The sequence below is a fragment of the Streptomyces sp. 63XJN7_1_ISO-PGPR-S23-121 genome (genome assembly GCF_056173025.1).
The window spans coordinates 57,113-113,587 of sequence record NZ_CM149653.1; the positions used below are offsets into that span (position 1 = coordinate 57,113).

General features: G+C 73.3%; 48 protein-coding genes and 2 pseudogenes (2 of these 50 only partly in view). 23 read left to right on the forward strand and 27 right to left on the reverse strand.

The annotated features are described in order from the left end of the window. Window positions 1-779, forward strand: partial view of an NAD(P)H-quinone oxidoreductase gene (locus tag AC0VYN_RS00265; RefSeq protein ID WP_475534263.1) — the 3' portion only. Its footprint begins 205 nt before the window's first position; 779 of the gene's 984 nt are visible here — the last part of the coding sequence; its start codon lies beyond the left edge, outside the window; the stop codon is at window positions 777-779. Window positions 780-793: 14 nt separating this feature from the next. Here the strand turns inward: AC0VYN_RS00265 and AC0VYN_RS00270 are convergent, their stop codons facing one another. After that, window positions 794-1,585, reverse strand: coding sequence for a hypothetical protein (locus AC0VYN_RS00270; protein ID WP_475534264.1), 792 nt, complete (start codon window positions 1,583-1,585; stop codon window positions 794-796). Between the two features lie 218 nt (window positions 1,586-1,803). On the opposite strand from AC0VYN_RS00270, the gene AC0VYN_RS00275 reads away from it, so the two are divergent. Then, complete coding sequence (locus AC0VYN_RS00275) at window positions 1,804-2,346, forward strand: bacterial proteasome activator family protein (RefSeq protein WP_385473037.1); 543 nt, start codon at window positions 1,804-1,806, stop codon at window positions 2,344-2,346. Between the two features lie 69 nt (window positions 2,347-2,415). Here AC0VYN_RS00275 and AC0VYN_RS00280 read toward each other — a convergent pair whose 3' ends face one another. Beyond that, window positions 2,416-4,074, reverse strand: coding sequence for a protein kinase domain-containing protein (locus AC0VYN_RS00280; protein WP_475534265.1), 1,659 nt, complete (start codon window positions 4,072-4,074; stop codon window positions 2,416-2,418). A 347-nt stretch (window positions 4,075-4,421) separates the two neighbouring features. Here AC0VYN_RS00280 and AC0VYN_RS00285 point away from each other — a divergent pair, with 347 nt between their 5' ends. Beyond that, window positions 4,422-6,017, forward strand: coding sequence for a protein kinase domain-containing protein (locus AC0VYN_RS00285; RefSeq protein ID WP_475534266.1), 1,596 nt, complete (start codon window positions 4,422-4,424; stop codon window positions 6,015-6,017). 76 nt (window positions 6,018-6,093) lie between these two features. Here the strand turns inward: AC0VYN_RS00285 and AC0VYN_RS00290 are convergent, their stop codons facing one another. Next, on the reverse strand, window positions 6,094-6,750 hold the full coding sequence (locus tag AC0VYN_RS00290) for a response regulator (RefSeq protein ID WP_475534267.1): 657 nt from the start codon (window positions 6,748-6,750) through the stop codon (window positions 6,094-6,096). Window positions 6,751-7,073: 323 nt separating this feature from the next. Here AC0VYN_RS00290 and pdhA point away from each other — a divergent pair, with 323 nt between their 5' ends. From pdhA to AC0VYN_RS00305, 3 genes are read left to right on the forward strand one after another with little or no spacing between them, the layout of a single operon-like run. Next, entirely contained in the window at window positions 7,074-8,303 is a 1,230-nt protein-coding gene (pdhA, locus tag AC0VYN_RS00295) for a pyruvate dehydrogenase (acetyl-transferring) E1 component subunit alpha (protein ID WP_385468786.1), read from the forward strand. A gap of 1 nt (window position 8,304) precedes the next feature. Next, entirely contained in the window at window positions 8,305-9,285 is a 981-nt protein-coding gene (locus tag AC0VYN_RS00300; protein ID WP_475534268.1) for an alpha-ketoacid dehydrogenase subunit beta, read from the forward strand. A gap of 10 nt (window positions 9,286-9,295) precedes the next feature. Next, window positions 9,296-10,708: a dihydrolipoamide acetyltransferase family protein gene (locus AC0VYN_RS00305; protein WP_475534269.1), complete on the forward strand. Its 1,413-nt coding sequence runs from the start codon at window positions 9,296-9,298 to the stop codon at window positions 10,706-10,708. Between the two features lie 102 nt (window positions 10,709-10,810). On the opposite strand, the gene AC0VYN_RS00310 is transcribed toward AC0VYN_RS00305, so the two are convergent. The 3 genes from AC0VYN_RS00310 to AC0VYN_RS00320 form a co-directional block, all read right to left on the reverse strand. After that, on the reverse strand, window positions 10,811-11,806 hold the full coding sequence (locus AC0VYN_RS00310; RefSeq protein WP_475534270.1) for a DUF1648 domain-containing protein: 996 nt from the start codon (window positions 11,804-11,806) through the stop codon (window positions 10,811-10,813). Beyond that, window positions 11,803-12,150, reverse strand: coding sequence for a GntR family transcriptional regulator (locus tag AC0VYN_RS00315; protein ID WP_475534271.1), 348 nt, complete (start codon window positions 12,148-12,150; stop codon window positions 11,803-11,805). The genes AC0VYN_RS00310 and AC0VYN_RS00315 overlap by 4 nt, the downstream gene beginning before the upstream one ends. A 154-nt stretch (window positions 12,151-12,304) precedes the next feature. Further along, a complete protein-coding gene (locus AC0VYN_RS00320; protein ID WP_475534272.1) occupies window positions 12,305-13,246 on the reverse strand; it encodes a D-alanyl-D-alanine carboxypeptidase family protein in 942 nt (313 codons plus the stop codon). A 196-nt stretch (window positions 13,247-13,442) separates the two neighbouring features. Between AC0VYN_RS00320 and AC0VYN_RS00325 the strand changes: the two genes are divergently transcribed. After that, on the forward strand, window positions 13,443-14,093 hold the full coding sequence (locus AC0VYN_RS00325; protein ID WP_475534273.1) for a GntR family transcriptional regulator: 651 nt from the start codon (window positions 13,443-13,445) through the stop codon (window positions 14,091-14,093). Next, window positions 14,090-15,400 carry an MFS transporter gene (locus AC0VYN_RS00330; RefSeq protein WP_385468807.1) on the forward strand — a complete coding sequence of 437 codons (1,311 nt, stop codon included), beginning with the start codon at window positions 14,090-14,092 and terminating at the stop codon, window positions 15,398-15,400. Before AC0VYN_RS00325 ends, AC0VYN_RS00330 begins: the two co-directional genes overlap by 4 nt. 64 nt (window positions 15,401-15,464) lie before the next feature. Here AC0VYN_RS00330 and AC0VYN_RS00335 read toward each other — a convergent pair whose 3' ends face one another. Then, complete coding sequence (locus AC0VYN_RS00335) at window positions 15,465-16,289, reverse strand: maleylpyruvate isomerase family mycothiol-dependent enzyme (RefSeq protein ID WP_451688478.1); 825 nt, start codon at window positions 16,287-16,289, stop codon at window positions 15,465-15,467. Between the two features lie 217 nt (window positions 16,290-16,506). Between AC0VYN_RS00335 and AC0VYN_RS00340 the strand changes: the two genes are divergently transcribed. Then, a complete protein-coding gene (locus tag AC0VYN_RS00340; RefSeq protein ID WP_475534274.1) occupies window positions 16,507-17,301 on the forward strand; it encodes a carbon-nitrogen family hydrolase in 795 nt (264 codons plus the stop codon). Between the two features lie 16 nt (window positions 17,302-17,317). Here the strand turns inward: AC0VYN_RS00340 and AC0VYN_RS00345 are convergent, their stop codons facing one another. The 4 genes from AC0VYN_RS00345 to AC0VYN_RS00360 all read right to left on the reverse strand — a co-directional run bounded on the left by AC0VYN_RS00345 (window position 17,318) and on the right by AC0VYN_RS00360 (window position 21,550). Beyond that, window positions 17,318-17,824 (reverse strand): LURP-one-related/scramblase family protein, encoded by a 507-nt coding sequence (locus AC0VYN_RS00345; RefSeq protein ID WP_475534275.1) that lies wholly within the window; start codon window positions 17,822-17,824, stop codon window positions 17,318-17,320. An 80-nt stretch (window positions 17,825-17,904) separates the two neighbouring features. After that, complete coding sequence (locus AC0VYN_RS00350) at window positions 17,905-18,156, reverse strand: DUF6458 family protein (protein ID WP_385468819.1); 252 nt, start codon at window positions 18,154-18,156, stop codon at window positions 17,905-17,907. 136 nt (window positions 18,157-18,292) lie between these two features. Then, a complete protein-coding gene (locus tag AC0VYN_RS00355; protein WP_475534276.1) occupies window positions 18,293-19,591 on the reverse strand; it encodes a M18 family aminopeptidase in 1,299 nt (432 codons plus the stop codon). Between the two features lie 132 nt (window positions 19,592-19,723). Further along, complete coding sequence (locus AC0VYN_RS00360) at window positions 19,724-21,550, reverse strand: acyl-CoA dehydrogenase (RefSeq protein WP_475537048.1); 1,827 nt, start codon at window positions 21,548-21,550, stop codon at window positions 19,724-19,726. A 150-nt stretch (window positions 21,551-21,700) separates the two neighbouring features. Here AC0VYN_RS00360 and AC0VYN_RS00365 point away from each other — a divergent pair, with 150 nt between their 5' ends. The 3 genes from AC0VYN_RS00365 to AC0VYN_RS00375 all read left to right on the forward strand — a co-directional run bounded on the left by AC0VYN_RS00365 (window position 21,701) and on the right by AC0VYN_RS00375 (window position 24,437). After that, window positions 21,701-22,168: an SseB family protein gene (locus tag AC0VYN_RS00365; protein WP_189230111.1), complete on the forward strand. Its 468-nt coding sequence runs from the start codon at window positions 21,701-21,703 to the stop codon at window positions 22,166-22,168. 114 nt (window positions 22,169-22,282) lie between these two features. After that, window positions 22,283-23,260 carry a pirin family protein gene (locus AC0VYN_RS00370; protein ID WP_475534277.1) on the forward strand — a complete coding sequence of 326 codons (978 nt, stop codon included), beginning with the start codon at window positions 22,283-22,285 and terminating at the stop codon, window positions 23,258-23,260. Window positions 23,261-23,339: 79 nt separating this feature from the next. After that, window positions 23,340-24,437, forward strand: a complete 1,098-nt coding sequence (locus AC0VYN_RS00375; RefSeq protein ID WP_475534278.1) for an AI-2E family transporter — start codon at window positions 23,340-23,342, stop codon at window positions 24,435-24,437. Here the strand turns inward: AC0VYN_RS00375 and AC0VYN_RS00380 are convergent. Further along, the gene (locus AC0VYN_RS00380) at window positions 24,356-26,533 is read right to left on the reverse strand and encodes a SpoIIE family protein phosphatase (RefSeq protein WP_475534279.1); all 2,178 of its coding nucleotides are present in this window, start codon (window positions 26,531-26,533) and stop codon (window positions 24,356-24,358) included. The two genes, AC0VYN_RS00375 and AC0VYN_RS00380, sit on opposite strands and share 82 nt — an antisense overlap. 194 nt (window positions 26,534-26,727) lie before the next feature. Between AC0VYN_RS00380 and aspS the strand changes: the two genes are divergently transcribed. Further along, window positions 26,728-28,491 (forward strand): aspartate--tRNA ligase, encoded by a 1,764-nt coding sequence (gene aspS / locus AC0VYN_RS00385; protein WP_475534280.1) that lies wholly within the window; start codon window positions 26,728-26,730, stop codon window positions 28,489-28,491. A 56-nt stretch (window positions 28,492-28,547) separates the two neighbouring features. Here aspS and AC0VYN_RS00390 read toward each other — a convergent pair. The 5 genes and pseudogenes from AC0VYN_RS00390 to AC0VYN_RS00410 all read right to left on the reverse strand — a co-directional run bounded on the left by AC0VYN_RS00390 (window position 28,548) and on the right by AC0VYN_RS00410 (window position 35,270). Further along, window positions 28,548-29,424 (reverse strand): annotated as a pseudogene (locus tag AC0VYN_RS00390) (helix-turn-helix domain-containing protein). Window positions 29,425-30,022: 598 nt separating this feature from the next. Further along, complete coding sequence (locus AC0VYN_RS00395) at window positions 30,023-30,388, reverse strand: PH domain-containing protein (RefSeq protein ID WP_381843608.1); 366 nt, start codon at window positions 30,386-30,388, stop codon at window positions 30,023-30,025. 274 nt (window positions 30,389-30,662) lie between these two features. Continuing rightward, window positions 30,663-31,536: pseudogene (locus AC0VYN_RS00400) on the reverse strand (hypothetical protein). Window positions 31,537-31,739: 203 nt separating this feature from the next. Continuing rightward, window positions 31,740-33,356 (reverse strand): methionine--tRNA ligase, encoded by a 1,617-nt coding sequence (gene metG, locus AC0VYN_RS00405; protein WP_386919573.1) that lies wholly within the window; start codon window positions 33,354-33,356, stop codon window positions 31,740-31,742. 123 nt (window positions 33,357-33,479) lie between these two features. Beyond that, window positions 33,480-35,270 carry a VWA domain-containing protein gene (locus AC0VYN_RS00410; RefSeq protein ID WP_475534281.1) on the reverse strand — a complete coding sequence of 597 codons (1,791 nt, stop codon included), beginning with the start codon at window positions 35,268-35,270 and terminating at the stop codon, window positions 33,480-33,482. A 253-nt stretch (window positions 35,271-35,523) separates the two neighbouring features. Here AC0VYN_RS00410 and AC0VYN_RS00415 point away from each other — a divergent pair, with 253 nt between their 5' ends. Beyond that, on the forward strand, window positions 35,524-37,608 hold the full coding sequence (locus AC0VYN_RS00415; protein ID WP_475534282.1) for a PhoX family protein: 2,085 nt from the start codon (window positions 35,524-35,526) through the stop codon (window positions 37,606-37,608). Window positions 37,609-37,627: 19 nt separating this feature from the next. Here the strand turns inward: AC0VYN_RS00415 and AC0VYN_RS00420 are convergent, their stop codons facing one another. The 3 genes from AC0VYN_RS00420 to AC0VYN_RS00430 all read right to left on the reverse strand — a co-directional run bounded on the left by AC0VYN_RS00420 (window position 37,628) and on the right by AC0VYN_RS00430 (window position 40,358). Further along, the gene (locus AC0VYN_RS00420) at window positions 37,628-38,635 is read right to left on the reverse strand and encodes an endonuclease/exonuclease/phosphatase family protein (RefSeq protein WP_475534283.1); all 1,008 of its coding nucleotides are present in this window, start codon (window positions 38,633-38,635) and stop codon (window positions 37,628-37,630) included. Window positions 38,636-38,813: 178 nt separating this feature from the next. Next, on the reverse strand, window positions 38,814-39,725 hold the full coding sequence (locus AC0VYN_RS00425) for a hypothetical protein (protein WP_475534284.1): 912 nt from the start codon (window positions 39,723-39,725) through the stop codon (window positions 38,814-38,816). A gap of 183 nt (window positions 39,726-39,908) precedes the next feature. Beyond that, window positions 39,909-40,358, reverse strand: a complete 450-nt coding sequence (locus tag AC0VYN_RS00430) for a hypothetical protein (protein ID WP_475534285.1) — start codon at window positions 40,356-40,358, stop codon at window positions 39,909-39,911. A gap of 196 nt (window positions 40,359-40,554) precedes the next feature. On the opposite strand from AC0VYN_RS00430, the gene AC0VYN_RS00435 reads away from it, so the two are divergent. From AC0VYN_RS00435 to AC0VYN_RS00455, 5 genes are all read left to right on the forward strand, one after another. Further along, complete coding sequence (locus AC0VYN_RS00435; RefSeq protein WP_475534286.1) at window positions 40,555-41,661, forward strand: PP2C family protein-serine/threonine phosphatase; 1,107 nt, start codon at window positions 40,555-40,557, stop codon at window positions 41,659-41,661. Window positions 41,662-41,725: 64 nt separating this feature from the next. Further along, window positions 41,726-42,793, forward strand: coding sequence for a serine/threonine-protein kinase (locus tag AC0VYN_RS00440; RefSeq protein WP_385470748.1), 1,068 nt, complete (start codon window positions 41,726-41,728; stop codon window positions 42,791-42,793). Window positions 42,794-42,896: 103 nt separating this feature from the next. After that, window positions 42,897-43,259: a hypothetical protein gene (locus AC0VYN_RS00445; RefSeq protein WP_475534287.1), complete on the forward strand. Its 363-nt coding sequence runs from the start codon at window positions 42,897-42,899 to the stop codon at window positions 43,257-43,259. A gap of 7 nt (window positions 43,260-43,266) precedes the next feature. Further along, window positions 43,267-46,434, forward strand: a complete 3,168-nt coding sequence (locus tag AC0VYN_RS00450; protein ID WP_475534288.1) for a substrate-binding domain-containing protein — start codon at window positions 43,267-43,269, stop codon at window positions 46,432-46,434. After that, entirely contained in the window at window positions 46,434-47,840 is a 1,407-nt protein-coding gene (locus tag AC0VYN_RS00455; RefSeq protein ID WP_475534289.1) for an extracellular solute-binding protein, read from the forward strand. The genes AC0VYN_RS00450 and AC0VYN_RS00455 overlap by 1 nt, the downstream gene beginning before the upstream one ends. A 77-nt stretch (window positions 47,841-47,917) precedes the next feature. Here the strand turns inward: AC0VYN_RS00455 and AC0VYN_RS00460 are convergent, their stop codons facing one another. After that, the gene (locus AC0VYN_RS00460; RefSeq protein ID WP_475534290.1) at window positions 47,918-48,118 is read right to left on the reverse strand and encodes a hypothetical protein; all 201 of its coding nucleotides are present in this window, start codon (window positions 48,116-48,118) and stop codon (window positions 47,918-47,920) included. 115 nt (window positions 48,119-48,233) lie between these two features. Between AC0VYN_RS00460 and AC0VYN_RS00465 the strand changes: the two genes are divergently transcribed. Both AC0VYN_RS00465 and AC0VYN_RS00470 read left to right on the forward strand, forming a co-directional pair. Then, window positions 48,234-49,583, forward strand: a complete 1,350-nt coding sequence (locus AC0VYN_RS00465; protein ID WP_475534291.1) for a helix-turn-helix domain-containing protein — start codon at window positions 48,234-48,236, stop codon at window positions 49,581-49,583. Window positions 49,584-49,663: 80 nt separating this feature from the next. Beyond that, on the forward strand, window positions 49,664-50,398 hold the full coding sequence (locus AC0VYN_RS00470; protein ID WP_475534292.1) for a GAF and ANTAR domain-containing protein: 735 nt from the start codon (window positions 49,664-49,666) through the stop codon (window positions 50,396-50,398). A 12-nt stretch (window positions 50,399-50,410) separates the two neighbouring features. On the opposite strand, the gene AC0VYN_RS00475 is transcribed toward AC0VYN_RS00470, so the two are convergent. Continuing rightward, window positions 50,411-51,148, reverse strand: coding sequence for a hypothetical protein (locus AC0VYN_RS00475; RefSeq protein ID WP_475534293.1), 738 nt, complete (start codon window positions 51,146-51,148; stop codon window positions 50,411-50,413). Between the two features lie 376 nt (window positions 51,149-51,524). Between AC0VYN_RS00475 and AC0VYN_RS00480 the strand changes: the two genes are divergently transcribed. Next, entirely contained in the window at window positions 51,525-53,195 is a 1,671-nt protein-coding gene (locus AC0VYN_RS00480; protein WP_475534294.1) for a glycoside hydrolase family 13 protein, read from the forward strand. A gap of 47 nt (window positions 53,196-53,242) precedes the next feature. Here AC0VYN_RS00480 and AC0VYN_RS00485 read toward each other — a convergent pair whose 3' ends face one another. Together AC0VYN_RS00485 and AC0VYN_RS00490 are read right to left on the reverse strand one after the other, a co-directional pair. Then, window positions 53,243-53,746, reverse strand: a complete 504-nt coding sequence (locus AC0VYN_RS00485; RefSeq protein ID WP_475534295.1) for a hypothetical protein — start codon at window positions 53,744-53,746, stop codon at window positions 53,243-53,245. 163 nt (window positions 53,747-53,909) lie between these two features. Further along, the gene (locus AC0VYN_RS00490) at window positions 53,910-54,278 is read right to left on the reverse strand and encodes a DUF6479 family protein (protein ID WP_385470565.1); all 369 of its coding nucleotides are present in this window, start codon (window positions 54,276-54,278) and stop codon (window positions 53,910-53,912) included. A gap of 106 nt (window positions 54,279-54,384) precedes the next feature. Between AC0VYN_RS00490 and AC0VYN_RS00495 the strand changes: the two genes are divergently transcribed. Further along, entirely contained in the window at window positions 54,385-55,386 is a 1,002-nt protein-coding gene (locus AC0VYN_RS00495; protein ID WP_475534296.1) for a CE1 family esterase, read from the forward strand. Between the two features lie 37 nt (window positions 55,387-55,423). Here the strand turns inward: AC0VYN_RS00495 and AC0VYN_RS00500 are convergent, their stop codons facing one another. From AC0VYN_RS00500 to AC0VYN_RS00510, 3 genes are all read right to left on the reverse strand, one after another. Further along, entirely contained in the window at window positions 55,424-55,678 is a 255-nt protein-coding gene (locus AC0VYN_RS00500; protein ID WP_451627461.1) for a twin-arginine translocase TatA/TatE family subunit, read from the reverse strand. 103 nt (window positions 55,679-55,781) lie between these two features. Then, a complete protein-coding gene (locus tag AC0VYN_RS00505) occupies window positions 55,782-56,237 on the reverse strand; it encodes a tellurite resistance TerB family protein (RefSeq protein ID WP_475534297.1) in 456 nt (151 codons plus the stop codon). A gap of 78 nt (window positions 56,238-56,315) precedes the next feature. After that, window positions 56,316-56,475: the end of a sporulation protein gene (locus AC0VYN_RS00510; RefSeq protein ID WP_475534298.1), read on the reverse strand. 830 nt of this gene lie beyond the right edge of the window; 160 of the gene's 990 nt are visible here — the last part of the coding sequence; its start codon lies beyond the right edge, outside the window; the stop codon is at window positions 56,316-56,318.

A 56,475-nucleotide genomic window follows, 5' to 3' on the forward strand; every position in this document is an offset into this window, starting at 1 on the left:
TCGCCGAGCTCGGCCCGGGGGTGTCGGGCTGGTCCGTCGGCGACGAGGTGTGCGCGCTGCTCGCGGGCGGCGGTTACGCCGAGAAGGTGGTCGTCCCGGCCGGACAGCTGCTGCCGGTCCCCGAGGGCATCGGCCTCAAGCAGGCGGCGGCCCTGCCCGAGGTGGTCTGCACGGTCTGGTCGAACGTCTTCATGGTCGCCCATCTGCGTCCCGGCGAGACGCTGCTCGTGCACGGCGGCTCCAGTGGCATCGGCACCATGGCGATCCAGCTCGGCAAGGCCGTCGGTGCGCGGGTCGCCGTGACGGCGGGCACCAAGGAGAAGCTGGAGCGCTGCGCCGAGCTGGGCGCCGACATCCTGATCAACTACCGGGAGCAGGACTTCGTCGCCGAGGTGGACGCGGCCACCGGCGGGTCGGGCGCGGACGTCATCCTGGACAACATGGGCGCCAAGTACCTGGACCGCAACGTGCAGGCCCTGGCCGTCAACGGGCGGCTCGCGATCATCGGCATGCAGGGCGGCCGGAAGGGCGAGCTGAACATCGGCACGCTCCTCGCCAAGCGAGGTGCCGTGAGCGCGACCTCGTTGCGGGCCCGTCCGCCGGCCGAGAAGGCGGCCATCGTGGCGGCCGTGCGCGAGCACGTCTGGCCGCTGTTCGCCGGGGGCCACGTCCGGCCCATCATCGACCGCGAACTGCCGATGAGCGACGCGGCCACCGCGCACCGGGTCGTGGAGGAGAGCGGTCACGTCGGCAAGGTGCTGCTGGTCGCCGGGCCGTAGCCGTACGGGCCGCTCTACACCCCGTCCCGCCGCACCCGGAGGCCGAGGAAGGCCAGGGCCAGCCCGAGGCCGACGAGGACCAGCCCGGTGCCCAGGGGCAGGACCTTCAGGACGGGACCGGCGGCGCCCTCGGTCCGCGTGCCGGACGTCGGTTCGGAGCGCGGCGGGGTCGCCGTGGGCGTCAGGGCGTCCCGCCCGGGCGGGACGGCGGCGGCCGGAGCGTCGGGGAGGTCGGCGACCCTGCTGCCGACACCGTCCTGAACGGCCTCGCCCCTGACGCCGTCGTCCCGCGTCTCCGGCCGTCCCGGCCGCTGCCGGCCCTCGCCCGCCCCGCTCCCCGCCCGGGAGGGCTCGCCGCCCGGCACGGAGGCGGACGGCGACGGCTTCGAGGGGGAGCGGGAGGGCGTCGCGGACCCACGGCCGGCGCCGGACGGTGGGCGGGACGTCGGGCGCCCCTCCTCGGCGCGGGACGTGTGGGCGGGCGCGGTGGGCGAGTGCGCGGACGAGGGACGCGTGCCGGGGCGGTCGTCCGGGCGGTGCGGGACGTCGGAGCGGCCGGACCCGGCCGGACGCTCGAGGTGCTCGGGACGACCGGGGCGGCCGGGGTCGGAGGGGGCGTCCGGACCGGCCCCGGACCCGTGTGCCGGGGCGGGCGCCGCCACCGGGGAGGACGGGCCCCTCAACGCCCCCGGAGCCGCGAGAGCGGCGCCCTGTGCCGCCCCCGCCGCGCACGGCGACAGCAGGACGCCCGCCCCCACAAGCCCCGCCAGCCCCGTCGCGCGCGCGGCGCGCAGCCATGGAGTCACGTCGGTGACCCCCTCCCGATGAGCAGTCGCAGAACCAACGGCCGCCGACTCCGACCCCGCCGGCGCCGGGGGAACCGGGACCGAGGCGCCGAAGATCGACGGAACAAGCCTCACACCTGATGGCCGTCCCGGCATTCCGGACTCCGCCGTACGGGGTGGATCACCGCTCTCCGGGGGCACCACACGGATGCGGCACAGGGGTGCGAGAGAATGGCGGTATGGAGATGCCGAGGAACGACAGGTCGCCGGACAATCCCCAGATCCTGGTCGTCGGCCAGGACGGAATGGCGTTGAGCGGGGGCGGTGACGGGGACGGGGAGCCCCGTGAGATCCCGGTGACGGAGCAGGTGGAGCAGCCTGCGAAGGTCATGAGGATCGGCAGCATGATCAAGCAGCTGCTGGAGGAGGTGCGCGTCGCCCCGCTGGACGAGGCGAGCCGGGCCCGGCTGAAGGAGATCCACGCCAGTTCGGTGAAGGAACTGGAGGACGGCCTCGCTCCGGAGCTGGTCGAGGAGCTGGAGCGCCTCTCCCTGCCCTTCACGGACGGCGCGACGCCCACCGACGCGGAACTGCGCATCGCCCAGGCCCAGCTGGTCGGCTGGCTGGAGGGCCTGTTCCACGGGATCCAGACCACGCTGTTCGCCCAGCAGATGGCCGCGCGGGCGCAGCTGGAGCAGATGCGCCGCGCCCTTCCGCCGGGCGTGGGCCACGAGGGCGAGGAGCCGCACCCGGGCGGCCGCTCGGGCGGCCCCTACCTGTAGGCCGCCGCTCCGCCGGAAGCGGCGAAGGGCCCGGCAGCACCTGCTGCCGGGCCCTTCGTGCGCGCGGGGTCAGGACGACGGGGGGTTGCCCGTCGACACCTTGAGCTGGATCTCCGGCATGTTCTTCGGGTCGACGTCCGTGCCGGCCTCGGGGAACTGGTCCCTGACCGAGCCCTCGCCGTAGGTGTTCTCGTCGACGTCGACGATCTTCATCGTCCAGCCGGCGGCCTGGAAGCACTCCTTGACCGAGCCGATGTACTTGAAGGTGAAGTCGGGGACCTCGATCTTGTCGGGGTCGTTGTAGGACTCGTCGGGCTCCGTGCACTCGTCCTTCTCGATCTTCTTGGTCGTGTCCGGCCCGCGGTAGCCCTCCGCCCTGGTCTCCGTCGCGGAGGCGCTGGCGCTGCTTCCGCCACCGCCCGCCTCGGGATCGTCGTCGCCGCCGCCGTTCATCAGCAGCGCCGCGATCAGACCGCCCACCGCCAGGACGGCGACCACCGCCGAGCCCAGGATCACCGGCTTGTTGCTCCGGCCACCGCCCGGGGAGCCGGCCCCCTGGGACTGGGGGCTGATGCTGTACGGCGGCGGGGTCTGCGCCCCCTGCTGCGGGGCGTAGGCCGACGCGGCCGGCGTCGGGTAGCCGCCCTGCTGCGGGTAGCCGTACGCCGGGGAGTGCGCCACCGGTACCGGGGTGCCGTACGGGTTCGGCGTGGGCGCCGGCTGGTACGGGGTCTGGACGGGGCCCGCGGGCGCGTGGCCGGTCTGGTCGACCGGCGGGAAGACGGCCGAGCCGACACCCCCGCCGCTCGGCGTCTGCGCACCCGGGACGATGTTCGGCGGGGCGGCCTGGAAGGAGGCCGCCACCCGCAGGCACTCGTCGCGCATGGCCTCGGCGCTGGGGAAGCGCTCGTTGGGGTTCTTCTTCAGCGCGCGGGCCACCAGCGCGTCCACGGCCGGCGGCAGGGCGCGGTTGACGGAGGACGGCGCGACCGGCTCCTCCTGCACGTGCGCGTAGGCGATGGCGAGCGGCGAGTCCGCGTCGAACGGCAGGCGCCCGGTCACCAGTTGGAACAGCATGATGCCGACCGAGTACAGGTCGGAGCGGGCGTCCACGCCGCGGCCGAGGGCCTGTTCCGGCGAGAGGTACTGCGGGGTGCCGACGACCATGCCGGTCTGCGTCATCGACGTCACGCCGGACTGCATGGCGCGGGCGATGCCGAAGTCCATCACCTTGACCACGCCGCGCTTGGTCATCATCACGTTGCCCGGCTTGATGTCACGGTGGACCAGGCCCATCTCGTGGCTGATCTCCAGGGCCGCCAGCACATCGGCGGTGATCTTCAGGGCCTTGTCGGCGGGCATCGCGCCGAACTGCCGGACGTCCTCGTCCAGCACCGAGCCGAGCGGCCGGCCCTCGACGTACTCCATGACGATGTACGGCATCGTCGCGCCGCCCAGATCGTCCTCGCCGGTGTCGAAGACCGACACGATGTTGGTGTGCGTGAGCTTGGCCACGGCCTGGGCCTCGCGGCGGAAACGCTCGCGGAAGGCCTGCTCCCGGCCCAGCTCGGTGTGCAGCGTCTTGACCGCGACCTGGCGGTCCAGCACCGCGTCGTACGCCAGGTGCACCGAGGCCATGCCGCCCTCGCCGAGCAAGTCGCGCAGCTGGTAGCGGCCGCCGGCGAGCGCCCGCCCCGCGTACCGGCCCTGTCCGGCGTCCTGGCTCATGTCTCTGCTTCCCCCGTAGGCGCCGGCGGCAGCGGCAGCGGCGCGAGCGCGTGTTGATCGAAAGTGCTATTCCCGGCCAAGTCTGCCCCAGGGCAGTGACACGTCAAGCGCGGTGCCCGTTCCGTGACCGTACGCGAAAGAAGCGTCGCGCAAGCGTTACAGCGGGCGTACGGCCGGTACACAGAATTTGCACGACGGTACGGAACCAGGGTTTCATGACCGGTCCGTCCCCGATGCCGGTCCCGGCGTCCATCTCGGACCGGAGGCTTGCGCGGAGGCTGTAGCGTGGCCGACGGAGACCGTAACAACACCGCGCGCACCGCGGGCAGAAACGACGGCGAGGACTGATGGCACAGCAGCAGCGCGCCCAGGGCCCGTCCGAACCCGAGGCATCTGGCGGCGGTATGTCTGACGCGCCGGAGAACTGGGGCAACGGCGGACTGGTCGGCGACGGCCGGTACCGGCTGACCCGCAGGCTCGGGCGGGGCGGCATGGCCGAGGTGTTCGCCGCCGAGGACGTTCGTCTCGGCCGCACCGTGGCGGTCAAGCTGCTGCGCGCCGACCTCGCCGAGGACCCCGTCTCCAAGGCCCGCTTCACGCGTGAGGCGCAGTCGGTGGCGGGGCTCAACCACCACTCCATCGTGGCCGTGTACGACTCCGGCGAGGACTTCGTCGGCGGTCAGTCCGTGCCCTACATCGTGATGGAGATCGTCGAGGGCCGCACCATCCGCGACCTCCTCCTCAACGCCGAGGCGCCCGGCCCCGAGCAGGCGCTGATCATCGTCTCGGGCGTCCTGGAGGCGCTCGCCTATTCGCACCAGCACGGCATCGTGCACCGCGACATCAAGCCGGCCAACGTCATCATCACGGACAACGGCGCGGTGAAGGTGATGGACTTCGGCATCGCCCGCGCCCTGCACGGCGCGTCGACGACGATGACGCAGACCGGCATGGTCATGGGCACCCCCCAGTACCTGTCCCCGGAGCAGGCCCTCGGCAAGGCCGTCGACCACCGCTCCGACCTGTACGCGACGGGCTGCCTGCTGTACGAACTCCTCGCGCTGCGGCCGCCGTTCACCGGCGAGACCCCGCTGTCGGTGGTCTACCAGCACGTGCAGGACATCCCGACCCCTCCGTCCCAGGTCTCCGACGCGGTCCCGCCGGAGCTGGACGGCCTGGTGATGCGCTCGCTGGCCAAGGAGCCCGACGACCGTTTCCAGACCGCCGAGGAGATGCGCGGCCTGGTCCAGTACGGCCTGCAGATGCTCTACGAGCAGGGCGGCCACACCGGCACCTGGAACACCGGCCCGGTCGGCTTGCACGACGGCCGGCACACTCCGGCGGCCGGGATGGCGGGCACCACGGTGCTGCCGCACCCCGACCACGGCTCGGGCACCACGCAGATCCCCCAGCAGATCCTGCCGGGCGGCTACGGCGGGGGCGACGACGGCGGCTTCGAGGGGCACGGCAACAAGGGCAGCGGCCGGGGCAGGCTGTGGATCCTGGCCGTCCTCGCGGTGATCGCGATCGTCGGGGGCGTCGCGCTGGCGATGAACAACAGCGGGGGCGGCGGAGGCGGCGGCACGAAGACCTCCCCGTCGCCCACCACCTCGCAGAGCACCCAGGACGACCAGGCCAGCGAGTCGCCGAGCGACGAGGCGACCGAGGAGACCACCGACCCGGGCACGAACGAGGACAACGGCGGTGGCGGCACCGGCGGGGACTGGGACCAGCCCTGGACGCCGTCCTACACGCCGTCGCACACCGCCACGGAGGACCCCACGGGCGACCCGACGGGTGACCCGACGACCGACCCGACGACGCCGACGGACGAACCGACGGACGACGAGACGACGGAGCCGACGGCGCCGTCCTCGCCCACGCAGGGCGGTGGCGGCGGCGGGGACAGCTCCGGCGGCCCGGTCGACCCCCTGGGCGGCTGACCGCGGCACTCCCACTCACGCGCGCGTGCGTCCCCCTCGGGGGCCACGCGCGCGTCGCGTTCCCGGACGCGTGTCCTCAGCGGTTCTCCGCCTGCATGCGGGCCACGAAGGCGGCCGCCTGGGAGCGCCGCTGCATGCCGAGTTTGGACAGCAGGCTCGACACGTAGTTCTTGATCGTCTTCTCGGCCAGGTGCAGCCGTTCGCCGATCGCCCGGTTGGTGAGTCCCTCGCCGATCAGCTCCAGGATGCGGCGCTCCTGGTCGGTCAGGCGGGCGAGCCGGTCGTCGCCCCTGCTGCCCGGGTCGCGCAGCCGCTCCAGCACGCGCGCGGTGGCCGCCGGGTCGAGCAGCGACCTCCCGGCGGCGACGTCCCGCACGGCGGACAGCAGCTCGGCGCCCCGGATGTCCTTGAGGACGTAGCCCGAGGCGCCCGCCATGATCGCGTCGAAGAGGGCCTCGTCGTCGGCGAAGGAGGTGAGCATGAGACACCGGACGGCCTCGTCCCGGGACCGGATCTCGCGGCAGACCTCCACGCCGCTGCCGTCCGGGAGCCGGACGTCGAGCACCGCCACGTCCGGACGGGTGGCCGGGATCCGGGCGAGCGCGCCGGCCGCCGTGCCGGCCTCGCCGACGACCTCGATATCGGCCTCGCCCGCGAGCAGGTCGTGCACACCCCGACGGACGAGTTCGTGGTCGTCGAGGAGGAATACCCGGATTTGTCCGTCTTCGCGCACGCGCTCAGTCTCACATACCAGCTCTTCCCGTGCCCGGGGTGGCCGGGATAACGTGCCGTTGTTCCGGCCCCCTGCGAGGCTGTGACCAGTAAAACTTCCCCACTTCGCCGATTTACTTGGATATCCGAGTAAAAACGCAGGTCAGGAGGGGTTTCACAGAAATGTGGAGCACTGGGTAACGTGCTTTTTGCAGGGACGCTCGCCGGGGCACCTGTCACGCCTGTCCCCGACCGGGCCGCACCCACCCTGTGCGACCGACGGGCCACAGGTGAGCCGCACTGGCGCCCGGCGAACCCGGGGGCCGGACCGACGGAGGAGCACACGTGACCGTGGAGAGCACTGCCGCGCGCAAGCCGCGACGCAGCGCCGGAAGCAAGGCAGCCGGCACCACCGGCACCGAGGCCGGCACCACCGGCGCCAAGCGCACGACCCGCACCACCCGCACGGCTGCCGGGAAGGGCTCCGGGACGGAGCTCGTGCAGCTGCTGACGCCCGAGGGCAAGCGCGTCAGGAAGGCGGCCTACGCCGAGTACGCCGAGTACGTCGCCGACATCACCCCCGACGAGCTGCGCGGTCTGTACCGCGACATGGTGCTCACCCGGCGCTTCGACGCCGAGGCCACCGCACTGCAGCGCCAGGGGGAGCTGGGCCTGTGGGCCTCGCTGCTGGGCCAGGAGGCCGCCCAGATCGGCTCCGGCCGCGCCACCCGCGAGGACGACTACGTCTTCCCCACCTACCGCGAGCACGGCGTCGCCTGGTGCCGCGGGGTGGACCCGACCAACCTCCTCGGCATGTTCCGCGGTGTGAACAACGGCGGCTGGGACCCCAACAGCAACAACTTCCACCTCTACACCATCGTCATCGGCTCGCAGGCGCTGCACGCCACGGGCTACGCGATGGGAGTGGCCAAGGACGGCGCGGACTCCGGCGTGATCGCCTACTTCGGCGACGGCGCCTCCAGCCAGGGCGACGTCAGCGAGGCGTTCAACTTCGCCGCGGTCTACAACGCCCCGGTGATCTTCTTCTGCCAGAACAACCAGTGGGCGATCTCGGAGTCCAACGAGAAGCAGACCCGCGTGCCGCTCTACCAGCGTGCCCAGGGCTTCGGCTTCCCCGGCGTCCGGGTCGACGGCAACGACGTGCTGGCCTGCCTCGCGGTCACCCGGTGGGCCCTGGAGCGCGCCCGGCGCGGTGAGGGCCCGGCGCTGATCGAGGCGTTCACCTACCGCATGGGCGCCCACACCACCTCGGACGACCCCTCCCGCTACCGGCACGACGACGAGCGGGCCGCCTGGGAGGCGAAGGACCCGATCCTGCGCCTGCGCCGCTACCTGGAGTCCTCGAACCACGCGGACGAGGGATTCTTCGGGGAACTGGAGGCCGAGAGCGAGGCGTTGGGCAAGCGGGTGCGCGAAGTGGTCCGCGCCATGCCCGACCCGGACCGCTTCGCCATGTTCGAGAACGTGTACGCGGACGGGCACGCGCTCGTCGACGAGGAGCGCGCCCAGTTCGCCGCCTACCAGGCGTCGTTCGCAGAGGCCGAGGGGGTCTGAGATGGCAGCGGAGAAGATGGCGCTGGCCAAGGCGATCAACGTGTCGCTGCGCCGCGCGCTGGAGGCGGACCCCAAGGTCCTGATCATGGGTGAGGACGTCGGCAAGCTCGGCGGCGTCTTCCGCGTCACCGACGGTCTGCAGAAGGACTTCGGCGAGGACCGGGTCGTCGACACCCCGCTGGCCGAGTCCGGCATCGTCGGCACCGCCATCGGCCTGGCCCTGCGCGGCTACCGCCCGGTGGTCGAGATCCAGTTCGACGGCTTCGTGTTCCCGGCGTACGACCAGATCGTCACGCAGCTCGCGAAGATGCACGCCCGCTCGCTGGGCAAGGTCAAGATGCCGGTCGTCATCCGCATCCCCTACGGCGGCGGCATCGGCGCCGTCGAGCACCACTCCGAGTCGCCCGAGGCGCTGTTCGCGCACGTGGCGGGCCTGAAGGTGGTCTCCCCGTCGAACGCGGGCGACGCGTACTGGATGATGCAGCAGGCCATCCAGAGCGACGACCCGGTGATCTACTTCGAGCCCAAGCGGCGCTACTGGGACAAGGCCGAGGTCGACACCGAGGCGATCCCGGGCCCGCTGCACAAGGCGCGGGTCGTCCGGGAGGGTACCGACCTCACGCTGGCCGCCTACGGCCCGATGGTGAAGCTCTGCCAGGAGGTCGCCGACGCGGCGGCCGAGGAGGGCCGGTCCCTGGAGGTGGTGGACCTGCGGTCCATCTCCCCGCTGGACTTCGACACGATCCAGACGTCGGTGGAGAAGACCCGCCGCCTGGTCGTGGTCCACGAGGCGCCGGTGTTCCTGGGCTCGGGCGCGGAGATCGCGGCGAGGATCACCGAGCGCTGCTTCTACCACCTGGAGGCCCCGGTGCTCCGGGTCGGCGGCTACCACGCGCCGTACCCGCCGGCCCGCCTGGAGGAGGAGTACCTGCCCGACCTGGACCGGGTGCTGGACGCCGTCGACCGCTCGCTGGCGTACTGAGGAGAGGGCGTTGACGACGATGACTGAAGGCTCCGTGCGCGAGTTCAGGATGCCCGACGTGGGCGAGGGACTCACCGAGGCCGAGATCCTCAAGTGGTACGTCCAGCCCGGTGACGTGGTCACCGACGGACAGATCGTGTGCGAGGTCGAGACGGCCAAGGCAGCGGTCGAACTGCCCATCCCCTACGACGGCGTGGTCCGCGCGCTGCACTTCCCCGAGGGCACCACGGTCGACGTGGGCACGTCGATCATCGCGGTCGCCGTCGGTGACGGCGCGGCCGCCGCCCCGGCACAGGAGGCCGCACCGGAACCGGAGCGGGCCCCCGTGGCCCAGACCCCGGCACCGGCCGAGGCGGAGGAGAGGAAGCCCGAGGGCCGCCAGCCGGTCCTGGTCGGCTACGGAGTGGCCACCTCCTCGACCCGGCGCCGCCCCCGCAAGGGCGCCGCCGCCCCGGCCCAGGAGGCGTCGGCCGCGATCCAGGCCGAGATGAACGGCCACGGAACGGTCACCGCGGACCGCCCGCTGGCCAAGCCGCCGGTGCGCAAGCTGGCCAAGGACCTCGGCGTCGACCTGGCGACCGTGGTGCCCTCCGGCCCGGACGGGATCATCACGCGCGAGGACGTGCACGCGGCGGTGGCGCCAGCTCCGGCCGAGGCTCCCGAGGCGGCCCCCGCCGCTCCCGCGCCCGCGGCCCCGGCGGCCGCGGTGTCGTACGACACGGCGCGCGAGACCCGCGTTCCGGTCAAGGGCGTGCGCAAGGCGACGGCGGCGGCGATGGTCGGCTCGGCGTTCACGGCACCGCACGTCACGGAGTTCGTGACGGTCGACGTGACGCGGACGATGAAGCTGGTCGAGGAGCTGAAGCAGGACAAGGAGTTCGCGGGCCTGCGGGTGAACCCGCTGCTGCTGATCGCCAAGGCCCTGCTGGTCGCGATCAGGCGCAACCCGGAGATCAACGCGTCCTGGGACGAGGCGGCGCAGGAGATCGTGGTCAAGCACTACGTGAACCTGGGCATCGCGGCCGCGACCCCGCGCGGCCTGATCGTGCCGAACATCAAGGACGCCCAGGCCAAGACGCTGCCGCAGCTGGCCGAGTCGCTGGGCGAGCTGGTGTCGACGGCCCGGGAGGGCAGGACGTCCCCGGCCGCCATGCAGGGCGGCACGGTGACCATCACCAACGTCGGCGTCTTCGGCGTCGACACCGGCACGCCGATCCTCAACCCCGGCGAGTCCGCGATCCTGGCGGTCGGGGCGATCAAGCTCCAGCCGTGGGTTCACAAGGGCAAGGTGAAGCCGCGTCAGGTGACGACCCTGGCGCTGAGCTTCGACCACCGCCTGGTCGACGGGGAGCTGGGCTCCAAGGTCCTCGCCGACGTGGCGGCGGTCCTGGAACAGCCGAAGCGGCTGCTCACCTGGGCGTGAGCCACCGCTGGACACGAGCGACGAAACCGCGCGTCCCGTCACGGGGCGCGCGGTTCCGTCCTTTCCCGCCGATGACGGAGGCCACCGGTCCGGGCCGGGCGCTCAGCGTCCCGGGTGCCGGTCCGTCCGCAGCGCGTTGAGCAGTGCGGCGCCCCGCTCGGCGTCGTCGACGCTCACGGCGAAGTCCGTACGGCGGCCCCGCGGCCGTACGACCAGGCAGTCCCCGGCACGCAGCATCACCGTGGTGCCGAGGCCGCTGAAGCGGTATCCCCAGCCGCCGACCTGGGCGGGGCCGCGGACCTCGGCGCGTGCCGTGTCGATGTCGCCGGGCGCCCAGCGGCGCCGGGGCCAGGCGAGGGGGCCGAAGGCCACCTCCAGGCCGCGCTCCGAGACGCGTGCCTGCACCGAGGAGCACAGGGCGCAGGCCAGGGACGCGGTGGCGCAGCCGGCGAACAGCGCCCACAGGGCGTCCGGCGCGGCCAGCCCGCCGACCTGGGCGACCAGCGCGGCCGCGGCGACCAGGCCGGTCACCGCCGCCAGCACCTGGAGCCAGGGATTGGCGGCCCGGGAGAACCACACCAGCCGCCGCCCCGCGGGGATCTCCAGCGCCGGGGCGTCCGTCCCCTGCCCGGTGCCGTCCCCCTGGGCCGCCGTCCGCCGGGTGGCGGCGAGCCACCCGGCCACCGAGGCCAGCACGGCCGCGGCGAGGAGCGCGACCAGCCACGCGGTCGGCTGACGGGCCTCGCGCCAGTCCGCGCGGTCCAGGTTGGCCCGTACGACGCAGGCCTGCGCGCCGCCCAGGACCACACCGGTGGGGAGCAGGACCAGGGCGGCCCACGGCCGGGCGGCCCGGGGCCCGGTCCGCAGCAGGGGGACGGTCGCGGCGGTGGCCGTCACCAGCCACAGCAGCGCCGGGAAGAGGGAGGCGGCCCACAGCGGCATCGAGCCGTCGGGGGCTCCTCCGTGCAGGCCCCAGTGGGTCGCCAGCCGGTCGGGCAGCCGGTCCCGCGCCACGAGCGGCAGTCCGGCGAGCACGGCGGTGACACCGGCCGTCCAGACCACCGCCGTCGTCCTGACCGCCGGCCTCGTGTCCCTCACGGCATCCCCCTGATCATGTCGATGACGTCGGTCCTGCTGTAGCCCAGCCGGGCCGCCTCGGCGACCAGCTCCCGTACCCGGATCTGCAGCCCCGAGGTGCGGGGCGCCTCCTGGGCCACGGTCACGCCCCGGCCCCGGCGGAACTCCAGCAGTCCCTCGTCGCGCAGGCCGCGCAGCGCGCGCAGCACGGTGTTGACGTTGACGTCCAGGGCCTCGGCGAGGTCGCGTGCCGAGGGCAGGCGGTCACCGGGACCGCACTCCCCCTCGGCGACGGCGCGCCGGACGGCGCCGGCGACCTGCTCGTGCAGGGGCCGGGTGTCGTTGTTGTCCAGACTCAGCAGCATGGTGCTATTGAAGCTATCACCATTATTTTCAACCGGGCAACGGGAGGCGGTCGACGGACAACGGGCGGCGTCCCGCGGACGACGGGCCGCGGACAGCGGAACGGGCCCGTCGCGTCGGCGACGGGCCCGTTCCGGGCATGCGGGTGAGCGGCGGTCAGCCCGCCTTGGCGAAGCCGTAGTTCAGCAGCCGCGTCGCGTCCGTGGCGCGCTGCGTCGAGGACGTGGACGCCAGGACCGTGCCGACCACCGTCCTGCCCTTGCGGGTCGCGGCGAAGACCAGGCAGTACTTGGCCTCCGGGCCCGATCCGGTCTTCAGGCCGATCGCGCCGCTGTAACTGCTCAGCAGCGTGTTGGTGTTGGTCCAGGCGGCCATGGTGCGGGTGCCGCCGCTCTTCGTGGTCGTCTTCGCCGTGTACTTCTTCGTCTTGACGATCGCGCGGAAGTTGGCGTTCTTCATCGCGCTGCTCGCGAGCTTCGTCAGGTCGCGCGGCGTCGAGTAGTTGCTGCCGTTGCCGATGCCGTCGAACGAGTCGAAGTGGGTGTTCTTGAGGCCGAGGCTCTTGGCGGTGGAGTTCATCTTGCCGATGAACGACTTGACCCGCTCCGCCCGCGTCCGGCCCGTGCCGAACTTGTCGGCCAGCGCGTAGGCGGCGTCGCAGCCGGACGGCAGCATCAGGCCGTACAGCAGCTGCCGGACGGTCACCTTGTCGCCGACGATCAGGCGCGCGGACGAGGCGTTCTTCGAGACGATGTAGTCGCTGTAGGCCTTCTGGATCGTGACCTTGGCGTCCAGGTTCAGCTTGGGCTGGGAGAGCACGACCTTGGCGGTCATGATCTTGGTCGTGGACCCGGTGGAGCGCCTGGTGTCCGCGGCCTTGGTGTAGAGAGTCCTGCCGTTCGCGTCGTTCATCACGAAGCCGCCCTTGGCGGCGATCGCGGGCACGGCGACGGCCTGTACGGGCGCGGCGACGGCCTGTGCGGGCACGGCGGCCTGCGCGGGCGCGGTGGCGAGGACTCCCGACGCGAGCACGGCGCCGGCGGACACGGCGACGGCGACGGCGCGGCGAAGGCGGGCGCCCTGAATACCGTTTATCAAGTGAGATACCCCGATTGTTGTGAAATCCCCAGTGGTGAGGCCCAGTTGCGGTCGATCCAGCATGGGCCGCGCCTGTGGGACACGTGAATAGCACGAACGGTTGTGCCGAGGCGGGTACGTCCCTCGGACGGGTGGCGGCGCGTCCGGATACTGGGCGGCATCCCACTTGTGTCCCTGTTGTATCTATCCTGTGGGCATGACCATGGCCGTGAAGCAACCACCCGCCGCCGACCGCGTGTACGCCCACGTCAAGCAGGCCGTCCTGGAGCGTCGCTACGAGGGCGGGACCCTGCTCACCGAGGGTGAGCTCGCCGAGGCCGTGGGTGTCTCGCGCACCCCGGTGCGGGAGGCGCTGCTCCGGCTCGAGGCCGAGGGGCTGATCCGGCTCTACCCGAAGAAGGGCGCCCTGGTCCTGCCCGTCTCCGCCCAGGAGATCGCGGACGTGGTCGAGACCCGGCTGCTGGTCGAGGAGCACGCGGCGCGCAAGGCCGTACCCGCCCCGCCGGGGCTCGTCGAGCGGCTGGAGGAGCTGCTCGCCCGCCAGCACGAGCAGGCCGCCGCCGGCGACTTCGCCGGCGCCTCCGTCACCGACCGCTGCTTCCACGCCGAGATCGTCCGCAGCGGCGGCAACGAGATCCTCTCCCGCCTCTACGACCAGCTCCGCGACCGCCAGTTGCGCATGGGCGTCGCCGTCATGCACTCCCACCCCGACCGCATCGCCAAGACGCTCGCCGAGCACGAGGAGATCCTCGACGCGCTGCGCGCCGGTGACGCCGACGCGGCCGTCGGCGTGGTCAACCGGCACGTGGGCTGGTTCTCGCACCTGGCGCGGGGTGAGGTCCGATGAGTTCCGTCGCGCCGGCCAGGAGCACGCTGCCGGGTGATCCGCCCGGAGGACGGCGCGCGGTCGCCGTCTGGAGCATCGGCGTCGCGGTCTACTTCGTCGCCGTCATCTTCCGCACGTCCCTGGGCGTGGCCGGCCTCGACGCGGCCGACCGCTTCCACGTCAACGCCTCCGCCCTGTCCACCTTCTCCATCCTCCAGCTGCTGGTCTACGCCGGCATGCAGATACCCGTGGGCCTGCTGGTCGACCGGCTCGGCACCAAGCGGGTGCTGGGGATCGGCGTCGTCCTGTTCACGGTGGGGCAGCTCGGCTTCGCCTTCTCGCCGACGTACGGCACCGCGCTCGCCTCGCGGGCACTGCTCGGCTGCGGCGACGCGATGACCTTCATCAGCGTGCTGCGGCTCGGCACCCGCTGGTTCCCGGCCCGGCGCGGGCCGATGGTCGCCCAGCTCGCCGGACTGGTCGGCATGGCGGGCAACCTGGTCTCCACGCTGGTCCTGGCCCGGCTGCTGCACGGCATCGGCTGGACGGCGGCCTTCGCGGGCAGCGCGCTCGCCGGCGTGGTCGTCCTCGTCCTGCTGGTCCTCTTCCTGAAGGACCACCCCGAGGGGCACGAACCGGAGCCGGTGCCGCACCAGGGGGCCGCGTACGTGCGCCGGCAGATCGCCGCCTCCTGGCGGGAGCCGGGCACCCGGCTGGGGCTGTGGGTGCACTTCACGACCCAGTTCCCGGCGATGGTGTTCCTGCTGCTGTGGGGCCTGCCGTTCCTCGTGGAGGCCCAGGGCCTGTCCCGGGGCACGGCCGGCGGACTGCTCACCCTCGTGGTGCTGTCCAACATGACGGTCGGCCTGGTCTACGGCCAGATCATCGCCCGGCACCACGCGGCGCGGCTGCCGCTGGCGCTCGGCACGGTGGGCGCGACGGCGGCCCTGTGGGCGGCCACGCTGGCCTACCCGGCCGAGCACGCGCCGATGTGGCTGCTGGTCGTGCTGTGCACGGTGCTCGGCGCGTGCGGGCCGGCGTCGATGATCGGCTTCGACTTCGCGCGGCCGGCGAATCCGCCGGAGCGCCAGGGGACGGCGTCCGGGATCACGAACATGGGCGGCTTCGTCGCGTCGATGACCACGCTGCTCGCGGTCGGGGTGCTGCTGGACGCGACCGGCGACGACTACGCCGTGGCGTTCTCGTCGGTGTTCGTGCTCCAGGCGCTGGGCGTCACGCAGATCCTGCGGCTGCGCGGGCGGGCGGCGCGCAGGGAGCGGGAGCGGCTGGTCGCCAGCCGGGTCGAGACGGTGCACGTGCCCGTGTAGCCCCCGGGGTACCTCCCGGGCCCTCCGGGACCGGGGGACGCACGCCCGCCCGCGGGCACGGCCGTCAGGACGTGACCGCGAAGTTCCTGAGGATCGCCGCCGCCAGGTCCGCGTCGCCCTCCGTCTTGACGCGGTCCCCGACCGCCTCCGGCGTCACCCGCCCGCAGGCCAGGCGCACGTACGTCTCCCAGTCGAGGGTCAGGGTGGCGGCCGGGCCGAGGGCGGGGGCCGTCTCCAGGGTGCCGCGGCCCTGGATGTCGACGCGGATCGTGCGCAGGAACTCGACCGGGCCGTGGACGTCGAAGACGACGGCCGAGCTGCGCGGCGCGTCCGCGCGGTCGGCCACGACGCCCGGCAGCTCGGCGAGCAGCACGTCACGGGCGACGAGCGCGCCGGGGGAGTCGAGGTCGCCGGGGCGGCCGAGGGCCGTGCGCAGGTCCTGCTCGTGCGCCCACACGGCGAACGCGTGCCGGCGCATGGACTCCTCCAGCGTCAGGTCCGTGCCGTAGGGGCCGCGGACCTTGGTGCCCGGGTCCCGCGACTCGTTCCGCAGCTGCCGGTTGCGCCGGATGATCATGTACTCCAGCTCGGAGGTGATCTCGGGCGCCGTGTGGTGGCGGCGGACGTCGACCTGCATCTCCATGTACCGCTGCTGTTCGTTGGTGACGTGGAACAGGTCGCGCGGGAGCGTGTGGATGGGGCGCGGGTCGCCGAGCATCTCGGAGTCCAGGCCCATGACGTGCGACACCACGTCCCGCACCGACCAGCCCGGGCAGGGGGTGCGGCGGTTCCACTCTGCTTCCACAAGCGGCTGGACCAGCTCGGATATCGCCTCGATGGAGTGAGTCCAGGCGTCGGCGTAGGGCTGGAGGGTGGGATGCAGACTCACGGAACGGGACCCCTCGGCGGTCGGTACACGGGCAGATTGTGGCGGCGGTGCCAGTGGGAGGTGGCTGCGGTCGGCGCGGTCTCGGAGGTCCCCGGCTGCAAGCTGGGCTCGAACCGGGGGGACCCCCAAGTTACGCTGCTGTGCGGCACCCCGGCAGTGCTTTCGTGTGACGATCGTAGGCCCGAGTGGACGGCTCGAATGCCAGGACGGTGGTAGTGTGCGCGCCTCTTTGATCCAAATCGCCGTGAACGAGGACGAGTCGGCCGAAGCGCGCCGCCTGCGAGCGGCGTCGCTGGTCCGCGATCAGGCGGGCGCCGACCTCGTCGTCCTGCCGGAACTGTGGACCACGGGCGCCTTCGCCTTCGAGGACTTCGGCACGCGGGCCGAGCCGCTCCGGGGGCCGACGTACGAGGCGATGGCCAAGGCGGCGAGCGACGCCGGCGTCTGGCTGCACGCGGGGTCCGTCCCCGAGCGCGCCCCCGACGGCCGGCTCTACAACACCTCCCTCGTCCTCTCCCCCGCCGGCGACCTGGCCGCCGCCTACCGCAAGATCCACCGCTTCGGCTTCGACCGGGGCGAGGCCGTGCTGATGGGCGCGGGGAGCGAGCTGGTGACGGTCCGTCTGCCGGAGACGACCCTGGGCCTGGCGACCTGCTACGACCTCCGCTTCCCCGAGCTCTTCCGCGGCCTCGTCGACGCCGGTGCCGAGACCCTCGTCGTCCCGGCGGGCTGGCCGGAGCGCCGCCGCTCCCACTGGACGCTCCTGGCCCGCGCCCGGGCGGTGGAGAACCAGGCGTACGTCCTCGCCTGCGGAACGGCCGGGACGCACGCCGGGGTTCCGCAGGCGGGTCACTCGATCGTGGTCGACCCCTGGGGCGAGGTGCTGGCCGAGGCCGGCGCGGACGAGGAGATCCTCATCGTGGACCTCGACCCGACGAAGCCGTCGGGGACCCGGGAGCAGTTCCCGGCCCTGAAGGACCGGGTGCTGGGCCTGCGGGCACCGCGCCGGTGACGGGAGGGCGGGGCGGTCAGTCGCCGTCGTCGTCCTTCTCCCGCTCCTTCTCCGCCAGGTGGATCACGCACACGGTCAGGGCGATCAGCAGCGCCGGGTCGGCGTCGTCCCGGACGACGTCCACGCCGTAGGTGTCCCGGAGGGTCAGCCACCGCCGCGAGACGACGGCCAGCAGCTCGCCGTCGTACTCGATGGCGAACTCCCGGTCGAGGATCCTGCCGCTGACGTCGAGTTCGGTGCCGTCGGCCAGGGAGACCCGGTAGTGGTTGCGCAGCAGCGACAGCCGCTTGCGCCGGAGGGTCGCCAGCGGCTCGCCGGCCCGCTCGATCACCATGGTGTCGCGCAGGGCGAACATCTTCTGGTGGATGCCGATGAGCACCCGGCCCCGGGTGTCCTTCAGCTCCCAGGTGTCCCGCAGCCGCATCGCCTTGCCGTCGACGAGGTACACCTTGTTGCCGTCGGCGTCCTCGATCCAGTAGTCGTCACCGAAGCCGAGGAGCCGGTCGTACACGAGGAATCTCATGCCCTGACCGCTTCCCCGCCGCGCCCCCGGGGACGCGGACGATAGGCCGACAGGCTGAGCGGGGTCGCGCGCGGCGCCGGTCAGGCGCCGTAGCCGTCGCTGTAGCCGTCACGCGTGTGGTGGTGGGGCCGGTCCTCGACGACGGGGGTCGCCGGCGGCATCACGACGCGGCGCCGCCGGGCGATGCTGCTGAAGGTCGCGACACCGATCAGGCCGACGATCATGAAGATGACACCGACCAGGTCGAGGTTGACGCCCTGCATGTCCCAGTCGGTCGCGAACGTGAGGATGGCTCCCACGGCGATGAGGATGATGCATCCGCCGAGGCCCATGAGTGTCGCCTCCTTATAGATCCGGTCGGTCCGGCTTTCCGGTCGATCCGGTTCCGTCCGGATACCCCCGGCTGGAACACCCATGCGGTGCAGGGGCGTTCCGGACGGGAGCGGGCGGCGGGCCAGGGCGGCGGACTCAGCCCTCCAGAAACGCCACCAGCGCGTTCGCCAGCAGGTACGGGTCGTCGGCGCCGCACAACTCCCGGGCGCTGTGCATCGACAGGATGGCCACGCCGATGTCGACGGTGCGGATGCCGTGCCGGGCCGCGGTGATCGGGCCGATGGTCGTGCCGCAGGGCATGGAGTTGTTGGAGACGAAGGTCTGGAAGGGCACGTCCGCCTTCTCGCAGGCGGCGGCGAAGACGGCGCGGCCCGAACCGTCCGTGGCGTAGCGGTTGTTGACGTTCACCTTGAGGATGGGGCCGCCGTTGACGCGCGGGTGGTGCGTCGGGTCGTGCCGCTCCGCGTAGTTGGGGTGGACGGCGTGGCCGGTGTCGGAGGACAGGCAGACCGTGGCCGCGAAGGTCCGCGCCCGGTCCTCGTAGGAGCCGCCGCGCGCGAACACCGAGCGCTCCAGCACGCCGCCGAGCAGCGGGCCGTCGGCGCCGGTGTCCGACTGGGAGCCGTTCTCCTCGTGGTCGAAGGCGGCGAGCACGGGGATGTACGGCAGGGCGGCGCCGGAGGCGGCGACGGCGGCCAGGGCGGCGGTCCCGGCGTGCACGGACAGCAGGTTGTCCATGCGGGGGCCGGCCACCAGATCCCGGTCGCGGCCCAGGTACGCGGGGGGCTCCACGGAGTGGGTCATGAGGTCCCAGCCGGTGACCGTGCCGGGCTCCAGCCCGGCCTCCTCCTCCAGGAAGGCGATGAGGTCGCCGTCGCGCACGGTGTCGCCGAGGCCCCACACGGGCTGGAGGTGGCGCTGCTTGTCGAGCTTGAGGCCCTCGGTGGACACGTTGCGGTCCATGTGGATGGCGAGCTGGGGGACGCGGAGCAGCGGCCGGGCGACGTCGATCAGCCGGGTCGAGCCGTCCCGCAGCGACAGGCGGCCGGCCAGTCCGAGGTCGCGGTCGAGCCAGGAGTTCAGCAGGGGCCCGCCGTAGATCTCCACGGCGATCTGGCGCCAGCCGTGCGCACCGCTGTCGGGCCGCGGCTTCACGCGCAGGTTGGGGGAGTCGGTGTGCGCGCCGACGATGCGGAAGGGCGTGTGCGGCTCGGCTCCCTCGGGGACGTACCAGGCCACGATCGCGCCGCCGCGAAGGACGTACTTGCCCCCGGCCGTCCCGTCCCAGGCGTCCGTCTCCGCGACCTGCCGGAAACCGGCCTTCTCCAGCCGCTCGGCGGCGTTCGCCACCGCGTGGTACGGCGTCGGGCTCGTGGCCAGGAAGGACAGGAGGTCGTCGGTGTGTCCGCGATCGAAACGGGAGGGTGCGCTCATGGGGTTCACCTTAACGACGTGCGAGGGCCCGCTCCCCGTCTGCCGGGAGCGGGCCCTCGTGAGGGTGTGTGGGGACTGTGGAGAGTGCCCGCCGGGTTCCCGGAGGAACCTGGCGGCGTCCCGGAGGATGCCTTAGAAGGCGGCCTCGTCCAGCTCCATCAGGTCCAGCTCGACGCCCTGCGCGACCTTGCGGGCCAGGGTGACGCCGGGCAGGACGTTCGCGGCGAAGAACTTCGCCGCGGCGATCTTGCCGGTGTAGAAGGCCTTGTCCTTGGCGGACGCGGTCGGCAGCTTCTCGGCGGCGATCGCCGCGCCCTTGAGGAGCAGGTAGCCGATGATCACGTCGCCGGAGGCGAGCAGCAGGCGGGTGGTGTTGAGCCCGACCTTGTAGATGTTCTTGACGTCCTGCTCGGTGGCCGCGAGGTCGGTGAGCATCAGGCCGACGATGGCCTCCAGCTCGACGGCGGCCTTGGCGAGGTGCTCGCGGGCGCCGGACAGCTCCTCGCCGCCGGTGGCGAGCGCCAGGAACTTCTTGATGTCCTCGGCGAGCGAGTTCAGCGCGGCGCCCTGGTTGCGGACGATCTTCCGGAAGAAGAAGTCCTGGCCCTGGATCGCCGTGGTGCCCTCGTACAGGGTGTCGATCTTGGCGTCGCGGATGTACTGCTCGATCGGGTACTCCTGCAGGAAGCCGGAGCCGCCGAAGGTCTGGAGCGACTGGGCGAGCTGCTCGTAGGCCTTCTCCGAGCCGTAGCCCTTGACGATCGGCAGGAGCAGGTCGTTGAGGGCGTGCTCGGTCGAGGCGTCCTCGCCATTGGCCTCCTTGACCTGGATCTCGTCCTGGACGGAGGCGGTGTACATCACGAGCGCGCGCATGCCCTCGGCGTACGCCTTCTGCGTCATGAGGGAGCGGCGGACGTCCGGGTGGTGCGTGATGGTGACCTTGGGCGCGGTCTTGTCCATGAAGTTCGCCAGGTCGGGGCCCTGGACGCGCTCCTTGGCGTACTCCAGGGCGTTGAGGTAGCCCGTGGAGAGGGTGGAGATCGCCTTCGTGCCGACCATCATGCGGGCGAACTCGATGATGCGGAACATCTGGCGGATGCCGTCGTGCTTGTCGCCGATCAGCCAGCCCTTGGCGGGGTGGCGGTCGCCGAACGTCATCTCGCAGGTGTTGGAGGCCTTCAGGCCCATCTTGTGCTCGACGTTGGTGGCGTAGACGCCGTTGCGCTCGCCGAGCTCGCCGGTCTCGAAGTCGAACTCGTACTTCGGGACGAGGAAGAGGGACAGGCCCTTGGTGCCGGGGCCGGCGCCCTCGGGGCGGGCGAGGACGTAGTGGAGGATGTTCTCCGACATGTCGTGCTCGCCGGACGTGATGAAGCGCTTCACGCCCTCGATGTGCCAGGAGCCGTCCTCCTGCTGCACGGCCCTGGTGCGGCCGGCGCCGACGTCCGAGCCGGCGTCCGGCTCGGTGAGCACCATGGTGGAGCCCCACTGCTTCTCGACGGCGATCGAGGCTATGTGCTTCTGGACCTCGTTGCCCTCCTCGAAGAGGATGCCGGCGAAGGCCGGGCCGGAGGAGTACATCCACACGGCCGGGTTGGCGCCGAGGATCAGCTCCGCGTAGGCCCAGATGAGGGAGCGCGGGGAGGTGGTGCCGCCGATCTCCTCGGGCAGGCCGAGGCGCCAGTACTCGGAGTCCATGAAGGCCTGGTAGCTCTTCTTGAAGGACGCGGGGACCGGTGCGGTGTTGGTCTCCGGGTCGAAGACCGGCGGGTTGCGGTCGGCGTCCGCGAAGGACTCCGCAAGCTCGTTCTCCGAGAGACGGGTCAGCTCCTCGAGGACGCTCCTCGCGGTGTCGGTGTCCATCTCCGCGAACGGGCCGGTGCCGTAAACCTTGTCACGGCCGAGCACCTCGAAGAGGTTGAACTCGATGTCCCGGAGATTCGGCTTGTAGTGCCCCATGGCGACGGCTCCGTCGATAGATCGGCGAGGCACTGGCTCCTCGCACCTGATACACGTACCAACTAGTAGCTCCGATGATGCTACCCGTCGGTAATAAGAAGCAACCCCGCACCGCCCATCTGTGACTCGTTACTCGTTACGCTGTGCGCCATGTACGGCTACGACCAGACCGCGGGTCCTCAGCAGCAGCAGTACGCGCCGCCGCAGCAGCCGATGTCCGGCGGGTACGGCCAGCAGCCGCCGCTGTACCCCGAGCCGTCGCCGCCCTCGCTCGCGGACGCGGTGCGCGCCTTCACCACGGGGCAGATGGCCGCCGAGGACTTCCAGCAGATCTTCGCCACCTCCAAGGTCTACTGCCCGCGCGGCGACAACCCCGGTTTCCTGGCGCTGCACAACACCCAGCAGCCGGTGATCCCGATGTTCACCTCGCTCAAGGAGCTGCGCCGGTACGCGGGCAAGGAGTCCAAGTACTTCGTGATCACGGGTGCGGAGGTGATCGACCTCCTGCCGACCGGCTACGGCTTCGTGCTGGACATGGAGGGCGAGCACCGGATGGTCTTCGACGCCAAGGCCGTCGAGCAGATGGTCGACTTCGCCATGCGCCGGATGTACGGCTGATCCGCTGCCGCCACCGTGAGCCCGGAGGGAATACCCTCCGGGCTCTCTCGGTTTGAGGTGGCAAGAAGTTCAACGCTCAACTAAAGTGGACGCACACCGCCCGAGGAGGTCGACATGCCTGCCGTGACCGTCGAGAACCCGTTGACGCTGCCCCGCGTATCCGCACCCGCCGACGCCGTGGCACGTCCCGTGCTCACCGTCACGACCGCACCCGGCGGTTTCGAGGGCGAGGGCTTCCCGGTGCGCCGCGCGTTCGCCGGGATCAACTACCGCCATCTCGACCCGTTCATCATGATGGACCAGATGGGCGAGGTGGAGTACGCGCCCGGAGAGCCCAAGGGAACGCCCTGGCACCCCCACCGCGGCTTCGAGACCGTCACCTACATCATCGACGGGATCTTCGACCACCAGGACTCCAACGGCGGTGGCGGCACCATCACCAACGGCGACACCCAGTGGATGACGGCGGGCTCCGGCCTGCTGCACATCGAGGCGCCGCCGGAGCAGCTCGTCATGTCCGGCGGTCTCTTCCACGGCCTCCAGCTGTGGGTGAACCTCCCGGCCAAGGACAAGATGATGGCCCCGCGCTACCAGGACATCCGCAGCGGCTCGGTGCAGCTGCTCACCTCGCCCGACGGCGGCGCGCTGCTGCGCGTCATCGCCGGTGAGCTGGGCGGTCACGAGGGCCCCGGCATCACGCACACGCCGATCACCATGGTCCACGCCACGCTCGCGCCGGGCGCCGAGGTCACGCTGCCCTGGCGGGAGGACTTCAACGGCCTCGCGTACGTCATGGCGGGCAAGGGCTCGGTGGGCGCGGAACGCCGCCCGGTCCACCTGGGCCAGACGGCGGTGTTCGGGGCCGGCGGGTCGCTGACCGTCCGCGCGGACGAGAAGCAGGACTCGCACACCCCCGACCTCGAAATCGTCCTCCTGGGCGGACGCCCGATCCGTGAGCCCATGGCCCACTACGGCCCGTTCGTCATGAACACCAAGGACGAGCTGATGCAGGCCTTCGAGGACTTCCAGAAGGGCCGGCTGGGCACCGTCCCGGCGGTGCACGGCATGTCCGCCGAGGGCCCCGGCGCCTGACGGCCGTACGGCCGAGTGCCCTCACCCGGGCGGGCCGTCCGCACAGGACAGCCCGCCCGGCGCGTGATCGGCTGGAGCGGTGCACCTGCTTCCCGGTCCGGTCCGCCGTTTCGCCGCGTGGTGCGCCGTCGTCCTGCTCGCCTCCGGTGTCGTCCTCGTCGCGGTCCGGCTGTGCGTCGAGCTCCGCACCGCGGTGACGCCGGCCCTGCTCGCGCTGCTCGGCACCGCCCTGCTCAGGCCGCTGCACCGGCGGCTGGTGAAGGCGCACGTCCAGCGGTCCCTGGCCGCGGGGCTGACCTGCGTCGCCGTCGTGGCCGTGGTCGGCGGGGCCGTGTACATCGTGGTCGCCGCGCTGGTCGACACCGGCGACCAGATCGTCGCCTCGCTCAAGGACGCGGCACGGGGCGTCGCCGACCACTTCGGGGCGGCCGGGACCTCACTGGACGACCTCGCGTCGAACTCGCGCGAGCTGCTGGGCAAGTTCGGCGGCACGGCCGCCTCCGGGGTGATCACCGGGGTGAGCGTGGCCGGCGAGATGCTGGCCATGGCGGTCCTGGCGCTGCTGCTCGTCTTCTTCTTCCTGCGCGACTCCGACCGCGCCGTCGGCACGCTGCGCTCCGTCGTCCCCCGGCGGAGCGCCGACACGGTCGAGGCGATGGCCCGGCGGGCCTTCGGGGCCGTCGAGGGTTTCATGCGGGGCACCACCCTCATCGCCCTCATCGACGCCGTCTGCATCACCGTGGGGCTGCTGGTGCTCCGCGTGCCCGGCGCGATCGGGCTCGGCGCGCTGGTCTTCGTCGGCGCCTACATCCCCTACCTCGGCGCCTTCATCTCCGGCACGGTCGCCGTGCTGGTCGCGCTCGCCGACCGCGGGTTCGTCATCGCGCTGTGGGCCCTCGGGGTGGTGCTGGCCGTGCAGGTGCTGGAGGGGCACGTGCTCCAGCCGATGATCCAGAGCCGGACCGTGCAGATGCATCCGGCGGTCGTGCTGCTGGCCCTGACCGCGGGGGCGTCGGTGGCGGGCATCCTCGGCATGCTGCTGGCCGTCCCGCTCACCGCCGCGGCGGTCGGGGTCGTCCACGAGCTCCAGATCCGCTACTCGGCCTCCGAAGCCTCCATGAATCCGAAGGCGGGGCCCGGCTCCTCCCCGGATCCGCCGCCGTCCGGGGACTCGTAGAACTCGAACCAGATGCTCTTGCCCTCGCCGCGTGGGGCGACGCCCCACGCGTCCGAGAGCAGCTCGATCAGCATCAGGCCGCGTCCCGAGGACGCCATCTCCCCCGGCCGGCGCTTGTGCGGCAGGTCGTCGCCGCTGTCGGTGACCTCCACCCGGATGTACCGCTCGCCCGGCTTCCCGCCGACCTCGGCGACCAGCAGCGCGTCGGCGTCGGTGTGGACGAGGACGTTCGTCAGCACCTCGGACAGCAGCAGGACGGCCGCGTCCCGCTGCTCCTCGTCGGGCCAGTCGTGGAGCAGGTCCCGCAGATGCTGCCGGGCGACGGCGATCCGCTCGGGCTCGGCCTGCTCGACCGTCAGCATCGTGCGCCGCACGGGAGGCCGGGCGACCGTGCTGACGCCGCGCCCGCAGCTCTCGTCCTGCCAGCACAGCAGCACTAGGGCGATGTCGTCCTCCCGCCGGTCGATCAGGGGACCGGTGGTGTGGTGCGAGGACGGCCCGTGCACCGCCTGGACGAGTGCGTCGGCCATCTCCTCCAGGTCGCCCTCGTGCTCCTCCAGGACGACCCGCAGGCGGTGCCAGCCCGTCTGGAGGTCGTGGCCGCCCGTCTCGACCAGTCCGTCCGTGCACAGCATCAGGGTGTCGCCCGGTTCCAGGGCGAGCCGGGAGGTCGGGTAGTCGGAGTCCGGGTCGACACCGAGCGGCAGCCCGCCCTCGGTGGCGAGGATCAGCGCCGTGCCGTCGGTCATCCGCACCACGGGCTCCAGGTGGCCCGCGCGGGCGCTCTCCACGACGCCGGTGGCCGGGTCCACCTCCGCGTAGAAGCAGGTCGCGAAGCGGGGGTCGTCGGAGTCCTCGGCGGAGTCGGCCAGGCTGTGGAAGAAGTGGGAGGCCCGGGAGAGCACCGCGTCGGGGGGGTGGCCCTCCGACGCGTAGGCGCGCAGGGCGATGCGGAGCTGGCCCATCAGCCCGGCGGCCCGCACGTCGTGCCCCTGGACGTCGCCGATGACCAGGGCGAAGCGCCCCCGGGGCAGCGGGATCATGTCATACCAGTCGCCGCCGACCTGGAGCCCGCCCCCGGTGGGGACGTAGCGGGCGGCGATGTTCACGCCGGGGATCTGCGGCCCCAGCGCGGGCAGCATGGTGCGCTGCAGTCCGTCGGTCAGCTCCCGCTGGGTGTCGGCGGCGCCCGCCCGGGACAGCGCCTGCGCCAGCATCCGGGCCACGGTGGTCAGCACCGACCGCTCGTCCGGGGTGAAGGCGACGGGGTAGGTGAACGCGGCCATCCAGGCGCCCATGGTGCGTCCCCCGGCGACCAGCGGCAGGAAGGCCCAGGAGCTGCGGCCGAAGCGCTCGGCGAGCGGCCAGGTGATCGGGTAGCGGGAGCGGTACTGCTCGGGGGAGGAGAGGTAGACGGCACCGCCGGTGCGGACCACCTCGGCGGCCGGGTAGTCGGTGTCCAGCGGCATGGCCACGAACGGGTCCATGTCGTTCTGCGGCTGGCCGTGGTGGCCGATGACCGTCAGGCGGTCGCCCGACACCCCGAACACCGCGAGGCCGTCCGGCGAGAACCCGGGCATCGCCAGGCCCGCGGCCACCCGCAGCACCTCCTCGGTGGAGCGTGCCTCGGCCAGCGCCCGGCCCGCGTCCAGCAGGAACGCCTCCCGCGAGCGGCGCCAGTCGCCGGTCACCGCGCTGCGTCCCGCGGGCGTGCCGGGGGTCGGCTCGGCGACCTCCTGGAGCGTGCCGATCAGCTCGTAGGCCTTGCGCGCGCGGTCGTAGGACGGTTTGGAACGGCTGCGCACCACCCGGACGTGGTGGCCGCGCTCGTCCATGATCCGGATACGCACCTCGGCGAGCGTGTTGTCGACGACGGCCCGCTGGACCACCTCGGTGACCTCGTTCCAGTCCACCGGGTGCATCCGCGCCCGCACCCGGGCCTCGGGAAGCCTGCCCGCCCGGGCGGGCAGCCCGAGCAGCCGGGCGGCCTCCGCGTCGACCGTGACCTCTCCGGCGGCGGTGTCCCAGTGCCAGAGGCCGGTCGCGAGGGCGGTGAGGACCTCCCCCACCTCGGGCAGGGACTCGCCAGTGCGCATTGCCCCACTGTAAGAAGAGGTGATCGAAGGCTGCCACCGCGCGCCCCGGCGGTATTGGTGAGGAATCGAGCCGTGGGTCCCCGGTACGCTGGGGGTTGTTTCACGTGAAACACGGACCGCGAGACCACGCCAGGTGAGCCCCGTGAGATCCGTGGGACACGGCCCCCCGATCCGCGAAGACTGGATGAACGACGATGCATCGGTACAGGTCCCACACCTGCGGCGAGCTCCGCTCCTCTGACGTCGGCACCGACGTCCGACTGAGTGGCTGGCTGCACAATCGGCGCGACCTGGGCGGCATCCTCTTCATCGATCTGCGCGATCACTACGGCATCACGCAGCTCGTCGCCCGGCCCGGTACCGAGGCGTACGAGGCGCTGGACAAGCTGACCAAGGAATCGACCGTTCGGGTCGACGGCAAGGTCGTCTCCCGCGGTGCCGAGAACGTCAACCCCGACCTGCCCACCGGTGAGGTCGAGGTCGAGGTGGGCGAGGTCGAGCTGCTCGGCGCGGCCCAGCCGCTGCCCTTCACCATCAACGCCGAGGACGGGGTCAACGAGGAGCGGCGCCTGGAGTACCGCTTCCTGGACCTGCGCCGTGAGCGCATGCACCGCAACATCATGCTGCGCACGTCGGTCATCTCGGCGATCCGTCACAAGATGACGGCGCTGGGCTTCAACGAGATGGCGACGCCGATCCTGAGCGCCACCTCCCCGGAGGGCGCCCGTGACTTCGTGGTCCCGTCCCGTCTGAACCCCGGCAAGTTCTACGCGCTGCCGCAGGCCCCGCAGCAGTTCAAGCAGCTGCTGATGATCTCCGGCTTCGACCGCTACTTCCAGATCGCGCCCTGCTTCCGCGACGAGGACGCCCGCGCGGACCGCTCGCCGGGCGAGTTCTACCAGCTCGACGTGGAGATGAGCTTCGTCGAGCAGGAGGACGTCTTCCAGCCGATCGAGAAGCTCATGACCGAGCTGTTCGAGGAGTTCGGCAACGGCCGTCACGTGACGTCGCCGTTCCCGCGGATCCCGTTCCGCGAGGCGATGCTGAAGTACGGCTCCGACAAGCCGGACCTGCGGGCCAAGCTGGAGCTCGTCGACATCACCGACGTCTTCGAGGGCTCGGAGTTCAAGGCATTCGCCGGTAAGCACGTGCGGGCCCTGGCGGTGCCGGACGTCTCCGGCCAGCCGCGCAAGTTCTTCGACCAGCTGGGTGACTACGCCGTCTCGCAGGGTGCCAAGGGCCTGGCCTGGGTCCGCGTCGGCGAGGACGGCACGCTGTCCGGCCCGATCGCGAAGTTCCTGACCGAGGAGAACGTCGCCGAGCTGACCAAGCGCCTGTCGCTGGCCGCCGGGCACGCGGTGTTCTTCGGCGCGGGCGAGTTCGACGAGGTCTCGAAGATCATGGGCGCGGTGCGGGTCGAGGCCGCCAAGCGCGCCGGCCACTTCGAGGAGGACGTCTTCCGCTTCTGCTGGATCGTCGACTTCCCGATGTACGAGAAGGACGAGGAGACCGGCGCGATCGACTTTTCGCACAACCCGTTCTCGATGCCGCAGGGCGGTCTGGAGGCCCTGGAGACCCAGGACCCGCTGGACATCCTGGGCTGGCAGTACGACATCGTCTGCAATGGCGTCGAGCTGTCCTCGGGCGCGATCCGGAACCACGAGCCGGAGATCATGCTCAAGGCGTTCGAGATCGCGGGCTACGACCGTGAGACGGTCGAGGAGAAGTTCGCCGGCATGCTCCGCGCGTTCCGCTTCGGCGCCCCGCCGCACGGCGGCATCGCGCCCGGCGTCGACCGCATCGTCATGCTCCTCGCCGACGAGCCGAACATCCGCGAGACCATCGCCTTCCCGCTCAACGGCAACGCACAGGACCTGATGATGGGCGCGCCGACGGAGCTGGAGGAGGCTCGGCTAAAGGAGCTGCACCTGACGGTGCGCAAGCCGCAGCCGAAGTAGGCGGACGGCCGGAAGGGCCCGCCGACGGAGCGACTCCGTCGGCGGGCCCTTCGTCGTCATGACACCTCGGAGCCGTCGGTGCCCGTCACGCACGCCGGGGCGGCATTCGTGGACGGGCCGGGGCGGCAGTCGCGGCATCGGCCCGGCTGAGGGGCCCGGAACGCGCGGTCGCACCCGTCGCAGGTCTGGAGGGGGTGGCGGGGCTCGGGGACCGGTGAGGGCGCGGGCCGGAACGGCGGTGGAGGCGGAAGCTGGGCGGCCAGGCGGTGGGCGAGGAGGGCGGCCGGGCGGGTCAGAGGCTCTTCCGGCAGGTTCGTGGTCAGGGCGTGGCGTACGGCGGTGGGGGTGACCTCGCGTTCCAGCCAGGCGGCGACGCCCGGCGCGAGGTGTTCGGCGTCGGTGGCGGACAGGAGCAGGCGGGGATCGTGGCGGCGCAGGCCGGTGAGGACCTCGGCGGCTGTCTGGAGGAGGGCGGGCCAGGGGCGCGACGGTTGGGGGACCGCCGGGAGGCGCTTGCGTGGCGCGGACTCGTCGGGGGTCGTGCGCCGGGCGGTCCTGCGGGGTGCCGTCTCCCGGGCGGCGCGGTGACCGGGCCTGTTGCACGAGACCGTGCGCGTGACGATCCGGCCGGTGGCGGTGCGCTCGCGGCTGCGGATCAGGTAGCCGTGCGCCTCGAGTTCGTTCAGGGCGGAAGCGATCCGGGTGGGTCCCTCCGGGAAGCGGGCGGCGAGCGTCTTGATGTCGACGGCGGTGCCCGGCCGCACGGACTGGATGTAGCAGGCGAGCCCGATGGCGAGCCCGGACAGCTCTGAAGTTCTCGGTGTGGCGGACGTGGTCGTGGGTGACGCCGGCGAACGGCTTCCCGTCGGGGTGGTTCTTACGCGCGATACGGGACCGGGCGCGCGAGGGCGCGCTAGGGTTTTCGGTATCCATCGGGAAGGGCCTTGTCTTCCTCGGTGGTCAGGCCCTCGCACTGGGATGCCAGTCCCGGCGAGGGCCGTCGCATGTCTGGGGGTCGTCTTGCACTGCTCGCGATGAGCGTAAAGCAGGCAACCGGTCACGAAACCAGCCCACTTGGCATATTCACTCGCGGGAGTGAGCCTGCCCGGCGGGAGGGAGGGGTGGGGCTTGGTGGGGTCCTTTCTCCCCGGTGAGTAGTGCATGGGGAGCGCAGGTCGGACCGGAGCGTGGGTCGTCGGGTGCCGGTGGTTGCGGGGTGGACGGGGCGGATCGGCGTACTCGGCGGGGCTGGATGTGCCTACCGTGATGGTGACGCTCTGGGCGCACGTGGTGACTGTCCGGTCCTTGTCCGGTGGTGTCCCGGCCTGCCGGAGCGGCGTCCACGGGTAGGGCGTGGCTGGTACGAGGCGGCACGACGGAGGGGCCCGCGCATGTCGGTGTCGCCCTCGGCCGGGAGGCGTGGGCGGACTTCGTGACGTACGCGTCCGGAAGCTGACCCCTCGACGGCACGTGCCCCCACCCGGTCCCCGACGGGTGGGGGCACGTGCCGTACGGCGCTTCCTCGCGACGTCTAGCGGGCCACGAACTGGGTCAGGATTGCCTGGACCTCGTAGATGTCGACGCCCTTGGTGAAGGTCTTCTGGATCGGGGCCGCGCTGCCCGAGAGCCAGATCTTCAGCTCGGCGTCGAGGTCGAAGTGGCCGGCCGTCTCCACCGCGAAGTGCGTGATGCTGCGGTACGGGATGGAGTGGTACTCGGTCTTCTTGCCGGTGATGCCCTGCTTGTCGACCAGGAGCAGGCGCCGGTCGGTGAACAGTATGGTGTCGCGGATCAGCAGGTAGGCGGCGTGCACCTGCTCCCCCTGGCCGAGCAGGCGCGCGTACTCCTGCTGCGCCTGGGCCGGGTCGATGCTGTGCGCGTTGCCGAAGAGTGCCATGGAACAGTCCCCCCACGTGAGTGGCGACGGCCGACCGGCCGTCTGCACGGGATCCTCGCAGAGCGAGGGGCCGGGGAGAAGATCTTGCTCTCCCCGGCCCCTGGCTTGTGGCAGACGCGTTACGCGGTCGGTTTCTCCCCGAGACGCCGCAGGACCGCGTCGCCGGTGGCGGTCGAGTCGGCCGGCGATGGCGAGCCTCGTCGTCGACTGCAACGCCGGCTCGTCCAAGGACCTGAGGAGTCGGCGACGAGTCGAGTGGCGGTCATGGCTCGGGTCACTCGGCCGTGAAGAGGTCTTCGGCTGTCGGGGCCGTGACGGCACGCCGGTGCCAGTGGCGCAGGATCTCGGGGTCGCCGCAACCGGTGATGCGTTCCCGGACCGTGTCGGGGATGTCCAGGCCGCGCACTTCCAGGACGTCCAGGACATCCTCGGCGGCGCGTCGCGCCTCGCCTTCGGCTCGGATTTCTTCGGAGAGGGGCGACTTGTAAAAGGAGAGGTCCACGGCCACCAGTTTCCTCCACAGCTGTGCGGCCGGGTGCTTACCCAGGCCTTGTGCGACGAGTTCGATGATCGGGTCGGCGATGTTCTGCGGTGTGTCCCGCAGGACGGTCGTCATCGATTTCAGTATGGCCCCGGCGTCCGGATGCGTCGCGTGGGTGATCGCGGACAGCGTGGCGAGGGCGAGGTCCTTGCGGACTTCGGCCGGGTCGGTGATCACCGGCATGTTGTGCGGTCCCGCGACCAGCGGCCGCAGCGTCAGCAGGGGCCACTGACGAGGACCGAAGCTGACCTCGCGCGCGGCCCATTCAGCCGTGCTGCGGTCCTGGCAGACGACCAGCAGAAGCGGCTGCAGCCGGTACTTCGTGAGCAGGTACGAAGCGTAGTACGCCCAGATGGCGGGCTTGTCCGGGTCCTTCCGGCCCTGTGCCTCGACCGCCAGGAGCAGCGGCTCGCCCTCCTCCGCGTCCAGCCGCAGGAGGGTGTCCACGCGGCGTTCGACGGGACTCGTCTCCGTGAGGTCGTTGGGCAGGACGGTGATCGAGGTGGGCGGAGGGAAAGTCGATGCCGAGGACCTCGGACACTCCGGAGAAGAGACCCGGATGCTGCTGGAAGATGCGGTGCATCGCCTCGTGGGGCGAGCTGACCATGGGAGTTCCCGGGAGGTGAAGGGACGGAGGAACGGTGGGCCAGGAAGGCGGCGAACGCTGAGCCTAGGTGAGTCAACCGGTGGCGTACCCAGCCCAGTTGATGATGTTCACTCGGACGAGTGTGTCCGGCGTGTTTGCCCGGCACGCAGCGCGGAGGCCCGGGAACGCGTCGTTCCCGGGCCTCTGGACGTTCGGCTTGCGTCCTACGCGGTCGGCTTCTCCTCGAGACGCGGGAAGAGGACCGCGCCCTTGGTGACGGTCGAGCCGGCGGGCAGGACGCCCCAGGTGCCGGCCTCCTGGACCTTCTGGTCGGCGAGCGCGCCGAGGCCGGCCTCCGCGCCGAGGGAGTCCCAGAGCTTCTGGGACGTCTCCGGCATGACCGGGTTGAGCAGGACCGCCACCGCGCGCAGGGACTCCGCGGCCGTGTAGAGGATCGTCGCCAGGCGGGCCTTGCCCTCCGGCGAGTCGTCCTTCGCGACCTTCCAGGGCTCCTGCTCGGTGATGTAGCCGTTGACCTGCTTGACGAAGTCGAAGACGGCTAGGATGCCGCCCTGGAAGTCCAGCTCCTCGCCGATCTTCCGGTCGGCGAGCGCCACGGCCTTGGCCAGACCGTCCTGGACCGCCTTCTCGGCCTCCCCGTCGGCCGTCGCCTCCGGCAGCGCGCCGCCGAAGTACTTGCCGACCATGGCCGCGACACGGGACGCGAGGTTGCCGTAGTCGTTGGCCAGCTCGCTGGTGTAGCGGGCCGAGAAGTCCTCCCAGGAGAACGAGCCGTCCTGGCCGAACGCGATCGCGCGCAGGAAGTACCAGCGGTACGCGTCCACGCCGAAGTGCGAGGTCAGGTCCTGCGGCTTGATGCCGGTCAGGTTGGACTTGCTCATCTTCTCGCCGCCGACCATCAGCCAGCCGTTCGCGGCGATCTTCCCCGGCAGGGGCAGGCCCTGCGCCATCAGCATCGCCGGCCAGATGATCGCGTGGAAGCGGAGGATGTCCTTGCCGACCAGGTGCACGTCGGCGGGGAACGTCGACTCGAACTTCTCCGGGTTCTCGTTGTAGCCGACCGCCGTGGCGTAGTTCAGCAGGGCGTCGACCCACACGTAGATGACGTGCTTGTCGTCCCAGGGGACCGGCACGCCCCAGTCGAACGTCGAGCGGGAGATGGAGAGGTCCTGGAGGCCCTGGCGGACGAAGTTCACGACCTCGTTGCGCGCGGACTCGGGCTGGATGAAGCCCGGGTTGGCCTCGTAGTGCGCGAGCAGCTTCTCGCTGTACTCGCTGAGCTTGAAGAAGTAGTTCTCCTCGCTGAGGATCTCCACCGGCTTCTTGTGGATCGGGCACAGCTTCTGGCCCGCGTACTCGCCCTCGCCGTCGAGCAGCTCGCCGGGGAGCTTGTACTCCTCGCAGCCCACGCAGTACGGGCCCTCGTAGCCGCCCTTGTAGATCTCGCCCCGGTCGTACAGGTCCTGCACGAACTCCTGGACGCGGTCGGTGTGCCGCTTCTGCGTGGTGCGGATGAAGTCGTCGTTCGCGATCTCCAGGTGCTCCCAGAGAGGCTTCCACGCCTCGGTGACGAGCTTGTCGGCCCACTGCTGCGGGCTGACGCCGTTCGCCTCCGCGGTGCGCATGATCTTCTGACCGTGCTCGTCCGTGCCGGTGAGGTACCACACCTTCTCGCCGCGCTGGCGGTGCCAGCGGGTGAGCACGTCGCCTGCGACGGTCGTATAGGCGTGGCCCAGGTGAGGAGCGTCGTTGACGTAGTAGATGGGGGTGCTGACGTAGAACGCCTTGCCACCCTGCTTCTCGGTTCCAGTGGCCGCCATGGTCGAAATCCTACTGGCCCGACGGAGATCGGCTCACACGCGTTCCGGGGGGCGGACAGGGGCGGGCCAGGCTGCCCGCCCCTGTCCGCCCCCCGGAGTGACGCTCCCGGTGCGCCCGGTGACCTACGGGCGCCAGTCGGCCAGTACGCCCTCGTAGAGCTCCTTGTCCGTCAGCTCGAGGGGGGTCTCGCCGGCCAGGAAGTGGGACGCGTTGCCCGTCTTGAGCTTGCGGAGGTAGTCGAACGCCTTGTTCTCCGGGTCACCGAAGGCGACGAAGGAGAAGTGGACGTGCGGGTGGCTCGTCGCGGCGTCCGTGAGGGCACGGGTGGCGGGGGTCTTGGCGTCCGGGGCGCCGTCGGTCTGGAAGACCACCAGGGCGGGGGTGCCGGCGGTCTCCTCGTCGTGCCGGGCCAGCACGGCCTCGACGGCGGCGTGGTAGCTGGTGCGGCCCATGCGGCCGAGGGCGCCGTGCAGCTCGTCGATCTTGTTCTCGTGGTCGGCGAGGGTCAGCTCGCCGGTGCCGTCCACCTCCGTGGAGAAGAACGTGACGTGGAGGGTGGGCTCGGGGTCGAGGTGCGCGGCGAGGGCGAGGGTCTGCTCGGCGAGGGCCTGGGCGGAGCCGTCCTTGTAGTACGGGCGCATGGAGGCGGAGCGGTCGAGGACGAGGTAGACCTTGGCTCGGGTGCCGGTGAGGTTGTACCTCTTCAGGGCGGTGCCGGCGGCCTTGTAGGCGGTGGAGAGGCCGGGGGCGGGGTCCTGCGGGGCCTCGTCGGTGCCGGTGCCGGTGCCGGTGCCGGTGCCCGTGTCGGTGGTCGCGGGTTCGGAGGCCTCGGCTTCGCCGTCGGCCTCGGGGTTCCCACCCGCACCACCCGTGACAGTTTCGTCGTCGGGTGCGGGTGGCCCCTGTGGGGCTTCCTCGCCGTCGGCGGCCGCGGGCTCGGGGGCGGCGGCCTTCGGGGCGGGCTCGGCCTGCGGGGCGGGCTCGGCCTGCGGGGCGGGCTCGGCCTCGTCCTCCGGAGTCGGTTCCGGGCGGGCGCCCGCTTCCGGGACGGGCTCGGCCTCGGATGCCGGTGCGGGATCGACCTCGGGCTCGGGCTCGGTGTCGGCCTTGGCCGGGGCCTCGGGTTCCGGCTGGACGTCGGCTCTGGTCTCGGGCTCGTCCTCGGTCTTTGCCTCGGGCTCAGGCGCGGCCTCGGGCTCCGCATCAGCCTCGGCCTTGGTCTCGGCCTCGGGCTCCGCATCAGCCTCGGCCTTGGTCTCGGCCTCGGGCTCCGCATCAGCCTCGGCCTTGGTCTCGGGCTCAGGCTCCGCCTCGGCCTCAGGTTCGGCCTTGGCGTCAGCCTCGGGCGCGGGCTTGGCCTCAGGTTCGGCCTCGGCCTCGGTCACAGGCTCCGCCTCGGCCTTGGCCTCGGGCTCGGGCTGGGTCTCAGCCTCCGTCTCGGTCACAGGCTCCGCCTCGGCCTCGGGCTTCGCCCTGACCTCGGGCTCCGCCCCGACCTCGGGCTCCGCCTTGACCTCGGGCTCCGCCTCGGCCTTGGCCTCGGACTCGGGCTGGGTCTCAGCCTCCGTCTCGGTCACAGGCTCGGCCTCGGGCTCGGGCTCCGCCTTGACCTCGGCCTCCGGCTTCGCCTCCTGGGAAGGGGGGAGGTTGTCCTCCGGGGAGTCGGTTGGTTTGGGGACCGTGATGTTGGTGAACGCGGCCCTGACGAGTTCGTGCTCGTCGGTCCCGGTGCGGGGCTCGGGGACCTGGGCGGTCTCCTCGGCCTGCTTTTCGGGTGCGGTGGGCTGGGACGGGAGCTTCGGCTCCGGGGCGGCGGCCGGTGCCGTCGCCTCCTGCGTCGCACCCTCCACCTGGGCGGCCCGTACTTTGCGTGACCGGCCGAACGCGTTCCGCAGGAGAGTGAGAATGCCCATGTGCGCAACCCTTCGCGTGAGTTGATGCCCGTCAATCCCTGGCCAGGACGGACACGTAAGGTTAGCGGCCCCGTCTTGTGATCTTGCGCAGGGTTTGGCCCGCGGCCACCGGCGCGTCAAGGGCCGGATCCGGCCGCGGGGCAATTCCCTTCCGACTGCCACGGGTTCACCCGGCGTTCATCGCGGCGCCCGTCTCCCGCACGTATGTGCACCTACGGTCGCGCTGACACCAAGGCATCCCAGGGAGAACGAAGTGCGCAAGCTGCTGCCGTTGATCGGAACGCCGTCCGGTTCGCATCCCGGCGGCCGGTCCGCCATGACCTGCCGTTTCCGGTGTGGTGACGCCTGCTTCCACGAGGTGCCCAACACCAGCTCCAACGAGTACGTAGGCGACGTCATCGCGGGTGCGCTCAGCCGCCGTTCCATGATGCGCGCCGCGGCCGTCGTCACCGTCGCCGCGGCGGGCGCCGGTGCCGTGGGCGTCGCGGGGGCACCCTCCGCACAGGCCGCGCCGGCGGCCGGAAAGGGACCGGGCCACGGGAACCGGCCGAAGCCGCAGGGTGCCCGCGGGCTGCGCTTCACCCCGGTGGCCCCCAACACCGAGGACGCCGTGGTCGTACCGGAGGGCTACCGGCAGGGCGTCGTCATCCGGTGGGGCGAGCCCATCCTGCGCGGTGCGCCCGCCTTCGACCCCGAGAAGCAGACCGCGAAGGCCCAGGCCGGGCAGTTCGGGTACAACAACGACTTCCTCGCGCTGCTGCCGCTGAAGGGCGAGCGCGGCCGGCAGCTCCTCGTCGCCAACCACGAGTACACCGACGAGGTGCTGATGTTCCGGGGCTACGACCCCGAGAACCCGACCCGCGAGCAGGTCGAGATCGCCTGGGCCGCGCACGGGCTGTCCGCCGTCGTCGTCGAGGAGGACCGCGGGAGCGGCCGGCTGACGCCGGTGCCCCGGCACCACCTCAACCGGCGCGTCACCGCCACCACCGAGTTCCGGCTCACCGGCCCCGCCGCCGGGTCCGACCTGGTGCGGACCTCCGCCGACCGGACCGGCCGCAAGGTGCTCGGCACCCTCAACAACTGCTCCGGCGGAACCACCCCGTGGGGCACGACGCTGCACGGCGAGGAGAACTTCAACCAGTACTTCGCCAATGGCGGCCGGGCCACCGACAAGCGCTACGGCATCGGCACCGGCGCCACCGAGCGCAAGTGGGAGCGGTTCGACAAGCGCTTCGACGTCGCCCAGGAGCCCAACGAGGTGCACCGCTTCGGGTACGTCGTCGAACTCGACCCCTACGACCCGGACTCCACGCCCCGCAAGCACACCGCGCTCGGCCGCTTCAAGCACGAGGCGGCGACCGTGCGGCTGACCTCCGACGGGCGCCCGGTCGTCTACACCGGCGACGACGAGCGGTTCGACTACTTCTACAAGTTCGTCGGCAGCAAGCGGATGCGGCACGGCACCAGCCGCGACGCGCGCGAGCACAACCTGACGCTGCTCGACGAGGGCACCCTGTACGTCGCCCAGCTCACCGGCGACTCTCCGGCCGAGGACATCGACGGCACCGGGAAGCTGCCGCGCGACGGCGAGTTCGACGGCAGCGGCCGCTGGATCCCGCTGGTCACCGCCACCGCCCACGGCGCCGTCTCGCACGTCGAGGGCATGACGGCCCAGGAGGTCTGCGTCTTCACCCGGCTCGCGGGCGACAGGGTCGGCGCGACGAAGATGGACCGGCCCGAGGACATCGAGCCGTCCCCGCAGTCCGGCAAGGTGTACGTCGCCCTCACCAACAACTCCAACCGCGGCAAGGCCGGCTCCGCGGGCCCCGACGAGGCCAACCCGCGTGTCGCCAACAAGCACGGCCACGTCCTGGAGCTCACCGAGCGCCGGAACCGGGCCGACGCGACGAGCTTCGCCTGGTCGCTCTTCCTGGTGGCCGGCGACCCGGAGGACCCGGCGACGTACTTCGCGGGCTTCCCCAGGGACGCCGTCAGCCCGATCTCCTGCCCGGACAACGTGGCCTTCGACGGCCACGGCAACCTGTGGATCTCCACCGACGGCAACGCGCTCGGCACCCATGACGGCCTCTTCGGCGTCGCGACGAAGGGCGACCGGCGCGGTGAGCTGAAGCAGTTCCTGACCGTGCCGACCGGCGCCGAGACCTGCGGCCCGCTCGTCCAGGACCGGCGCGTGCTGGTCGCGGTGCAGCACCCGGGCGAGGTCGACGGCACCTCGGTGGAGCAACCCGCCAGCACCTGGCCCGACGGGCCCGGGAAGATCGTCCGCCCGGCGGTCGTGGCGGTGTGGCGCGCGGACGGCCGCGACATCGGCGTCTGAGCGCACCCGCTCCCGGAGGTCAGCGGCCCGCGTGCAGGGTGAGGTCGACGACCAGTGCCCGGTGGTCGGTGCCGGCCAGGTCCAGGAAGCGGGCGCGGCGCGCGGCGAAGTCCGGTGTCACCAGCACGTGGTCGATCTGCGCGCCGAACACCGGCATCGTCCGGGCCGGCCAGGTGGGCGTGCGGTCCTGGCCGGCCAGGCGGGCCGCGTCGTGCAGTCCGGTGTCGAGAACGCGCCGGAAGGCGGCGTGGTCCTGGGAGGCGTTGAAGTCGCCGGCGAGGACGGTGGGGGTCCCGCCGGCCTCGGCGGCGGCGTCGCGCAGCCGGCCCAGCTCCGTGCGCCACAGGCCGAGCTGCTCCGGCAGCGGCGGCATGGGGTGGGCGAGCTGGAGGCGTACGGCGTGGCCGCGCACCTCGGCGACGGCGCCGGGCATGCCCATGGTGCCGGGGACGCCGGGGGCGGGGGCGAGCGGGAAGCGGCTCAGGATGACCGACCCCTCGGAGCCGCCGCCCTCGACGGCCCGCCGGTGCGGGTAGCCGGCACCGAGCTCCCGACGCAGGGCCGCGGCGCACGTGAATTCGCACTCCTGTACGAACAGGAGGTCGGGTTTCTCCCGCCGCACCGCGCCGATCAGCGCCTCGGTGCCCTGTCCGAACTCGATGTTCGACGTCAGCACCCGCAGTTCGGCGACCGGCGGCCCGGCCGGCTCACCGGCCCTGCCGTACGGCTCGATGAACCACGCCAGCAGCCCGAGCAGCGCCACGCCCCACACCGCACCCGTCCACCAGCGGGCGAGCAGTGTCAGCAGCAGTCCGGCCCCGGTCGGCACCAGCAGCCAGGGCAGGAAGGCGAGCAGCTGCGGCACGGGCGTGATGCCGTCGGTGTCGGCGGCCCGGCAGCCGACGACCGCGGAGACCCCGGCGAACAGCAGTCCGGCGCACCAGGCGCCGAACCGCCGTCCGGCCCTGCGGGCCGCCGGGCCGCCGCGCGCGTCCGTCCGCGCGCCCCTCGCCGTGTCGGTGTCCACGTGCCGGCCCTCCGCTCGGGTGCGTCGTCCGGATCCTCCCTCAAGGACGGCGGACGGGGGTGGGAAGTTGCCCGCCGGCTACGTGTCCGCGTGGCGCCACAGGGTCGTTGTCTCGCGCATGGGCGGGGACGGTAGCCGTGCGGGTGCCCGTGGGACCAGGGGGTTTCCGCGGCGGGTGTCAGAGCCGGGCCCGTGTCGAGGACGGTGATGCCTCGGCGGCGGCGCCCGCGGTGGGCCGGCGGCGGCGCAGCAGGTGTCCGTACCGGCCGGTGAGCCAGGAGGCCGCGGCGACCGTCAGGCCGAGGCCGACCAGCAGCCAGGACGCCGTGCGCAGGGTCGCGGTGAGGGCGTCGTAGACGGCGCCGGCGGCCGGGCCGTCCACCGCGCCGGGCAGTTCCGCCAGGGTGAGCCGGCGGCCGAGGAGGACGGCGAGGGCGAGCAGCACCCCGCCGACGGCCGTGCCGACGCCGGTGGCCGTGAGAGCGCGCCGGCGGCAGGCGGCCAGGGCGATCCCGGCGACGGCGAAGGCGACGGCCGCGAGCGGCAGCCAGAAGGCGGCGACGTCGAGCACCTGGTAGCCCTTCCTGAGCCGGTCCGCCTCGCGGGCCGGGAGCACGGTGACCTCGGTGTGGCGGACCGGGATCCGCCGCGCGATCGGCACGTTGTCCTGGAGGAGCCGGCTGCGGACCCGGGCGGTGACGGGGGCCAGGTCGACGGTGACGGGGCGCCCGGCGGCCCCCTCGTCGCGCAGGGCGCGCAGCACGGCGGCGTGGACGGCCCGGTTGGCCGCGTCCCAGCCCGCGCGGAAGGCCTCGGTGCGGGTGAAGGAGCGGGCCGCGTCCTCCACGTAGAGGCGCACGGTCGAGCGCAGAGGGCCGGCGCCCACCTCGTTCATGACCCCGTCGCCCACCGTGTCCGCGACCGCGTCCCGCACGTCCGGGTCGGCGGCGAGCGGCGCCATGGCGGCGGCGTACCGGCCGGTGTCGGTGAGCCCGTACGCCCCCCAGACCGCCAGCGTGCCGCACGGCGCGAGCAGGCAGGCGAGGGCGATCAGGCCGGCCGACAGGGCGCTCCGAAGACGAGAGTGCACCCTTCCAGGCAAGGCCCGCGGGACACGCCGGGCGACCGGGGTGACCCGTACGGGCCCGCCGGACGCTCCGAACGGCCGAAACCGGCCCGGCGTCGCCGGCGCGCACGGGCGGGCCCCGGCCGGGTGGCCGGGGGCCGTTCACCGCCGCCGTTCACCGCTGCTCGGCAAGGCGGGCGGCGCGGGTCAGGGCGTGCGGTGGCCCGTCGCGTTCTCGCGCGAGTAGTAGACGTAGAACAACGAGGCCGTCACGGCGGCCGCCAGGAGCAGGGACGTGAGGATGCACGTGAACATGGCCACGCCGCTCTGCGCGTACAGGAACCCCAGCGCGCTGCCCGCGAACGCGCCCCACAGCACCGCGTGTCCCTCGCGCGGCAGCCGCTGCGCGACCGCCCGGACCACGGCGTACAGCACGACGAACGCGAGCGCGGTCAGGAAGCCGAACAGCAGGTTCCAGCCGGTGATGGGGCCGCCGTAGCGCCGGTTGGCCGCGGCCCAGAAGCCGTAGACCAGCCCGGCCGCGACGGGCACCGCCCACTTCGCCACCAGGTGCGTCCGCGGGCCGAAGACGTCGGTCGTCGTGTCGCGGCCGGCCCGGTCGATGGACTTCCTGGGCGTGTCTACCGCGTGAGCCATGGAGCACTCCTCTCTCCTCGCCCCCTACCAGGGCACACCGGGCCGGGGCGGGCGGCAAGTCAGGATGCGGGCCGTGGGGGGCCGTGCTTCGCTGAGGCCTGTGAGGGGTCGTGCGGGAGGTCGTTCCGGAGGGCCGGTACGCGGCCGGTGGCGGCTCCTCGAGGGACTCGTCCGGGCCGCCGGCCGGGGGGACGCCGTGTCCCGGCACGAACTGCTGAGCGTGCGCGGCCGGAGCGTCGCCTGGCTCTTCCCGCTGGCACTGCTCGCCGGCATCGCCGTGGCCGACGTCACCACCAGCGCGTTCCAGATCATCTCCTGGACCGTGCTCGTGCCCGGTGTCGCGGCCGCGATCTGCGGGGTGCCGGGCACGGCGGTCCTCGCCGTGCTCGCGGCCGTCGTCTACGTCCTCGCCGACACCGTCTGGCAGCACCAGGAGCGCACCGGGCTGTCGGACCTGGTCCTCGTCGTCCTCGGCGGCCTCATCGCGGTGGCCGCCGCCGCCGTCCGGGTGGGCGGCGAGCGGCGCATGCTGCACATGCGGGACATCGCCGACACCACCCGCCGCACGGTGCTCCGCCCGCTCCCGGAGGTGTTCGGCGGCCTGGAGATCGCGGCCGTCTACCTCTCCGCGGACACCGAGGCCCGCGTCGGCGGCGACTTCTACGACGTCCAGCCCGGCCCGCACGGCACCCGGGTCCTCGTCGGCGACGTGCAGGGCAAGGGGCTGGGGGCGGTGGAGACGGCGGCCGCGCTGCTCAGCACGTTCCGCGAGGCCGGATACCACGAGGCGGAGCTCGCGACGGTCGCCGAACGCCTGGAGACCCGCATCCTGCGCCACCGCAGACACAGCGCGGCCGCCGGCCAGCCCGGCGGCGACCGCTTCGCCACCGCCGTGCTGGTCGAGTTCACCGACGACCTGCCCGACGCCGTGGACGCCGTCGTCTTCGGCCACGAGCCCCCGCTGGCGGTCGGGCCGGACGGCGTACGGCGCCTGCCGGCCGTCGGCGGGCTGCCGCTGGGTATGGGCGACCTCGTGCCCGGGCCGTCGATGTCGGTGCACCGGCTGGCCCTCGCCCGGGACGAGACGCTGCTGCTCGTCACCGACGGGGTGACCGAGGCCCGAGACGCCGCGGGACGCTTCTACCGGCCCGCGGACGACGTGGCCCGCGCCGTCGCCGCCGATCCGCGCGTCGCGGCGCCGCGGCGGCTGGTCGCCCTCGTCAGGGACGGCACGCTGCGGCACAGCAGGGCGCGGCTGGTCGACGACACCACCGTGTTCGCGGTGCGGCGGGTGAGCGGCTGAGTGCCCCGCTGTGCGGTCGCAACCGTTAACGTGCTGCCGTACGTGATCGACAGGGGGAGGGGACATGCCCGGAACCGTGCTGCTGCTCGCGGCGTCGCCCGTGGGCCGGGGGTGCCTGGTGGACGCCGCCTCGGTGCTCCCCGTGCTCGCCGCAGTGCCGCCCGCCGTGCTGGCCGGGACGGACACCGCGAACGTCGTCGAACTCGCCGACCCGCTCGAGCCGCAGGCCGTGCTGACCCGGCTCCGCGCGGCCGCGGCGGCCCCCGGTCCGCTGACGGTGTACGTCACCGGTCAGCTCCAACTGGACCGGCGCGAGCGCCTGCCCCATCTGGCGCTGGCCCGTACGACGCCCTCCACGGTCCGCTACACCGCCCTGCCCTGGCACTGGCTCCGCGAGGAGCTCCGGCTGCGGCCGAGCGGTGCGACGACGCTGCTGCTGGACCTGCACGCCGACCAGGAGACCTGGGAGTGGCTGCGGACCCACCCGCTGGACTCGGGGCGCAACAACGCCGTCTACGGCCGCATCGCGCCGCCGCCCTCGCGGCGGACCGTGGCCGCCCCCGCGTACATGCGCGGCGTCGCGACGATCCTGCGCAGCGGGCACCGGCCGCCGCCGGACCAGCTGCACCAGCAGGCCCTGGCCCGCGGCGCGGCCGACGGCGGCGTGAGCGGCGCGGACCTGGTGCTGGCGGCGCCGGGGCCGGTGGCGGGGGACCCGCACGCGGTGATCGCCGCCGCCGTGCGGACCGGGCGGCACGGGGACGCCGACGCGCTCGCCGCGCGTCACGAACGGGCCGCGGCCCTGGCGCTGGGGCCCGCCTCCGAGGACGCGCTGCACTGGGCGGAGGTCCGGGCCGACCTCGCGATGTTCGCCGGGGACCCGGCGCGCAGCTGCCGGGCCTGGCTGGCGGTGGCCGAGGCGCGGCTGGGAGCCGGGCAGGAACCGGGGACGCCCGCCGTGGAGGCGGCCGTGGACCGGGCCCACCACCAGTGGGGCCGGATCCGGGACGCCGGACGGGCGCGTGAACTGGGTGCCGCGCTCGCCGCGTTGCGCGGCCGGGTCCCGGGGCGGCGCGAGGGCGCGCTGGACCATGTGCAGCGGGAGCTGAGCCGGTTGGGGACCCAGGGCTGACGCCCGCCCGAGCCCCCGGCCGGCGCGTGCGCCCGCGTGCGCGTAGCGACGGTGGCGTACGAACCCTCCCCTGTGCGCGACAGCGGTGCCATGATGGTGAGTCATGGCTGAGGGGGACGGAGTGGTGACGCGCGGTATCCGCGTCCGGCTGGACGGCACCGCGAGCGAGAGCGACATCGGGGCGCTGCTCAAGTGGCTGGAACGGGAGAAACCGCTCGACGAGCTGGTCCGGGCCGGCCGGCTGCGCATTCGCCAGCGGCCCCGGGCCGACGAGACAGGCGCCCCGATGGGCATCGGCATGGAGATCGTCGTGGCGTTCGTCGGGGGCGGTGCGGCCGTGGTGGTCCAGGAGGTGCTGGACCAGGTCAAGGGGGCCGTGCGGGCCTGGAAGGCCAACCGCAGCGAGGTGGAGGACGGCGAGCCGCCCGAGGAGCACGTCGAGCCGGTGAACCTCGACGGCAGGTAGGCGGGCGGTGACCGGTTACGACCCTCGGGGGCAGGTGAACAGGGCGCTGCTGGTCGGGGTGGCCAAGTACGACCTCACGGAGCCGCCGTACGGGGTGCCCGGCGACCTTCCCGCGGTCCGGCACAACGTGGACCGGCTGCGGGACGCGCTGCTGCGCGGCGGGGTGTTCCGCGAGCGGGAGATCAAGGTGCGCCGCTCGCCGGACCAGGTCGCCTTCGGCCGGGCGCTGCGGACGGCCGCCGACGAGGCCAGGGGTGTCCTGCTGCTGTACTTCGCCGGGCACGGGGCGATACCGAGCGCGGGCGACGAGTTGTTCCTGCAGACGCGCAACGCGAGCGTGGTCGCGGGCGGGGCGGCGGTCTTCCCCGGCGCGGAGATGTTCACCACCGTGCTGACGGTGCTCGCGGCGAGCGAGGCGCGGCGGATCGTGGTCGTCCTCGACTGCTGCTTCGCGGGGAACGCCGCGTGGATCTGGGAGACCTTCCGCGACAAGCGGCGGGTCCTGCTGCTGATGAGCGTGCAGGCCAACCATCGCACCGACGCGGGCGATCCGCGCACCCCGACGCCCTTCACCGACGAACTCGTGACCCTGCTGGACGGCAGCGACAAGGAGGTGTGGTTCCGCGGACTCGCGGACGCGGTGCGGGCCCGGATGACCGGTGACGGCCACCGCACCGTGCGCGGCGACCTGTGGGAACCGCAGAGCCGCACCGAGCCCGAGGAGGACGTCCTCCTCTCGGCCGGCAACGGTGCCGCCTCCGGCGGTGGCGGACGCGGCCGGCTCCCGTGGCACCGGGGGGCCGTGCCCGGCCCGGCCACGGAGGGCGGCGACCCGGGGGAGACGTCTGCGCCCGGTGGCGCGGGCGTGACGCCGGGCGCGGGGACGGACGCGTCCGGGGCCGGCGGGGAGCCCGGGGCGGGGACGCGGAACGGACGGCAGGCAGGCGAGGTGCGTCCGCCGCGACCCGGCGCCGGGGGCGGGCACGAGCCGGTTGCGGGCACCGGGCCGGAGCCGCGGCGGGCGCCCGGGGAGGACGCGGCGCCCGGAGCCGGGAGGGACGCGGAGTCGGGTGCGGCGGCGCGGCTCGGGGCGGACGCGGGCGGGGGTGCGGCGTCCGAGCGTGGGCCGTTGGCCGGTGAGGGTACGGCCGCGGGGCGTGGGCCGTTGGCCGGTGAGGGTACGGCCGCGGGGCGTGGGGCGGACGCCGGTGAGAGGGCGGCGTCGGACGACGGGTCGGACGCGGGCCGGGACGGCGGGAGCGGCTCGGGGCGCGGGGGCGGGGGCGGGGGCGGTTCGGAGAGCGGGTCGGCGGACGGAGCCGGCTCGGGGCGCGGAGCCGGCTCGGGACGTGGGGCCGGATCCGGCCGGGTGTTCGGCCGGCCGGGGCGTAAGGGGCGCTCGGCGGGAGGGGACGGCCGGGGGACCGAAGCGCGTGGGGCCGGGGTGTCCCGTCCGTCCCGGCGGTGGCCGGGGCGGATGGGCACCGGCGTTCTCCTCCTGGCGTTCCTGGCCGTCGTCGGCCTCGGCTCGTACCGGCTCGTCGTGGCGGACGGTGACCCGCCGGCCTCCTGCCCACCGCCCCTGGAACTGCGCGTCCTGACCGACCCCGACCTGGAGACGACCGTCCGGACCGCCGCGGACGCGTACCTGACGTCGGAGGAGAACACCAACGGCGACGGCTGCCGGCGCAGCGGCATCACCGTCTACAGCGCGGGCGCCGCCGACGCGGTCACCGTCCTGCGCAAGCGCACCGGCGCCTGGCAGGAGCCCCGGGACGACGACACCAACCCGCAGCGCGACGTCGGCCCGCAGCCCGACGTCTGGATACCCGGCTCCCGTGCCGACGTCGCCCGCGTGGCCGAGGGCCAGGACACCGACGCCGTGGCCGTCCTGGACCCGGACGGCGAGGCGTTCGCGTACTCCCCGGTCGTGCTCGCCGTCCCGCAGGGCTTCGCCGCCGAGCGGCTGGCCGAGCGCGTCGGGCGCCCGCTCAACCGGATGATCGACGACCTGCTCGCCCGGCGCGCCGACGCCGAGGTGCGCCGCCCCGACCCGGAGTTCACCGACACCGGCCTGCTCGCCACCGTCGGCCTGCACGCCACCGGCGCCGGCACCGCCGACCCCCGTCGCGCCGAGAGCCGCGTCGCCCAGCCCGGGCCGCCCTCCCCGACCGCCGCCGACCTGCTGTGCACGCTGCCCGACGACGACGCCGTGGACGACCGCACCGCCGCCCTCGTCCCCGAGTTCCTGATGAAGACCGGCGTCGGCTGCGACAGCGCCCGCCGCACCCCGCGCATGGCCCAGTACCCCGGCGACGTGCCCGGCCTGGAGCCCGTCTTCGTCCGCGTCCGCTGGCAGGGTGCCGACCGAGACCGGGCGGCCCGGGACGACGCGGCCGGCCGGTTCCGCACCTGGCTCACCGGTGAGCGCGGGCGCGAGGCGTTCGCCCGGGATGGGTTCCGGGCGGCCACCGGCAGCCGCGCCCTGCTGGACACCGCGGACGTCGCCGGCTCGGTGCTGCGGGCGCCGTCGCCGCTGACCGAGTCGGCCGGACGGGACGCGATGGAGGCGTCCTTGGAGGGCTACCGGGGGGCCGGCGGGCCCGGCCGGGTGCTCTTCCTGCTCGACAGCTCCGGCTCGATGGCCGGCCGGTGGGAAGGGCCCAGCGGCGGCCCCGGGCTGCTGAAGCAGTCGCTCGGCGGGCTCGGCGCACGGGACGAGTACGGGGTGTGGGCGGTGTTTGGCACGGACGGGGACCCGTACGACACCCTGCTCCCGTTCGGCCGGCACGCCCGCAAGGACGCCGAGCGCACCATCGACCGGACGGCCGGGGTCCGGGACGCCGAGGCCGATCCGTACCGGGCGCTGCGCGCCGCCCTCGACGACATGGGGCGGCGCGGCGCGGGCGACGAGCGGCCCGGCCTGATCGTCCAGGTCACCGACGACGAGGACGTGTCCCGGCTCGGCGGCGACCGTCTGGACGACGTCCTCGCCCTCGCGCGTGCGGTGCGGGTGCCGGTCACGACGGTCTCGCTCACCGGCGGCGCCTGCGACCCGGGAAAGCCGGACGCCCGGGTCTCGGAGGCGAGCGGCGGCCGGTGCCTGGACGCCGGCGACGACCTCGGTGCCGCCCTGCACGACGAGGTCGCCCGCACCGGAACGGGGGAGGACTGATGCCGCGACGGCTCTCACGGCGTCGGCGCGCGGCCCGGTGGGCCCTGCCGGCCGCGCTGGCCCTGCTCCTGCCGACCGCCTGCACCGGTGGCGACGGGGGCACCGGTGGCGGCCCGGCGGTGACGCCGTCCGCCGACGTGCCCGGCGACATCGTGGTCGCCAGCGGCCGGGACGTCACCGGCAAGAACGGCGTCCGGCAGCGGCTCATAGACGCCTGGAACGCCCGGCAGGACAAGGCCGGTACCGGTTACCGCGCCCGGCTGGTCGAGCTGCCCGGCAACGCCGACGAGCAGCGCAGCCAGCTCCTCGGCGCCCTCCAGTCCGGCAGTGCCGCCTACGACGTGGTCAACCTCGACGTCACCTGGGTCCCGGAGTTCGCCGCCGCGCGGCTGATCGGGCCGCTGCCGGCGTCGCTGCTCGACGACGACGTCATCGCCCCCGTGGCGAGCACGGCCCGCTGGAAGGGAGAGGTGTACGCCGTGCCCTTCAACAGCGACGTCGGCCTGCTCTATTACCGGCGCGACCATCTGCGGCAGGCCGGCGTCCAGCACACGGAACTGTCCGGCGGCGTCGACTGGAAGCGGCTCAGGAAGCTGATCGAGACCCTCAACGACCACAAGCCCGCCGGTTACGAGAAGGGCTGGACGACCCAGCTCGCCGCGTACGAGGGCCGCACGGTCAATGCCGTCGAGGCCTTCGCCTCGGCGGTGCCCGGCGGCACGCTCACCGACGAGGACGGCCGCTACGACGCCACCGTCGAGGAGCTGACGCGGGGCATCGCCGAGCTGCGCGACCGCACCGAGGCGTCGTACATCCTCCCCGACGCCGCCCACTCCGACGAGACGGCCTCCCTCGGCGACTTCGCCGCCGGGCGCACCACCTTCCTGCGGCAGTGGCCGTACGTCTACCCGGCCCTGTCCCAGGCCTTCCCCGGCGACCGGCTGGGCGTTACCGCGCTGCCGGGCCGGGCCGTGCTCGGCGGCCAGAACCTCGCCGTCACCTCGGCGTCCCAGCGGTCCGCCAAGGCGGCCGACCTGATCGGGTACCTCACCGGCAAGGAGAGCGAACGCTGCCTGCTGGACGCCGGGTTCGCGGCCACCCGGACCTCGGCGTACACGGACGACGGCGTGACGTGCGCGGTGACCGCCGCGACGCCCTCGGCGGCGCCGACCGGCGAGGGCGCGGACGCCATGCCCCGCGACCCGGCGGGCCGCCCGGCCTACGCCCGCAACACCCTGCTCCCGGCCCTTCAGCGGGCGGTCCACCGGCCCCGCACCCCGCTGTACGGCGCCTTCACCCAGACCTTCACCGCCCAGCTCGGCGCCCTCTTCGCCGACGACCCGCCGGGCGACGCGGAACTGGCGGCACGCCTCGACGCGGCGCTGCGCCAGGCGCTGCCGGACTGAGCGGACGGCGCGCGCACCGGGCCGGCCGCCCCCGCCCGGGCCTCGGCGCGCTCCGGTGGGCCGCGCCCGTCCGGGCCTCAGCGGGCGCCGGACAGGGGCGCCGGGGCGTGCTCGCCGGGCCGGGCGTCCGGCGCGAGCGATCCGGTCACCTCCCCCACCCGGTGCTCCGCCGACTGGGCCGGGCTCGCGTTGGCGGCCAGGACCAGGGCGGCCACGGCCGCGACGGCGGCGGCGACGCCCCTGGCGTACCGTTCGGCAGTGCGTGTGCGGTCGGGCACGGCGTCCTCTGGGGGAAGGTGTGGGAGGCTGTCGGGTGCAGTTAAACACGCTTAATCCGCAATTTAACCTAGGGCCGTCGAAGCCGAACGGCAAGGGGCACAGGGGGAGTTGGCAGTGGGCGACCGTGAAGATCGGGTAACCATCGGACGCCGGGTGCAGCGGCTGCGTGCCGAGCGCGGGATGACCCAGCGGCAGCTCGCCGAACCGGCGTACACGCCCGCCTACATCTCCACCCTGGAGGCCGGCCGCGTCCGCCCCTCGGACGAGGCGCTGCGGCACCTCGCCGAACGGCTCGGCGTCGGCTACGAGGAACTGGTCACCGGCCGCCCGGCCCGGCTCGCCACCGACCTGCGGCTGCGGCTCACCGAGGCCCAGCGCACGCTCGCCACCGGCGGTGCCGAGCAGGCGGCCGGACAGTACGGCGGGCTGCTCGCCGAGGCCGAGGCCTACGAGCTGACCGAGGAGCGGGCCGCGGCGCTGCTGGGGCTCGGGGAGTGCGCGGTGGAGGCCGGCGAGCTGGCGGACGGCCGCCGGTACTTCGAGCGGGCGGAGGAGTGCCTGGCCGACGCCGGCGCACCGCTGCCGGCCCGGGTGCCGGCCCTGCGCGGGCGGGCCCTGACCCACTACCTCGCCGGTGAACTCCGGTACGCCGTCTACCTCCTGGAGTCCACCCTCGACGAGCTGAACCGCGGCGGCCTGCACGACCCCGACGCGCTGCTGCTGCTCTACGCCAGCGTCATCGGCCCCTACATGGACATGGGCGCGCACGCGCGGGCCGCCCAGGCCGCCGAACTGGCCCTGGCCCTCGCGCCCCGGGCCGGCGACCCGGCGCTGGTGGCCCGCATGCACCGCTCCGTCGCCCGCACGCTGCTCGCCGAGGGACGCCTCGCCGAGGCGGACGCCTCCCTGGCCAAGGCGGCCGAGCTGTACCGGACGCTGCAACTGCGCACCGAGCTGGCCAACTGCCACTGGATGCGCGGCTACGTCTGCGCGCAGAACGGCGAACTCCGCCGCGCCGAGGAGGAGATGCGGCAGGCCCTGGACATGCTGTCCGCCACCCGCGCCGCCCTCTACAGCAGCCAGGTCGCCGTCGAGCTGGCCGACGTGCTGCACCGGCGCGGCAAGTCCGCGGAGGCCTCCGAGCTGCTGCGCGGGGTGCTGGACGACCTGTCCTCCGAACGCGGTGCCGTGCACGCGGCGGGCGCGCACCGGCTGCTCGGCATCATCGCCGAGGACGCCGGCGACACCGAGGCCGCCGAGGAGCACTACGTGCGCGCGCTCAGCCTGCTGGAGCGGGCGGGCGCGGCCGGTGACCTGGCCGACCTGTGCCGGCTGCTGGGCGATCTGCTGCGCCGCACCGGGCGGGTGGAGGCGGCCCTGGACGCCTACCGCACCGGCCTCGGGCACCGCACGGCTCCCGGCACCACCACGCTGGGCCCGGCGCCCGCACAGCCTCCGCTGTGACGGCTCGGGCCTGCCGGTTTCCGGGGGGCCGTCACGGGTAGTCGGGGCCTCCGGCCGCGTGAGCGAAGGAGGCGGTGGACATGCGGCCCAGCGACGACCGCGGAGGGCCCCCGGAAGGGGAACCCGCCGCCGACGAGGTGCGTGACGTCCCGCCCGGCGAGGTGCCGGACCGCCTCTGCGCGATCGCGGTCAGGCTGCTCCCCGTGAGCGGCGCGAGCGCGTCACTGCGCGGCGAGGGCGGTCTCCCGGTCCGGTTCTGCGCCAGCGGCGACCGTGCCTCCTACCTCGCGGAGATCCAGGCCACTCTGGGCGACGGGCCGTGCGTCCGCGCCGCCGAGACGGGTGCCCCGGTGCTCGTCCGTGACCTGCGGTCCGGTGCGGACGCCGACCGCTGGCCGGTCTTCGCCCAGCAGGCGACGGCCGTCGGCGTGCGCGCCGTCTACGCGCTGCCGCTGGGCAGCGACACCCAGTGCGTCGGCACCCTCGACCTCTACCGCGACACCGCGGGCGGACTCACCGAGACCGAGCTGAACACGGCCCGGCTCCTGGCCGGGATCATGACCACGGCCCTGATGGCGCTGACGGACGAGGAGCGGTACGACGCCGGGGAGGAGGAGGGCACCTGGCTGAGCGGGCTGGCCGGTGACCACGACGAGGTCCACCAGGCCATCGGCATGATCATGGTCCAGCTCGGTGTCGGCGCCGACGAGGCCCTGGCCCGGCTGCGCGGCTCCGCCTTCGCCGGGGGCCGCACCGCGTACGACGTCGCCCGCGACGTCCTCGCCCACCGGCAGCGCTTCGACCGCGACGGTTAGCGGACGGCCGGCTCACACCTGGGCCCGCCCCTGCCGCCGGACCTCGGTCAGCCGTCCCGCGCCGACCGCCGCGGCCGTCGGGGCGGCGTCCTCCGCCGGCTCGCCCAGGCTGCCGTCGGTCACCAGGATCGCGTCGTCGCCGACGCGTACGGCGACGAGGTCCACGGTGAGGACGACGGCCCCGGCATCGGCCGTCGTGCCGGCCACGGTCACCCGCAGCCCCTGCCGGGCGTCCCCCGCCTCGGGCGGTGTCACGCCGGTGACCCGGAGGCCCCGGGCGGGCCCGTGGGCGGCCTCGGCGGTGAAGTGCCCGCACGTGTCGGGCAGCGTCCCCAGCCAGGACAGCGTCCGGTCGATGTCGGCCGCGCGGTGGGAGGTGATCCGGTAGTGCAGCTGGGCTCCGCCGGCGTAGTCGTCCAGGGCGGCCGTGGCCCGGGGGGCCGGGGCGGTGGTGCCGAAGAGCTCCTCGGTGTAGAGGACGTCCAGCAGCCGGCGGCAGTCCGGGTCGTCGGCGGTGGCCTTGAGCAGGTCGTCCCGCCAGGTCGCGGCGCCGAGCGTCGGCCCCCAGGTCTCCCCCAGGTCGGCCGCCGTGATCAGCGCCGCGTTCGCCTGGGCCGGGGTGAGCGCGGGCGGGGCGGCGGCCGACGGGAGCGCGGCCGGGGACCGCGGTGCCGCCGGGCCGGTCCCGTCCGGGCGGGCGGTGGAGCAGGCGGCCGTGCCCAGGGCCAGGGCGGCCGGGAGCGCGAGCACGCGGACGAGGTCTCGGGGCCGCCTTCCGGCCGGCCGGCGCCCCGCACGATCGGTCACACCCCCACGGCACCACCACCCCGCCCGCCCCACCACCGCACGCGGTCCACCCGAGTGACCCAAGCCCCCGCCGGGGTGGCCCGCCCCGGCGGGTCCGGGAGCCGCGGCGGCACACGCGAACGGCCCCCGGCGGGGGCGGCGTCGGCCGTCGGCGTGACCCGGTACCCGGACCCGTCCCCGAGCGCGGTCGAACACCAGGACACCCGGGAGAGCGAGGCAGCTTCCGGTCACCGGCGCGTCCCGCCGCCCGCGCGTTCACTTTTGGGGTGATGTGGACAGATCTGTTCGTGTCGCCCGCACGCATCGCGAAGGAGACCGCGTGACCGTCCGCAGCACCACCAGCACGCCCGACCTGTCGTCCAAGGACCCCAACTGGTGGCGGCAGGCCGTCATCTACCAGATCTACCCGCGCAGCTTCGCCGACGCAGACGGCGACGGGCTCGGGGACCTGCGCGGCATCACCCAGCGCCTGACCCACCTGGCCGCCCTGGGCGTCGACGCCCTGTGGCTCAGCCCGTTCTACCCGTCCGAGCTGGCCGACGGCGGCTACGACGTCGAGGACTACCGCGACGTCGACCCGCGCCTGGGCACCCTGGACGACTTCGACGCCCTGGCCGCCGAGGCCCACCGGCTCGGCCTGAAGGTGATCGTCGACCTGGTCCCCAACCACTCCTCCCACCGTCACGCCTGGTTCCGCGAGGCCCTGGACGCCGGTCCCGGCTCGGCCGCCCGCGACCGGTACGTCTTCCGGGAGGGCCGCGGCGAGCACGGCGGGCTGCCGCCCACCGACTGGCAGTCCGTCTTCGGCGGCAGCGCCTGGAAGCGGGTGCCGGACGGCCAGTGGTACCTGCACCTCTTCGCCCCCCAGCAGCCCGACCTGAACTGGGAGAACGAGCAGGTCCGCGCCGACTTCCGCACCACGCTGAAGTTCTGGTGCGACCGCGGTGTCGACGGCTTCCGGATCGACGTCGCCCACGCGCTGGTCAAGGACCTGACCGAGCCGCTGCGCGACCTCGGCGCCCCCGAGCTGAGCAGCGAGGCCGCGCTCGCGGAGTTCGCCCCCGGCACCCACCCCTTCTACGACCGCGACGACGTGCACGAGGTCTACCGCGACTGGCGCAAGATCCTCGACGCCTACAGCCCGCCGAGGATGGCGGTGGCCGAGGCCTGGGTCCCGGGCGCCCGGCGCGCGCTGTACGCCCGCCCGGACGAGCTGGGCCAGGCCTTCAACTTCGAGTACCTCCAGGGAGGCTGGGACGCGGCGGAGCTGCGCGAGATCATCGCCGGCTCGCTGGCGGACGCGCACGCCGCCGGCGCCTCCGCGACCTGGGTGCTGTCCAACCACGACGTGGTCCGCCACGCCTCCCGGCTGGTCCTGCCGCCCGGCACCGACACGGACGCCTGGCTGCTGTCCGGCGGCCACGCCCCTGCGGTCGACGGGCGCGCGGGCCTGCGCCGGGCCCGCGCGGCGACGCTGCTGATGCTGGCGCTGCCCGGCTCGGCCTACCTCTACCAGGGCGAGGAGCTGGGCCTGCCCGAGGTGGCCGACCTGCCCACCGAGGTGCTCCAGGACCCGATCTGGGAGCAGACCGGGCACGTCCGCAAGGGCCGCGACGGGTGCAGGGTGCCGCTGCCCTGGACGACGAGCGGGCCGTCGTACGGCTTCGGCGCGGGCGCGGCCTGGCTGCCGCAGCCGCCGGGCTTCGGGGAGTACTCCGTCCAGGCCCAGGACGGGGTGGCGGGCTCGACCCTGGAGCTGTACCGCACGGCCCTGCGCCTGCGCCGCAAGCTCCTCGACGGCGAGTCGCTGACCTGGGCGGAGGACGTGCCGCCGGGGGTGCTCCAGTTCGACCGCTCGGACGGCTGGCGCTGCGTCACCAACCTCTCGGACGCGCCGGTCGGCCTGCCGGCGGGCGAGGTGGTGCTGACCAGCGTGCCCCTGGAGGACGGCAGGCTGGGGCCGGACACCACGGCGTGGCTGGTGAGGTAGCGGCGGCGCGTGCCACGCGGCCCGCCTCGCGCGGACCGCGTGGGCCCTCAGTAGCGCACCGCGCGGGCCACCACCGCGCGCACGTCCCCGGACAGGTCGTGGCTGCTGCGGGCGGTGGCGCTGCCGGAGCGGCCGGCGGGAACGTCGTCGACGGTGACGACGACGGTGTCGAGCAGGGTGTTGCCGGTGTCGGTGAAGTTGACCTGCACCGCGAAGGACTTGGTGTCGTCCGCGGTGTTGCGGACCGTGATCGCGGCCGTGGTGCGTCCGCCGCTGTCCGTCCCCGGCGCCCCCGCCTTCACGTCCGCCTTGACGTCGGCGCCCGACGTGATGTCCTCCAGCCACCGCCCGGCCTCCGCCGTCGCCGAGGCCAGGGCGTCCGAGCCCTCGGAGGCGAGCGAGGACGCGGCCGACGCGGCCCGGCTGACCGCCGCGCTCGCGGAGTCCGTGGGCGTGCCGCCACCGCTGTCGCCGCCGTCGGAGCAGCCCGCCAGCACGGCGGCCGCCAGTACCGTCACCGCCGCCGCCCGGTGTGCCCGGTGACCGCCCATGTCGCCTCCAGGGACCTCGCACGCGCCCGCTCCCGCGCGGACGCGCGGGGTCCCTGCCAGTCAAGGCGCACCGGCAGCGCGCCGCACTCCGGTGCTGGTCCGAACGGGGCCGTCCCCGGCGGCCCCGGGGGCCGTCGAGGACGGGGGCGCGCGATGCCGGGGGTCAGATGCGTCCCGGGCTGCCGCTGCCGAAGGAGCCGCTCGATCCCGGCAGCCAGCGCCGCCGGTTCTGGTCCGCGCCGCGTCGGCTGCCCGCGTGGTGGAGCTGGTACGGCATCAGTCGTGGGCTCCCGTCGGTGTTCAGTGGGATCTCGTCCGGCTCCCGCATCTCCCGTTCCTCGTAGACGGGACCGGAGGCGGGGAGGTGGGGCTGTTCCTCGGCGCGCGGACGGGTCGACTCCTGCTCCATGGCCCTCATGCCGATGCGCACGGCCAGGATCAGCATGCCGGCGACCACCAGCCCGCCGATGAAGGCCGCGAACATGTTGAGCGCGTTCGAAGCGGCCAGCAGTTCATACGTTGCCGTACTCATGTTCTGATTATGTACCCCGGATTGAGATAAAGCGCACGCTATGTCCGAATCCAAGGGGTGCGGTCGGTCGTGGACACGGACCCGGTGGCGTTGGTTCCCTCGGAACATGCGCTCCCTCCGCCATCTCGCCCCGAACCCCCGCCGACGGCCCGGCGCGCTCCTCCTCGCCCTCGCGCTCCCCCTGGCCGGCTGCGCCGCCGACCCCGGACGACCCGGCGCCACCCCGCCGGCGAGCAGCCCGACCGCCGCGGGCGCCACGGCCACCGCGGGCGCCGCGGCCACCGCGGGGCCGGGCACCCGCGAACGGATCCGCGTGGACGGCCGCACCCGCGACTACCTCCTGCACCGGCCCGCCGGCGCCGGCCCGCGGCCCCTGGTCGTCGCCTTCCACGGCCGGGGCTCGGACGCCGCCGGGCTGCGGGAGCGGACCCGGCTGGAGAAGGCCGCCGCGGCCCGCGGCATGCTCGTCGCCTACCCGGAGGGCCTCGGCCGGGGGTGGGGCGCCGGCGCGTGGAAGACGAAGCAGCGGCCGGACCCCGGCCTCGACGTGCGGTTCACCGAGGCGCTGGTCGGTCACCTGGTGCGCACCGGGCTGGCCGACCCCGAGCGGGTCTACGTCGCAGGGTTCTCCAACGGCGGCTCGATGGCGCTGCGCGTCGCGGCCGAGCGCCCCGGCCTGGTCGCGGGAGCGGCCTCGGTCTCCGGCCAGCTGCCCTCGGGCGCCGCCGCCGTCGAACCCACCGGCCCGGTGCCCGTCATGGTCGTCTACGGCGCCGACGACCCCGTACGCCCCCTCGCGGGATGGCCGTCCCCGCCGGCGGACCCCGAGGAGCCGATCCTGCCGACCAGGTCGGCCCGGGACAGCGCGGAGGCCTTCGCCGCGGCGGGGCGCGCCGGGCGCCCGGTGACCGAACGGGAGCGGGGCTACGACCGCACCGTCTGGCGCCTGGGCGGTGATCCGGCGGGCACCGTGCAGCTCCTCGTCGTCCACGACGCCGGGCACACCTGGCCGGGCTCGTCCCTCACCCCGCCCACGGGCTTCGGCCGCACCAGCGGCGCCCTGGACGCCACCGGCACGATCCTCGACTTCTTCGCCGCCGGCCGGTGAGGCGCCCCCGCCGGCCTCACCTGACGGCCCCGGGCCCTCAGGCCTGGGCGCCGCCCCGGGCCGCACCGGTGCCGGTGTCCCCGGTGTCCTCGCGCCGGACCGCCTCGCCGGGGATCACGCGCGGGGTCCCCGGGTCCTGCGCCGGCGCCTGCTCGTCCTTCGCCGCCCGGGCCTCCGCCTTGAGGATGCGCGCCGACTTGCCCGCGGAACGGGCCAGGTCGGGGAGCCTCTTGGCGGCCAGGACGGCTATGACGACGACGAGAATGATCGCGAGCTCGCTCAGTCCGAACACGGCACTCCCCAGATGGCATGCGGTCCGGGCCCGTGACACGGGCCCGGTCGGAATCTACGGCAGGAAGGGACCCGGGTCGACCGGTGCCCGGCCGGGCCGCCGGTCAGAGGTCGAACTCGTGCGGCGGCAGGTCGAGGGCGAAGCAGGCGTCGCGGACGACGGCCCGCTCGTCCTTGTCGAAGTCGCCGTCCGCGCCGCCGATGACGATGCCGATCTGGATGACGGCACGTGCCTCGGCGGGCTTCTTCTTGGCCTTGGCGATCTCCTGGAGCACGCCGACCCTGCCGAAGGCGAAATCGGCGGCCAGCTTGTCCAGGTTGTCCTCGAACCGGCGGCGCAGGTCGTCGGCGGGGAAGTTCCGCAGCACGTCGTTGGTGGCGATGAGCTGGGCGACGCGCTGACGCTCGGACGGGTCGACGGTGCCGTCGGCGGCGGCGACCAGGGCGCACATCGCCATGCTCGCGTCGCGGAAGGCACCGCTCCTGAGGTCATTCTTCTTCGCCACGAGCTGCGTCTGCATCTGCGACGCGGACTCCTTGACGCGGTCCCACAGGGCCATGAGAACTCCGTACGGTCGAGAGGTGGTCTGCGGCCTAGTATCTACAGTCGTGTAGAAGTTACCAGGCCGGCCCGCCGCTCACTCCTCGTCTCCCGCGCCCTCCTCGTCCTCGTCGCCCTCCAGGAAGTCCCCGGCCTCGTCGACGATCTCGGCCGCCACCAGGCCGCCGGCGACGCCCACCGCGAGCCCGGCCGCGCCCGCCGCGACGGCGGTGCCGACGCCGGGGCCGGAGTGGTGC

What these genes read in the sequence shown, in the direction of transcription:
- AC0VYN_RS00275 (WP_385473037.1), top strand. Translation starts at nt 1,804, where the DNA reads ATGGAGATGCCGAGGAACGACAGGTCGCCGGACAATCCCCAGATCCTG.
- AC0VYN_RS00280 (WP_475534265.1), bottom strand. Translation starts at nt 4,074, where the DNA reads ATGAGCCAGGACGCCGGACAGGGCCGGTACGCGGGGCGGGCGCTCGCC.
- AC0VYN_RS00285 (WP_475534266.1), top strand. Translation starts at nt 4,422, where the DNA reads ATGGCACAGCAGCAGCGCGCCCAGGGCCCGTCCGAACCCGAGGCATCT.
- AC0VYN_RS00300 (WP_475534268.1), top strand. Translation starts at nt 8,305, where the DNA reads ATGGCAGCGGAGAAGATGGCGCTGGCCAAGGCGATCAACGTGTCGCTG.
- AC0VYN_RS00315 (WP_475534271.1), bottom strand. Translation starts at nt 12,150, where the DNA reads ATGCTGCTGAGTCTGGACAACAACGACACCCGGCCCCTGCACGAGCAG.
- AC0VYN_RS00325 (WP_475534273.1), top strand. Translation starts at nt 13,443, where the DNA reads ATGACCATGGCCGTGAAGCAACCACCCGCCGCCGACCGCGTGTACGCC.
- AC0VYN_RS00330 (WP_385468807.1), top strand. Translation starts at nt 14,090, where the DNA reads ATGAGTTCCGTCGCGCCGGCCAGGAGCACGCTGCCGGGTGATCCGCCC.
- AC0VYN_RS00345 (WP_475534275.1), bottom strand. Translation starts at nt 17,824, where the DNA reads ATGAGATTCCTCGTGTACGACCGGCTCCTCGGCTTCGGTGACGACTAC.
- AC0VYN_RS00350 (WP_385468819.1), bottom strand. Translation starts at nt 18,156, where the DNA reads ATGGGCCTCGGCGGATGCATCATCCTCATCGCCGTGGGAGCCATCCTC.
- AC0VYN_RS00355 (WP_475534276.1), bottom strand. Translation starts at nt 19,591, where the DNA reads ATGAGCGCACCCTCCCGTTTCGATCGCGGACACACCGACGACCTCCTG.
- AC0VYN_RS00360 (WP_475537048.1), bottom strand. Translation starts at nt 21,550, where the DNA reads ATGGGGCACTACAAGCCGAATCTCCGGGACATCGAGTTCAACCTCTTC.
- AC0VYN_RS00365 (WP_189230111.1), top strand. Translation starts at nt 21,701, where the DNA reads ATGTACGGCTACGACCAGACCGCGGGTCCTCAGCAGCAGCAGTACGCG.
- AC0VYN_RS00370 (WP_475534277.1), top strand. Translation starts at nt 22,283, where the DNA reads ATGCCTGCCGTGACCGTCGAGAACCCGTTGACGCTGCCCCGCGTATCC.
- AC0VYN_RS00380 (WP_475534279.1), bottom strand. Translation starts at nt 26,533, where the DNA reads ATGCGCACTGGCGAGTCCCTGCCCGAGGTGGGGGAGGTCCTCACCGCC.
- aspS (WP_475534280.1), top strand. Translation starts at nt 26,728, where the DNA reads ATGCATCGGTACAGGTCCCACACCTGCGGCGAGCTCCGCTCCTCTGAC.
- AC0VYN_RS00395 (WP_381843608.1), bottom strand. Translation starts at nt 30,388, where the DNA reads ATGGCACTCTTCGGCAACGCGCACAGCATCGACCCGGCCCAGGCGCAG.
- metG (WP_386919573.1), bottom strand. Translation starts at nt 33,356, where the DNA reads ATGGCGGCCACTGGAACCGAGAAGCAGGGTGGCAAGGCGTTCTACGTC.
- AC0VYN_RS00410 (WP_475534281.1), bottom strand. Translation starts at nt 35,270, where the DNA reads ATGGGCATTCTCACTCTCCTGCGGAACGCGTTCGGCCGGTCACGCAAA.
- AC0VYN_RS00430 (WP_475534285.1), bottom strand. Translation starts at nt 40,358, where the DNA reads ATGGCTCACGCGGTAGACACGCCCAGGAAGTCCATCGACCGGGCCGGC.
- AC0VYN_RS00440 (WP_385470748.1), top strand. Translation starts at nt 41,726, where the DNA reads ATGCCCGGAACCGTGCTGCTGCTCGCGGCGTCGCCCGTGGGCCGGGGG.
- AC0VYN_RS00445 (WP_475534287.1), top strand. Translation starts at nt 42,897, where the DNA reads ATGGCTGAGGGGGACGGAGTGGTGACGCGCGGTATCCGCGTCCGGCTG.
- AC0VYN_RS00455 (WP_475534289.1), top strand. Translation starts at nt 46,434, where the DNA reads ATGCCGCGACGGCTCTCACGGCGTCGGCGCGCGGCCCGGTGGGCCCTG.
- AC0VYN_RS00470 (WP_475534292.1), top strand. Translation starts at nt 49,664, where the DNA reads ATGCGGCCCAGCGACGACCGCGGAGGGCCCCCGGAAGGGGAACCCGCC.
- AC0VYN_RS00485 (WP_475534295.1), bottom strand. Translation starts at nt 53,746, where the DNA reads ATGGGCGGTCACCGGGCACACCGGGCGGCGGCGGTGACGGTACTGGCG.
- AC0VYN_RS00490 (WP_385470565.1), bottom strand. Translation starts at nt 54,278, where the DNA reads ATGAGTACGGCAACGTATGAACTGCTGGCCGCTTCGAACGCGCTCAAC.
- AC0VYN_RS00495 (WP_475534296.1), top strand. Translation starts at nt 54,385, where the DNA reads ATGCGCTCCCTCCGCCATCTCGCCCCGAACCCCCGCCGACGGCCCGGC.
- AC0VYN_RS00505 (WP_475534297.1), bottom strand. Translation starts at nt 56,237, where the DNA reads ATGGCCCTGTGGGACCGCGTCAAGGAGTCCGCGTCGCAGATGCAGACG.